52 protein-coding genes (2 of these 52 only partly in view) are annotated in these 57,671 nt (G+C 57.5%); 35 read left to right on the top strand and 17 right to left on the bottom strand.

What is annotated here, in order from left to right:
* The 6 genes from ACR0I1_RS01135 to ACR0I1_RS01110 all read left to right on the top strand — a co-directional run.
* Nucleotides 1-469: the 3' portion of a MarC family protein gene (locus tag ACR0I1_RS01135; RefSeq protein WP_170393323.1), read on the top strand. 152 nt of this gene lie to the left of the window's left edge; only the last 469 of its 621 coding nucleotides appear in the window; its start codon lies off the left edge, out of view; its stop codon occupies nt 467-469.
* A gap of 41 nt (nt 470-510) precedes the next feature.
* The gene (locus tag ACR0I1_RS01130; protein ID WP_480561666.1) at nt 511-1,092 is read left to right on the top strand and encodes a retropepsin-like aspartic protease family protein; all 582 of its coding nucleotides are present in this window, start codon (nt 511-513) and stop codon (nt 1,090-1,092) included.
* A 49-nt stretch (nt 1,093-1,141) separates the two neighbouring features.
* Nucleotides 1,142-1,768: a hypothetical protein gene (locus ACR0I1_RS01125; RefSeq protein ID WP_170421228.1), complete on the top strand. Its 627-nt coding sequence runs from the start codon at nt 1,142-1,144 to the stop codon at nt 1,766-1,768.
* A gap of 43 nt (nt 1,769-1,811) precedes the next feature.
* A complete protein-coding gene (locus tag ACR0I1_RS01120) occupies nt 1,812-3,026 on the top strand; it encodes an MFS transporter (protein WP_170510795.1) in 1,215 nt (404 codons plus the stop codon).
* A gap of 47 nt (nt 3,027-3,073) precedes the next feature.
* A complete protein-coding gene (locus ACR0I1_RS01115) occupies nt 3,074-3,619 on the top strand; it encodes a YceI family protein (RefSeq protein WP_480704608.1) in 546 nt (181 codons plus the stop codon).
* An 80-nt stretch (nt 3,620-3,699) separates the two neighbouring features.
* Complete coding sequence (locus ACR0I1_RS01110; RefSeq protein WP_170393328.1) at nt 3,700-4,923, top strand: MFS transporter; 1,224 nt, start codon at nt 3,700-3,702, stop codon at nt 4,921-4,923.
* Nucleotides 4,924-4,954: 31 nt separating this feature from the next.
* Here ACR0I1_RS01110 and ACR0I1_RS01105 read toward each other — a convergent pair whose 3' ends face one another.
* The 3 genes from ACR0I1_RS01105 to ACR0I1_RS01095 all read right to left on the bottom strand — a co-directional run bounded on the left by ACR0I1_RS01105 (nt 4,955) and on the right by ACR0I1_RS01095 (nt 8,513).
* Nucleotides 4,955-6,628 carry a flotillin domain-containing protein gene (locus tag ACR0I1_RS01105; RefSeq protein WP_170595861.1) on the bottom strand — a complete coding sequence of 558 codons (1,674 nt, stop codon included), beginning with the start codon at nt 6,626-6,628 and terminating at the stop codon, nt 4,955-4,957.
* Nucleotides 6,629-6,663: 35 nt separating this feature from the next.
* Nucleotides 6,664-7,419, bottom strand: a complete 756-nt coding sequence (locus tag ACR0I1_RS01100) for an OB-fold-containig protein (RefSeq protein ID WP_480704606.1) — start codon at nt 7,417-7,419, stop codon at nt 6,664-6,666.
* A gap of 167 nt (nt 7,420-7,586) precedes the next feature.
* A complete protein-coding gene (locus ACR0I1_RS01095) occupies nt 7,587-8,513 on the bottom strand; it encodes a hypothetical protein (RefSeq protein ID WP_480704605.1) in 927 nt (308 codons plus the stop codon).
* A 210-nt stretch (nt 8,514-8,723) separates the two neighbouring features.
* On the opposite strand from ACR0I1_RS01095, the gene metG reads away from it, so the two are divergent.
* From metG to ACR0I1_RS01080, 3 genes are all read left to right on the top strand, one after another.
* The gene (gene metG / locus ACR0I1_RS01090) at nt 8,724-10,442 is read left to right on the top strand and encodes a methionine--tRNA ligase (protein ID WP_480704603.1); all 1,719 of its coding nucleotides are present in this window, start codon (nt 8,724-8,726) and stop codon (nt 10,440-10,442) included.
* 291 nt (nt 10,443-10,733) lie between these two features.
* Nucleotides 10,734-11,915, top strand: a complete 1,182-nt coding sequence (locus ACR0I1_RS01085) for an efflux RND transporter periplasmic adaptor subunit (protein WP_170393332.1) — start codon at nt 10,734-10,736, stop codon at nt 11,913-11,915.
* Nucleotides 11,915-15,052 (top strand): efflux RND transporter permease subunit, encoded by a 3,138-nt coding sequence (locus ACR0I1_RS01080; RefSeq protein ID WP_480704601.1) that lies wholly within the window; start codon nt 11,915-11,917, stop codon nt 15,050-15,052. Before ACR0I1_RS01085 ends, ACR0I1_RS01080 begins: the two co-directional genes overlap by 1 nt.
* Nucleotides 15,053-15,128: 76 nt before the next feature.
* Here the strand turns inward: ACR0I1_RS01080 and glpD are convergent, their stop codons facing one another.
* Complete coding sequence (glpD, locus tag ACR0I1_RS01075) at nt 15,129-16,706, bottom strand: glycerol-3-phosphate dehydrogenase (protein WP_480704599.1); 1,578 nt, start codon at nt 16,704-16,706, stop codon at nt 15,129-15,131.
* A gap of 190 nt (nt 16,707-16,896) precedes the next feature.
* Between glpD and ACR0I1_RS01070 the strand changes: the two genes are divergently transcribed.
* From ACR0I1_RS01070 to ACR0I1_RS01055, 4 genes are all read left to right on the top strand, one after another.
* Nucleotides 16,897-17,655, top strand: a complete 759-nt coding sequence (locus ACR0I1_RS01070) for a DeoR/GlpR family DNA-binding transcription regulator (protein ID WP_480704597.1) — start codon at nt 16,897-16,899, stop codon at nt 17,653-17,655.
* Nucleotides 17,656-17,744: 89 nt separating this feature from the next.
* Nucleotides 17,745-18,107 (top strand): DUF3302 domain-containing protein, encoded by a 363-nt coding sequence (locus ACR0I1_RS01065; RefSeq protein WP_170393336.1) that lies wholly within the window; start codon nt 17,745-17,747, stop codon nt 18,105-18,107.
* 21 nt (nt 18,108-18,128) lie between these two features.
* Entirely contained in the window at nt 18,129-19,274 is a 1,146-nt protein-coding gene (locus ACR0I1_RS01060) for an HlyD family secretion protein (RefSeq protein ID WP_170393337.1), read from the top strand.
* Between the two features lie 11 nt (nt 19,275-19,285).
* Nucleotides 19,286-20,836: an efflux transporter outer membrane subunit gene (locus tag ACR0I1_RS01055; protein WP_480704595.1), complete on the top strand. Its 1,551-nt coding sequence runs from the start codon at nt 19,286-19,288 to the stop codon at nt 20,834-20,836.
* Between the two features lie 3 nt (nt 20,837-20,839).
* Here the strand turns inward: ACR0I1_RS01055 and mprF are convergent, their stop codons facing one another.
* Complete coding sequence (gene mprF / locus ACR0I1_RS01050; RefSeq protein ID WP_480704594.1) at nt 20,840-23,446, bottom strand: bifunctional lysylphosphatidylglycerol flippase/synthetase MprF; 2,607 nt, start codon at nt 23,444-23,446, stop codon at nt 20,840-20,842.
* 91 nt (nt 23,447-23,537) lie between these two features.
* Nucleotides 23,538-23,966 (bottom strand): Lrp/AsnC family transcriptional regulator, encoded by a 429-nt coding sequence (locus tag ACR0I1_RS01045; protein WP_170393340.1) that lies wholly within the window; start codon nt 23,964-23,966, stop codon nt 23,538-23,540.
* A gap of 86 nt (nt 23,967-24,052) precedes the next feature.
* Here ACR0I1_RS01045 and rocF point away from each other — a divergent pair, with 86 nt between their 5' ends.
* Genes rocF through ACR0I1_RS01030 form a run of 3 tightly spaced genes read left to right on the top strand, consistent with a single transcriptional unit; the run spans nt 24,053 to nt 26,943 of the window.
* Nucleotides 24,053-24,973, top strand: coding sequence for an arginase (gene rocF, locus ACR0I1_RS01040; RefSeq protein WP_170801112.1), 921 nt, complete (start codon nt 24,053-24,055; stop codon nt 24,971-24,973).
* Nucleotides 24,973-25,893: a citrulline utilization hydrolase CtlX gene (ctlX, locus tag ACR0I1_RS01035; protein ID WP_480704591.1), complete on the top strand. Its 921-nt coding sequence runs from the start codon at nt 24,973-24,975 to the stop codon at nt 25,891-25,893. Before rocF ends, ctlX begins: the two co-directional genes overlap by 1 nt.
* Before the next feature lie 6 nt (nt 25,894-25,899).
* Nucleotides 25,900-26,943: an ornithine cyclodeaminase gene (locus ACR0I1_RS01030; protein ID WP_480704589.1), complete on the top strand. Its 1,044-nt coding sequence runs from the start codon at nt 25,900-25,902 to the stop codon at nt 26,941-26,943.
* 50 nt (nt 26,944-26,993) lie between these two features.
* Here ACR0I1_RS01030 and ACR0I1_RS01025 read toward each other — a convergent pair whose 3' ends face one another.
* From ACR0I1_RS01025 to ACR0I1_RS01015, 3 genes are read right to left on the bottom strand one after another with little or no spacing between them, the layout of a single operon-like run.
* A complete protein-coding gene (locus ACR0I1_RS01025; protein WP_170393344.1) occupies nt 26,994-28,397 on the bottom strand; it encodes a TRAP transporter large permease in 1,404 nt (467 codons plus the stop codon).
* Nucleotides 28,398-28,400: 3 nt separating this feature from the next.
* A complete protein-coding gene (locus ACR0I1_RS01020; RefSeq protein ID WP_480704587.1) occupies nt 28,401-29,030 on the bottom strand; it encodes a TRAP transporter small permease subunit in 630 nt (209 codons plus the stop codon).
* Nucleotides 29,031-29,089: 59 nt separating this feature from the next.
* The gene (locus tag ACR0I1_RS01015; RefSeq protein ID WP_170405200.1) at nt 29,090-30,106 is read right to left on the bottom strand and encodes a C4-dicarboxylate TRAP transporter substrate-binding protein; all 1,017 of its coding nucleotides are present in this window, start codon (nt 30,104-30,106) and stop codon (nt 29,090-29,092) included.
* Nucleotides 30,107-30,514: 408 nt separating this feature from the next.
* Between ACR0I1_RS01015 and acs the strand changes: the two genes are divergently transcribed.
* The 8 genes from acs (at nt 30,515) to ACR0I1_RS00975 (ending at nt 39,907) form a co-directional block, all read left to right on the top strand.
* On the top strand, nt 30,515-32,479 hold the full coding sequence (gene acs / locus ACR0I1_RS01010; protein WP_170405196.1) for an acetate--CoA ligase: 1,965 nt from the start codon (nt 30,515-30,517) through the stop codon (nt 32,477-32,479).
* Between the two features lie 7 nt (nt 32,480-32,486).
* Nucleotides 32,487-33,170 (top strand): adenylate kinase, encoded by a 684-nt coding sequence (locus ACR0I1_RS01005; RefSeq protein ID WP_480704584.1) that lies wholly within the window; start codon nt 32,487-32,489, stop codon nt 33,168-33,170.
* 182 nt (nt 33,171-33,352) lie between these two features.
* Nucleotides 33,353-33,637 (top strand): DUF4212 domain-containing protein, encoded by a 285-nt coding sequence (locus tag ACR0I1_RS01000; protein WP_010439512.1) that lies wholly within the window; start codon nt 33,353-33,355, stop codon nt 33,635-33,637.
* 5 nt (nt 33,638-33,642) lie between these two features.
* On the top strand, nt 33,643-35,427 hold the full coding sequence (locus ACR0I1_RS00995) for a sodium:solute symporter family protein (protein ID WP_170393349.1): 1,785 nt from the start codon (nt 33,643-33,645) through the stop codon (nt 35,425-35,427).
* Between the two features lie 108 nt (nt 35,428-35,535).
* A complete protein-coding gene (locus tag ACR0I1_RS00990) occupies nt 35,536-37,359 on the top strand; it encodes a DUF294 nucleotidyltransferase-like domain-containing protein (RefSeq protein WP_480704582.1) in 1,824 nt (607 codons plus the stop codon).
* Between the two features lie 27 nt (nt 37,360-37,386).
* Nucleotides 37,387-37,905, top strand: a complete 519-nt coding sequence (locus ACR0I1_RS00985; protein WP_170393351.1) for a hypothetical protein — start codon at nt 37,387-37,389, stop codon at nt 37,903-37,905.
* A gap of 2 nt (nt 37,906-37,907) precedes the next feature.
* Nucleotides 37,908-39,320 carry a 3'-5' exonuclease gene (locus tag ACR0I1_RS00980; protein ID WP_170393352.1) on the top strand — a complete coding sequence of 471 codons (1,413 nt, stop codon included), beginning with the start codon at nt 37,908-37,910 and terminating at the stop codon, nt 39,318-39,320.
* An 86-nt stretch (nt 39,321-39,406) separates the two neighbouring features.
* Nucleotides 39,407-39,907, top strand: coding sequence for a flavin reductase family protein (locus tag ACR0I1_RS00975; RefSeq protein ID WP_480704580.1), 501 nt, complete (start codon nt 39,407-39,409; stop codon nt 39,905-39,907).
* Here ACR0I1_RS00975 and ACR0I1_RS00970 read toward each other — a convergent pair.
* From ACR0I1_RS00970 to ACR0I1_RS00960, 3 genes are read right to left on the bottom strand one after another with little or no spacing between them, the layout of a single operon-like run.
* Nucleotides 39,904-40,383, bottom strand: coding sequence for a DUF6505 family protein (locus ACR0I1_RS00970; protein ID WP_170393354.1), 480 nt, complete (start codon nt 40,381-40,383; stop codon nt 39,904-39,906). The genes ACR0I1_RS00975 and ACR0I1_RS00970 overlap by 4 nt on opposite strands.
* A complete protein-coding gene (locus ACR0I1_RS00965; RefSeq protein WP_480704578.1) occupies nt 40,380-41,078 on the bottom strand; it encodes a biotin/lipoate--protein ligase family protein in 699 nt (232 codons plus the stop codon). The genes ACR0I1_RS00970 and ACR0I1_RS00965 overlap by 4 nt, the downstream gene beginning before the upstream one ends.
* Nucleotides 41,075-42,136, bottom strand: coding sequence for an Mrp/NBP35 family ATP-binding protein (locus tag ACR0I1_RS00960; RefSeq protein WP_170510852.1), 1,062 nt, complete (start codon nt 42,134-42,136; stop codon nt 41,075-41,077). Before ACR0I1_RS00960 ends, ACR0I1_RS00965 begins: the two co-directional genes overlap by 4 nt.
* Nucleotides 42,137-42,268: 132 nt before the next feature.
* On the opposite strand from ACR0I1_RS00960, the gene ACR0I1_RS00955 reads away from it, so the two are divergent.
* Entirely contained in the window at nt 42,269-42,997 is a 729-nt protein-coding gene (locus ACR0I1_RS00955; RefSeq protein WP_480704576.1) for a hypothetical protein, read from the top strand.
* On the opposite strand, the gene ACR0I1_RS00950 is transcribed toward ACR0I1_RS00955, so the two are convergent.
* Nucleotides 42,991-44,946 (bottom strand): 4Fe-4S binding protein, encoded by a 1,956-nt coding sequence (locus ACR0I1_RS00950; RefSeq protein ID WP_480705722.1) that lies wholly within the window; start codon nt 44,944-44,946, stop codon nt 42,991-42,993. The genes ACR0I1_RS00955 and ACR0I1_RS00950 overlap by 7 nt on opposite strands.
* Before the next feature lie 250 nt (nt 44,947-45,196).
* On the opposite strand from ACR0I1_RS00950, the gene ACR0I1_RS00945 reads away from it, so the two are divergent.
* The 10 genes from ACR0I1_RS00945 (at nt 45,197) to ACR0I1_RS00900 (ending at nt 54,352) form a co-directional block, all read left to right on the top strand.
* On the top strand, nt 45,197-45,751 hold the full coding sequence (locus tag ACR0I1_RS00945) for a DUF3305 domain-containing protein (RefSeq protein ID WP_170510438.1): 555 nt from the start codon (nt 45,197-45,199) through the stop codon (nt 45,749-45,751).
* Nucleotides 45,748-46,329: a DUF3306 domain-containing protein gene (locus ACR0I1_RS00940; RefSeq protein ID WP_170626027.1), complete on the top strand. Its 582-nt coding sequence runs from the start codon at nt 45,748-45,750 to the stop codon at nt 46,327-46,329. Before ACR0I1_RS00945 ends, ACR0I1_RS00940 begins: the two co-directional genes overlap by 4 nt.
* Nucleotides 46,330-46,333: 4 nt before the next feature.
* Nucleotides 46,334-46,945, top strand: coding sequence for a molecular chaperone TorD family protein (locus tag ACR0I1_RS00935; protein WP_170393360.1), 612 nt, complete (start codon nt 46,334-46,336; stop codon nt 46,943-46,945).
* Between the two features lie 56 nt (nt 46,946-47,001).
* On the top strand, nt 47,002-47,190 hold the full coding sequence (locus tag ACR0I1_RS00930; RefSeq protein WP_170393361.1) for a ubiquinol-cytochrome c reductase iron-sulfur subunit N-terminal domain-containing protein: 189 nt from the start codon (nt 47,002-47,004) through the stop codon (nt 47,188-47,190).
* 105 nt (nt 47,191-47,295) lie between these two features.
* Entirely contained in the window at nt 47,296-50,190 is a 2,895-nt protein-coding gene (locus ACR0I1_RS00925) for a formate dehydrogenase subunit alpha (protein WP_480704574.1), read from the top strand.
* Nucleotides 50,191-50,201: 11 nt separating this feature from the next.
* Complete coding sequence (fdh3B, locus tag ACR0I1_RS00920) at nt 50,202-50,795, top strand: formate dehydrogenase FDH3 subunit beta (RefSeq protein WP_037307340.1); 594 nt, start codon at nt 50,202-50,204, stop codon at nt 50,793-50,795.
* 73 nt (nt 50,796-50,868) lie between these two features.
* On the top strand, nt 50,869-52,077 hold the full coding sequence (locus ACR0I1_RS00915; protein WP_170510449.1) for a formate dehydrogenase subunit gamma: 1,209 nt from the start codon (nt 50,869-50,871) through the stop codon (nt 52,075-52,077).
* Entirely contained in the window at nt 52,078-53,340 is a 1,263-nt protein-coding gene (locus ACR0I1_RS00910) for a c-type cytochrome (RefSeq protein ID WP_170626029.1), read from the top strand.
* Between the two features lie 13 nt (nt 53,341-53,353).
* Nucleotides 53,354-53,479 carry a hypothetical protein gene (locus ACR0I1_RS00905; protein ID WP_255612119.1) on the top strand — a complete coding sequence of 42 codons (126 nt, stop codon included), beginning with the start codon at nt 53,354-53,356 and terminating at the stop codon, nt 53,477-53,479.
* Nucleotides 53,480-54,352, top strand: coding sequence for a substrate-binding domain-containing protein (locus ACR0I1_RS00900; protein WP_480704571.1), 873 nt, complete (start codon nt 53,480-53,482; stop codon nt 54,350-54,352).
* A gap of 39 nt (nt 54,353-54,391) precedes the next feature.
* Here the strand turns inward: ACR0I1_RS00900 and ACR0I1_RS00895 are convergent, their stop codons facing one another.
* The 4 genes from ACR0I1_RS00895 to ACR0I1_RS00880 all read right to left on the bottom strand — a co-directional run.
* Nucleotides 54,392-55,207, bottom strand: coding sequence for an ABC transporter substrate-binding protein (locus ACR0I1_RS00895; RefSeq protein ID WP_480584792.1), 816 nt, complete (start codon nt 55,205-55,207; stop codon nt 54,392-54,394).
* Nucleotides 55,208-55,229: 22 nt separating this feature from the next.
* On the bottom strand, nt 55,230-55,964 hold the full coding sequence (locus tag ACR0I1_RS00890; protein WP_480704569.1) for an ATP-binding cassette domain-containing protein: 735 nt from the start codon (nt 55,962-55,964) through the stop codon (nt 55,230-55,232).
* Nucleotides 55,957-56,670, bottom strand: coding sequence for an ABC transporter permease (locus ACR0I1_RS00885; protein WP_170626032.1), 714 nt, complete (start codon nt 56,668-56,670; stop codon nt 55,957-55,959). The genes ACR0I1_RS00890 and ACR0I1_RS00885 overlap by 8 nt, the downstream gene beginning before the upstream one ends.
* 161 nt (nt 56,671-56,831) lie before the next feature.
* Nucleotides 56,832-57,671: the 3' portion of an ABC transporter substrate-binding protein gene (locus tag ACR0I1_RS00880; RefSeq protein WP_170393369.1), read on the bottom strand. It continues 150 nt past the right edge of the window; the window shows 840 of its 990 coding nt (coding positions 151-990); its start codon lies off the right edge, out of view; the stop codon is at nt 56,832-56,834.

Below are 57,671 nucleotides of genomic sequence, written 5' to 3'. Positions count from 1 at the left end.
TTTCATCCTGATCGCCTTTGCCGCTTTTGGTGAAGCAGTTCTTGGATTCGTCGGCATCTCGATGGAAGCCTTCCGCGTTGCAGGTGGCGCGCTTTTGTTTCTGACTGCGCTGGACATGCTGTTCGACCGCCGTACCAAACGCCGCGAGGACCGCGCCGAGGAAGAAGATCATTCTGACCCTTCGGTTTTCCCCCTGGCCATACCCCTGATCGCGGGCCCTGGATCGATCGCAACAATCATTCTTTTGGCCGGACAAAACCCGGGCGTCCCTGGGATCGCAGCGGCCTGCGCTGTTATGCTTGCCGTCATGTTGGTTGTATTTGTGTTCTTTCTGGCCGGCGGCATGATCGCCCGTATTCTCGGTAAAACCGGGCTGAACGTGCTGACACGGCTGCTGGGTATGCTGCTGGCTGCACTGTCGGTTCAGTTCATTCTTGATGGCCTCAAAGCCTTTGGTTTCGCCTCTTGAAACACCATATTGGTATGAGAAAACTGATTTCGGGTGATTGAATGGACGGCTACGATATTGGGCGATTGACCTATCTGGTTTTGCTGGGTGCGGCCCTGTTGATGTGGTTTATCACTCAGAACCGTCAGTCTTTGGGCAAAACCATGCAGCAGGTCGCGGCTTGGGTGTTTATCTTTATCGGTGTCATTGCCGTTGTCGGATTGTGGGATGACATCCGTTCAACCGTCAGCCCGACCCCGCAACTGACCGTAACTGATCAGCGGATTGAAGTGCCCCGCTCTTATGATGGACACTACTATTTACCAATGCTGGTGAATGGCACAGCGGTGACCTTTCTGGTCGATACCGGGGCCAGCAATATCGTCATCAGCCCGAAAGATGCCGAACGAATTGGAATCGATACGGATCAATTGAACTATCTCGGCCGCGCCTCGACGGCCAATGGCATTGTGCGTACGGCGCCGGTTCGGCTGGACAGCCTGTCTTTGGGTCCCATCACCGATCGCGGTATCCTGGCCTCGGTCAATGAAGGCGATCTGGGTCAATCCTTGCTAGGGATGGCGTATCTGCACCGCTTTTCGAACATCCAGTTCGCAGATGGGCGTCTAATCCTGTCGCGTTGACCGCATTCCCCAATTGAGAACAAAATGAGAACATGCTAATTTGATCAGCATGTCCACCAATCTTCTTGGCCGCAAGCCCGCGCGCACCCCACCCGGGGTGGCCCTGCACCCACAGATCAGTCTGCAACTGGCCCGTGTACACGAAGCCTGCGGCCCTGCCCGGCGTAGCTTTGCTCTGTGGGTGGCGGGGCAGACTCAAGGGCCAGTGATGTGGATTGCCCCGGCTTGGGAGGTGGCGCAGCTGCATCCCGAGGGCATGCTGCCTTTTGCCGATCCGTCCCGGTTTCTGCTGATCCGCCCTGACAAACCCGAAGACCTGTTGTGGTGCATGGAAGAAGCCTTGCGCAGCGGTGCCGCCCCGTTGGTCATTGGCGATTTGCCCGGCCCGCCGGGTCTGACCCCGGTCCGGCGGATGCATCTGGCTGCCGAACAGGGCGGCATATCGGGACAGGCTCCGCTGGGGCTATTGCTGACGCCTGACGATGGTGGCGCACAGGGGATTGAGACGCGCTGGCATATGGCGCCCACCTATCGGGACGAGGCCTGCAGTTGGTGTCTGACCCGCCGCCGCGCCCGCGCCCTGCCCCCGGCCAGTTGGCACGTGACGCGGGCCGCTCCTCATTCCGGACTGCAGCTAAAGCAGATCAAATCCGAAGACGCCCCGATGATCACATAACTTGTGACTGGCCAAAACCGGACTTGCCCCCTAGCGTGCCGGCATGACACACCCGATCCATGACAGCCGATATTCCTGGCTTCGCCTGCTGATCACCCTGGCCATCGCAACCGTGGTCAATGTGGGCATGTGGGCTGTGATCGTCGTCATGCCCGCCATCGAGGCCGAGTTTGGCGCAGACCGAGCCGCGGCGTCGATGCCCTATACGCTCGCCATGATCGGCTTTGCCTTCGGCAACATGTGGCTAGGCAAGCTGGTGGACCGACTGGGCGTGACAATGGCGTTGATCGGCGCCGCTGTGCTGAGCGCGGTAAGCTATCTGCTGGCAACCCTTGCGCCGAATATCGCGCTGCTGTCGGTTGCGCATCTTCTGCTGGGGCTCGGTACGTCAATCGGATTTGGACCACTGATCGCCGATATCTCGCATTGGTTCATGCGCAGGCGAGGGATTGCCGTGGCACTGGTGGCCAGTGGCAACTACCTGTCTGGCGCGATATGGCCCACGCTGCTGTCGGGCATTCTGCAGCGCGACGGGTGGCAGCAGGTTTATCTGAGTCTCGCCGTCATCACCCTGGTCGCCGTCATTCCTCTGTCCCTGCTTTTGCGCAGACAGGTCCCCGTCGAGGCGCACGGCACGGCAGCAGCGGCAGCACAGGTCAAAGCACAAAGCGTCGGCTTTTCACCCCGCGCCCTGCAGTACATCCTTGGGTTGGCTGGTATCGGCTGCTGCGTGGCCATGTCGATGCCCCAGGTCCATATTGTCTCCTATTGTGTGGGCTTGGGCTATGGCCCGGCCGTTGGGGCCGAGATGCTGTCTCTGATGCTGTTGGGCGGCGTGGTTAGCCGCATCATCTCGGGGCTTGTCGCGGACCGGTTGGGAGGGCTTTCAACACTGCTGATTGGCTCGGTCCTGCAATGTATCGCTCTGTTCCTGTTTCTCCCTTATGATGGGATGGTTTCGCTTTATGTCGTCAGCATGCTATTCGGGCTGGCCCAGGGTGGTATCGTCCCCAGCTACGCGCTGATTGTACGTGAATATATGCCCCCGCAAGAGGCCGGTGCGCGCGTGGGTTTTGTCATGATGATGACTATCCTCGGCATGGCTCTGGGTGGTTGGATGTCGGGCTGGATCTATGACGTGACTGGCAGTTATCAGCTTGCTTTCATCAATGGCATCCTTTGGAACGGGCTGAACATCGCAATCGTGCTGATGCTCATGAAACGCTCGCGCCCGCGCGGTCGCACGGCGATGGCATGAGGAACCTTACCCGACGCAGCCTGATTGCAAGCCTTTGCGCGTTACCAATGGCACGGGCAGCGATGGCCGCCCTCACCCCATATGCGCTGGCAGCATCGCGCAGTTCCGTTGGCTTCACCTATGATTTGTCCGGCGCGCTTCAGACGGGCACGATGCCAGTACAGTCGGCCCAAATTCTGATTGATACCAATCGCTTGCAAAACAGCCGGGTCGATGTCGTGCTGGACGTGGCCCGGGCGCGGACGAACCTACCATTTGCCCGAGGTCCGATGTTGGGAAAAAGTGTGTTGAACGCTGCCCAATACCCCACCATCCGTTTCATCACGACTAAGATTCAGCTGGGACCCACTGGCCGTATCTCGGAAGGTGCAACCGTGACCGGCGATCTCACAGTGCGCGGTATCACGCGTCCGGTGACTTTGAGCGCCAACCTGTATCGGAGACCGGGAAGCGCGGTGGATGATTTGGACACCCTGTCCATCCGGCTAGAGGGGGCGATCAATCGAAATGAGTTTGGCGCGTCTGGATATCCTGGTCTTGTACAACCCACGATCGGCCTGGACATCCACGCCGAAATCATCCGGCAGGATTAACCACAAAAAGGCAAAAAACGACGTCAGGGCGTCGATTAGGCGCGCGCATTTCGTAGCGACAAGGTCAAGTTGCACCTATCATGCGTACGATCATTTCATTTGCCGCCCTCTTTCTTTCGGTCATTCTGCTGCAGCTCTCAACGGGCGGTGTCGGTCCGCTGGATGCAATCTCGGGGCTGACGCTTGATTTTTCGACCGAACAGATCGGTCTGCTGGGGTCATCGCACTTTATCGGGTTCTTTGTTGGTTGCTGGTGGGCTCCGCGGCTTATGGGCAGTGTCGGGCACTCGCGCGCATTTGCGGTCTGCACCGCTTTGGGCGCGATGGGGTTGCTGGGGCATACGCTGACTGAAAACCCTTATGTCTGGGCCGCTCTGCGTATCGCATCGGGAACCTGTGTGGCCGGGTGTTACACCGTGATCGAGGCTTGGCTTAACGCCAAGGTCACCAACGAAACTCGTGGGCGCGCGATGGGTACGTATCGTATCGCCGATATGGGGGCCTCGCTTTGTGCACAGCTTATCATTGCTGTTCTGCCACCCGCCTCTTACGTTTCATACAACCTGCTTGCGATCCTATGCTGTGCATCGATCTTGCCGCTGGCCCTAACTCGCGCCAGCCAACCCAAGACACCGGACACCCCGCGCCTGCGCCCCAAGCTGGCCTGGCACAGCTCACCACTGGCTGTGGCGGGCGTTATCGTGGCTGCGCTCAGTTCGGCATCATTGCGCATGGTCGGCCCGGTATACGGTCAGGAGGTCGGACTGGGCGTAGATCAGATTGCATTCTTTCTGGCCTCTTTCGTTCTGGGCGGCGCACTGGCCCAGTACCCCTTGGGTTGGCTCGCAGACAAGTATGATCGACGCTGGGTGCTGATCTGGCTATCCGTGGCAGCGGTGCTAAGCTGCGGTGTCACGATGTTGGCTAGCGGAACTGGAACGGTCGGCGTTATGCTGGCCGCCGGGTTCTTTGGCCTGACCACGTTTCCGATTTTCTCGGTTTCCTCGGCGCATGCGAATGATTTTGCCACGACCGAACAACGCGTTGAATTGGCAGCGGCCTTGATGTTCTGGTACGCGCTGGGGGCGATTGCATCGCCCTACATCTCATCCACGTTGATCCAGCAATTCGGCCCTGGAGCCCTGTTTGCTTTTGTTGCATTGGGTCATGTGTTTCTTATTGTTTTTGGCCTCGCCCGTATGCGCTCGCGCCCGACGCCCGAGAAACGGACGAATTATGTCTATGCTCCGCGCACATCCTTTACCATCGGCAGGCTGCTCAAGGGTTCTCGCGAAAAGCAATGAAAAAGGGCCGGGAAATCCCGGCCCTTCTGTTTTACTGCTGGACCGCTGGCCCATGGCCCTCGACCACGTCGACCACCTCATCTGGGTCCACGGTGCTCTCAAGCGCACCGTTCACCACGCCCCCGACGCCGTTCTCCATGGACAAGCCAAGCTCTTCGCCCAGTTTCTTGAGCGCTGGCATCTGCACGGCCATTCCCATGATCGAATCCAACGCCTGATTGACAACCGGCTTTTCACCGCTTGAAACACCACCACCATTGGCAGCTCCGATCCCACCAACCTGATGGATTTTGATCGAGTCGATTTTTTCGGCCGGTTTGACCATTTCCGAGATGATCGAGGGCATGGTTTCAATGCGGGTCAAGTCGACCTTCATCCGGATCTGCTCAGGTGACAGGGCATTGTCGGCCTCTACGATCGCACGCTTACCTTCCGCCTCGGCCAGCATGTCGTTCTTCTTGGCCTCGGCGCGAATGTTCAACGCGTCTGCTTCGGCCTGCGCTTCCTCGCGGCGGGCTTCGGCGCGATCTGCGGCGGCCTCTTTCTCGGCCTGCGCTGACAAACGGATCGCGGTGGCCTGACGTTCGGCCTCACGGGTGGCTTCAATCAGAACAATCTGCTTCTGGCGCTCGGCCTCGGCCACTTCGCGCGCCGTAGCCACGGCTTCGGTTGCTTTGGTCGCCTCGGCTCGAGCCAGATCGGCGGATGCGCGCGCGCGGCTTTCCTCTTCGGATTTCTGCGCGATGATGATCTGGCGTTCCTGTTCCGCGACTTCGATCTCACGCTCTTTGGCGATCTCGGCATCGCGGATTTTGCGCTCGCGCTCAATCTCGGCGGAACGAATGGCCTCTTCACGGGCAATCCGGGCGCGTTCGGTTTCGCGTACCGAGTCTTCAGTTCGCGCTGCGATCTCCGCCTCTTGCGCCACACGAAGAGTTTCCACCTTCTGCGCCTGCTCGATGCGCGCCTGCTGTTCGTCCTGTTCGATCAGCAACTTCTGACGCTCCGCTTCCATCGCCGCACGACGCACCTCAACCTCGGCCTCGGCGTCGATCTGCGCGCGTTCTTTTTTGGATATGGCGATCACCTCGGCCAGCTTACGCATACCCACGGCGTTAAAGGCGTTATTCTCGTCCAGAGCCTCGAACGGGGTCTGGTCCAGCGCAGTCAGCGAGACGGACTCCAGCGAAAGACCGTTCTTAAGCAGGTCCTCGGACACCGCATTCTGCACCTCTTGCACAAAGTCGGCGCGGTTTTCATGCAGACCGTCCATGGTCATCTGAGCGGCCACAGCGCGCAGACCGTCGATCAGCTTGCCTTCGATCATCTCACGTAGTTGCTCGACGTCAAAGGTGCGATCACCCAGCGTTTGCGCGGCGCGTGCGATGCCCTCTTCAGTCGCCATCACCGAGACGTAGAATTCGACACCCACGTCGACACGCATCCGGTCTTTGGTGATGAGCGCGGCCTCACCGCTGCGCTGCACCTCAAGGCGCAGAGTCTTCATGTTGACCGGGCTGACTTCGTGCAGCAACGGTACGATGATGACGCCGCCATCCATGATGACCTTTTTGCCACCCGCGCCGGTTTTCACCAGGCTGATCTCGCGCGTGGCGCGTCGATAAAGGCGGCCAAGTACAAGGCCTATGAACAAGAGTACGGCTAAAATAGTCACAACTGTAACGGCCAGGAATGATAGTTCCATGCAATATCCTCCGGATTGGGGTTAAGATTTTTTGGTTAAACTGACATGCGAACCAGAACGAACCGGTCGCGCCGTCGATCACGCAGAACAAGGACTTCTGTTCCCTGCTCCAGCGCATCTTTGTCCTGCAACGGCTCTGCGCGCAGGTAGTGCGTGTTGCCAAAGCGATCCATGACGCGGACTTCGGCTGGACGGCCTCGCGATGCGATACCCTGAGTGATCACGCCACGGCGGCGGGCCAGCATCCGTTCCGACATCGCTTCGGTTTCGGTTTTGGGCAGGAGGCGAGCGAAGACACCACCAAAGCCACGTGCGAACCATAGGCCGAACACTCCGGCCGGAATCGCGGCCAACCATGCAGGTAAGTCAAAGCCCAGCAGATCACGCAGCGCCAGTTGCAGGCCTATGCCACTCAGGCCGAAACCAGCCAGCAGCACAACGAGCCAGATCATGAATGGCATCTTGCCAATGCCCAACCAGCCAAACGGGCCGACGGGCGTAGCCGCAGGCACATCGGTTTCAATTTCGGCCAGTTCCAAGTCACCCAGATCGATGTCGGCGTCGATATCCAGATCAAAGTCGGCGATGTCCAGATCGGGCGCGCCGACCATGTCCAGATCAACCTCGCCCTCGCCTGCCAGAAGACTTCCCCCGAAAACCAATGCGATCAGTTCAAGGCCCAGAAGACCGAACAGAAGCGCAAGCGCCAAGGTAAAGGGCACAAATGCGCCCTCTAGTAAAAAGTCAAACATCAGCAGATTGCCCTCGTTATTGTATACTTTTGTATACATTTTAAATGGGAAGTCATTGCTACAATTTCAAGAGGTTGTGATTCTGTGTTTCAACCTGAGGTTATTTAAATTCAAATATCTGGTACAATCTGCAACCATGACATTAAGCTCAATTTCTTTCGCCCGAGCGAAACGTATCACCTGTTCACACCTGCTGGAGTAATTCTCTAATCGGTGGGCTTTGGCGGTGGTGCCGGGATCATTTCATCCAGGATTGATCCCGCCTCATATCCCAGCAGGTCAACCCGCATCCGTTCCGGGTCTCCGAACACCCATGCACCAACATGCCTCTGCATTCGAACGTATCCGGCGTATCCAGCCAACGCGTCAATCCCATGAGCGTTCTCAGCGAACAGAACCTGCCCGGCAGCAACCTTTTCCGGCATCACGCGCTGTAGGTACAGTAGCACGACATTGACGTCTTTGACGCTGGAGCCGCCGTGATGCACGACATACATCTTGGTCCACTCCTCTTCGCTTATGGCTGCGCGTGCGTCGGACACGGCGGAATGAAGTGCGTTCAACTCCGCACGTGAAGATTTCTCCATATTCTCTGCCCAGATGGGCCGCATGTCGTTGATCACCTGCGAAACCGCTTCACGTGTGATCTGATCCTTGTCGAGTGCACCTTGAGCAAATGCCCGGGCTGTTTCGAGCATTTTGCGCTGGCTCGCCAAGTCGCCCTCGGTCATGCCCAGTTCGCCCAATGTCGCAAGAAATACATCTATCTCATTGATGATAATTGCAAACTCCGCCTTCCAGCGCTCATCATCGGTATTATCATCAGGCCATGGAGTCACCGCCCCGATCAATCCCAACACAACATGCGACGTGGACTTCAGATGTTGATAGGTTGGCGCATCCCTTGGATAGCCCGCCTCTCCGTCTTCGGTCATGACTGTGACATCACGTGCGATAATCATGACGGGCCGGGTTTCAGCCGTCAGCGCATCCTGGCCACGGTGAAAGATCGAGAGCATAGCGTGGTCAAAAGCATGCACCGGATCATCTGTGGCGCTCTGGTCGGCGATGGCGCTGGCGGTAAATACAATAGCTGCAACGGCGGCACAGCAGCCCATCCATAAACTCTGCATAATGAAATTCCCCCTAAGCTGGGTTCTCCTGATCATCATACACCATTGGTACGCACGGGGCGAAATCGCTGACGAACGCGACACAAACTCGCGGGAATGCACGAAGTCGCGTAGTAATACCCGTTAAATTCAAGCGGGTATGAATGCGGGCTTTTGCTTACTGGCCACATAAGGTAGACGGGCGCGCAGACAGATACGTGGAAGCGCATTATGGCCCGAATTCTCATCACCTCGGCGATCCCTTACATCAACGGGATCAAACATCTCGGCAACCTGATCGGCTCGCAATTGCCTGCCGATCTGTACGCTCGCTATCAGCGCGGCCGGGGCAATGAGGTCATGTTCCTGTGTGCAACCGACGAGCACGGCACCCCGGCCGAGCTGGCCGCCGCCAAAGCGGGCAAACCTGTGGCTGAATATTGCGCTGACATGTACGCAGTACAGGCCGATATCGCCAAGCGCTTTGGCCTGAGCTTTGATCACTTTGGCCGCTCGTCCAGCGATCAGAACCGTAAACTGACCCAGCATTTCGCTGGCAAACTGGATGAAGCCGGGCTGATCCGGGAAGTCAGCGAAAAGCAGGTTTATTCCAACGCCGATGGCCGTTTTCTGCCCGACCGCTATATCGAAGGCACTTGCCCCAATTGCGGTTACGAGCGCGCGCGCGGCGACCAGTGCGAAAATTGTACCAAGCAGCTAGACCCGACCGACCTGATCGAGCCCCGCAGCGCGATCAGCGGCTCGACCGATCTTGAGGTGCGTGAGACCAAGCACCTGTATTTGCGTCAATCCGCAATGAAAGATCAGTTGGACGCGTGGATCGACAGCAAGACAGACTGGCCGATCCTGACAACCTCGATCGCCAAGAAATGGTTGCATGATGGCGACGGCCTGCAGGATCGCGGCATTACCCGCGATCTGGATTGGGGTGTACCAGTCAAGAAAGGTGATCAAGATTGGCCCGGCATGGAAGGCAAAGTCTTCTATGTCTGGTTCGATGCCCCCATTGAATACATCGCCTGCGCCAAGGAATGGGCCGACGCCAATGGTAAGTCTGATGCCGATTGGGAACGTTGGTGGCGCACCGACAAAGGCGCAGAAGATGTGCGTTACGTTCAGTTCATGGGCAAGGACAATGTGCCCTTCCACACCCTGTCTTTCCCGGCCACCATTCTGGGATCGGGCGAGCCCTGGAAGATGGTCGACCACCTGAAATCATTCAACTACCTGAACTATGACGGTGGCCAATTCTCGACCTCACAGGGCCGTGGCGTGTTCATGGATCAGGCGCTGGACATTCTGCCCGCCGACTACTGGCGCTGGTGGCTGTTGAGCCATGCGCCAGAAAGCAGCGACAGCGAGTTCACATGGGAGAACTTCCAGCAGTCGGTGAACAAAGATCTTGCGGATGTTCTGGGTAACTTTGTCAGCCGGATCACTAAGTTCTGCCGCTCGAAATTCGGTGAAGCAGTGCCCGAAGGTGGTGCGTATGGCGAACGTGAACAGACCCTGATTGCTGAGCTTAATAGCCGAGTACGTGCCTACGAAGGCCACATGGAAGCGATGGAAGTGCGCAAATCCGCGCAAGAGCTGCGAGCGATCTGGGTCGCGGGCAACGAGTATCTGCAGGCTGCCGCACCATGGTCTACCTTTAAGGAAGATCCTGTGCAGGCTGCGGCGCAGGTGCGGCTGGGGCTGAACCTGATCCGCCTCTATGCAGTTCTGAGCGCGCCGTTCATTCCCGATGCGTCTGCAAAAATGCTTAGTGCGATGAACACACTCAATACCAGCTGGCCCGACGATATCGATGCCGCGCTGTGCGCCCTGCCCGCTGGCCATGAATTTTCGGTTCCCGACGTGCTGTTTGCCAAAATCACGGACGAACAGCGCGAAGACTGGCAGAATCGGTTTGCGGGAACGCGTGAATAACAACAAAATTCGATTTATGAATGCCGCAGCGGAGCCCTGAAGCCTCTCCGCTGCTGGTTTTTGGCAGAGAAAATTCGCCCGCCCCTATTGTCATCGGGCAGGTAAACGCCTGCGGATGCAGGCTAAGTCTGCAGACTGGAAAGAAATTTCGGGTCGATTCTTGCCAACGCATTACCTCAACACGCTTGAGAAACTGCGTCAAACCCGCCATCCTGCCTATAAAATCAATCGACTCATCCGGGGGTTTCTGTTGCCCGGTTGTGCAATCTTTACTTTGAACGAGGCGCCAACATGTCCCTTGCATTTAAGAAGCCAGCACTCCGCCCACGCGGCTATTTCAGGGCACTAGGCGTTTCTGCCGCTTTGTTTGCATGTTCCAGCCTGCCTCAGATAGCGGTCGCGCAGGATCAGGGTGATGCCCCTGCGCCCAAGGTGTCGATCGCCGCAGCTTATACCGAAGAGATCACCGATCAGGCCACCTTCATTGGACGGGCCGAGGCAATCGACAAGGTCGATATTATCGCGCGCGTCAGTGGTTTCCTGGACAGCCAGAACGTCGACGATGGCTCTCCGGTGAATGAGGATGACCTGCTATTCACGATCGAACCTGATCTTTACGAAGCCACGCTTGAGGCGCGTAAAGCCGATCTGGATCGGGCGCAGGCAAACCTTGAACTGGCCAAAGTCGATCTCGCCCGCAAGGAAGAGCTGTATAAGCGCGACGCTACACCGGAATCAGAACGTGACATTGCCCGAGCCAATGAACTGGTCGCCGAGGCCGAGGTCAAAGCCGCCAATGCAGCGATCCAACAGGCCGAGCTTGATCTGAGCTACACACAGATCCACGCCCCGTTTTCGGGCCGCATCGGCCGCGTGGAAACCAGTGTCGGTGATGTTGTGGGCCCCAACAATCCGCCGCTTGTCACCCTGGTCAGCGAAGCCCCCATCTATGTGAATTTTTCGTTGAATGAGAAGCAGTTCACGTCGGTTCTTGAACAATTTGGCGAAGACCCGGCCACGCTAGCTGAAAGCAGCCAAAGCCCGAATGTTCATGTGACTCTGCCGAACGGTACTGAGCTGGATGAAACCGGTGAAATCATTTTTGTCGACAACCGCATAGATCCGCTGACCGGCGCCATTACGATCACGGCTCAATTCGACAATGCCAAGCGTCTGCTCGTTGATGGTGCCTTCGTGAACGTTCAGATCGAAGCGCTTGAGCCGACGCTGCAGGTATTGATCCCTCAAGCAGCGCTGCAGCGTGATCAGCGCGGCGAATTCGTTCTGGTCGTCAATGACAAGCAGATGGTTGAACAACGCTATATCACAACCGGAGATACCGTGGATTCGGCGATTATCGTCACAGATGGCCTGCGCGAAGGCGAAAGCGTCATCGTCGAAGGCCTGCAACGCGTGCGCCCCGGCGTCGCCGTTGATGCAGTCGTTGCGTCCGAGCAGCCGGAGAATAACTGATGTTCTCAGCCCTGTTTATCAGCCGGCCCAAGCTGGCGCTTGTCATTTCGCTGGTCCTGACCATTTTGGGCGGGATCGGTTATCTGGTTCTGCCGGTTGCGCAGTTTCCCGATATCACGCCGCCGGTGGTCAGCGTAACGGCCACCTATACAGGTGCAAATGCCGAAACCGTGGAAAACACCGTGGCCGCCCCGATCGAGGCGCAGGTCAACGGTGTGGACGACATGATCTACATGACGTCGACCTCATCGGATAACGGTTCGTATTCGTTGAACGTTACGTTCGAGGTGGGCACCGACCCCGATATCGCCTCGGTCAACGTACAGAACCGTGTGGCACAGGCGATGGCATCGCTGCCGTCCGAAGTGACTTCATCCGGTGTTGTCACGCAAAAAGCGTCAACCAACATGTTGTTGCTGGTCACGCTGACCTCGCCCAATGGCACATATGACAGTGTGTTCCTGTCGAACTATGCCTCAATCAACTTGAAAGACGCTCTGGCGCGGGTTCAGGGCGTGGGTAAAGCGGATGTTCTGACCAATCTGGAATACGCCATGCGGATCTGGATGGATCCGGACAAGATGGCCGCGCTGTCAATCACTCCGGGTGATGTGATCAATGCCATCCGCGAACAGAATATCGAAGTCTCTGCGGGCTCAATCGGGTCGCCTCCTGTGCCTGAAGGACAAACCTTTCAGTACACGATCAAGACCAAAGGCCGCCTGACCTCGGCCGATGAATTCGGAGATATTGTAATCCGTACAGGCGAAGCCGGTGCGATTGTGCGCGTCAAAGACATTGCGCGGGTTGAATTGGGGGCGCAGTTCTATTCCGCCTCGGGCTATTTCGAAAGCGTTCCTGCGACCGTTATCGGCATCTATCAGGCCCCCGGCGCAAACGCCCTTGCGGTGTCCGAACGTGTTGAGGCCGAACTTGAGCGCCTGTCACGATCCTTTCCCACTGATGTCGAATACGATGTTCCATTCAATACGACGGATTTCGTGGAACAGTCGCTCAATGACGTGGTCTCGACCCTCATCCTGACATTCATATTGGTGATCACAGTTGTGTTCATCTTCCTTGGCAGTTGGCGGGCGACGATCATTCCAGCGGTGGCCATTCCGGTTTCATTGATCGGGACATTTGCCTTCCTGCTGGCTTTTGGCATGTCGCTGAACACGATCTCTCTGTTCGCGCTTGTGCTGGCCATCGGGATCGTTGTGGATGACGCGATCGTTGTGGTGGAAAACGTCGAGCGTATCATCGCCGACGAAGGCCTTTCCCCTGCCGAGGCAACCCGCAAGGCCATGGGCCAGATCACCGGCCCTGTCATCGCAACCACGCTGGTGCTTCTGGCCGTGTTCGTGCCGGTGACGTTCATGCCCGGCATATCCGGGCGATTGTATTCGCAGTTTGCCGTCACGATCTCGACCGCTGTTGTGATCTCGTCGATCAACGCGTTGACCTTGTCTCCGGCATTGTGCGGGTTGGTCTTGCAGCCACGCTCAGGGCCACCCAAAGGGCTGCTGGCTGTGTTCGAGAAATTTATCGGCGGCATGCGCAGCGGCTATGTCGCCATTGTGCGAAAGCTGTTGATCCTGCCCGTCATTTCGCTTGGGATCATTGCGGCGTTCGCAGCAGGCACTGGGACCATTATGGGCAACACGTCCAAAGGGTTCATTCCGCTGGAAGATAATGGATATCTGTTCGTCGATATCCAGCTTCCCGACGCGGCGACGCTTGAACGGACCGAGGCGGTTTCTGCGCGGATCGATGAACAGATTCAACAGATCTCCGGCGTATCCAGTACCGTTCTGGTCAATGGGTTCTCGCTGTTGAACGGGACCACTACCAATGGCGCAGCCATCTTTGTCAACCTGACCAACTGGGAAGAGCGGCAGGAACCCGAGCTCAGCGCGGATGCGATCCTGAACCAGGTTCTGGCGATTGCATATGGTGAGTCTGCCGCATCGATTGTTGCGTTCAACCCGCCACCCATTCAGGGCCTTGGTATGTCTGCAGGGGTTGAAATGGAAGTGCAGCAGACCGGTGGCGGCTCGCCGCAGGATCTGGCCTCGGCCGTTGGGTCTTATGTCTATGCCGCAAACCAGCGGCCTGAGATTGCGCAAGCCTATACCACTTTCCGCGCGAACGTGCCGCAATTGTTTGTCGATCTGGATCGGGAAAAGGCCAAAACCCTGCAAGTCTCGGTGGCCGAGATTTTCCAGACCATGCAAGCGCAGCTTGGCTCGTATTACGTAAATGACTTCAACCTGTTTGGTCGTGTCTACCGCGTGATGATCCAGGCCGAAGGCTCGTACCGGAATAAAGTCGACGATATCTCAGAGCTATATGTGCGTTCCAACAAGGGTGAGATGGTACCGCTGGGCACGCTGATCGATATCGAGAACGTGCTGGGTCCGGTCCTGCTAAAGCGGCATAACCTGTTCCGCTCGGCCACTGTAACAGCGGTTCCGGCACCGGGGCTCTCCACCGGGGACGCCATCAATGTCATGACCGAGGAGTCGGCGACCGCCCTGCCCCCCGGCTATGCCTATGAATGGACCGGAACGGCGCAGCAGCAGCTGGCCTCGGGCGGTCTGGTCGTGGTGATCCTTGGGTTGGCGATCCTGTTTGGGTACCTGTTCCTTGTCGGCCAATATGAAAGTTGGACGATGCCCGTTTCGATCCTAATGTCGGTGACCGTGGCCTTGTTCGGTGCCGTCGCAGCGGTGGCGATCGTTGGCAGCGACATCAACCTCTACACGCAGATCGGGATGATCATGCTTGTCGGGCTTGCGTCAAAGAACGGGATTCTGATCGTCGAATTCGCGATGGAGCAAAGGGCCAAGGGGCTGTCAATTAAGGAGGCCGCGGCAGAAGCCGCATATCAGCGTTTCCGCGCTGTGATGATGACCGCCCTGTCCTTCCTTTTGGGTGTGGTTCCCTTGCTGGCCGCGAACGGCGCCGGAGCTGCCAGCCAGAAGGCCATCGGCGTCGCCGTGTTCGGCGGCATGCTGGCTGCGACGCTGTTCGGGGTCATTCTGGTTCCCGTCCTGTACGCTGTGATGCAGAGCCTGCGCGAGTGGGTCAAAGGCAGCAAGAACGATCCGGAACCGTCAGAGGAAGCTGCGTAGGGCCGGCATTGAAATCGCAAAACGCCCCGCACATCTGCGGGGCGTTTCTTTTTTTGTACGGGTCGTCTGATCCGCGCTAGTCAGTTAACCGTTTGGCCATCCAGTCGTCTATCCGGCTGATCTGCTCGAGGCTGAGCCTTAGACCCAGCTTATTGCGCCGCCACACAACATCCTGAGCGGTGCGCGCGTATTCCTTGTCCATCAGCCAAACCAGTTCGGCCTCGGTCAACGTCGCGCCGAAATCGTCACCCAGATCGCTCTGATCTTTTGCCGGACCCAGAAGGTCCCAGGTCTCGGTGCCATAGGCCCGGATCAATCGACGAGCCCAAAAATCGGTCAGGAACGGGTACTCCGCTATCAGTTTCCCGATCAAATCCTGCACGCCGTCGACCGGAAAATCCCCGCCGGGCAAAGGGACGCCTGCGGTCCATGGTCCGCCAAGATCTGGGAAATGTTCTCCAATCTTCTCCAGCGCGCTTTCCGCGAGGCGTCTGTAGGTGGTGATTTTACCACCAAAGACATTCAACACCGGAGCCCCGCTCTCGGCATCAACTTTAAGCGTGTAATCGCGGGTAGCCGCCGTGGCACTGCTTGCGCCGTCATCATATAGCGGACGGACGCCTGAATAGGTCCAGACAATATCTTCACGGGTAACGGGCTTCGCGAAGTATTTCGATGCGAAAGCGCACAGATACTCCTGCTCGGCCTCGGTACATACCGGAGGCTCGGAGGGGTCAGAATGATCCTGATCCGTGGTTCCGATCAAGGTAAAATCCTGCTCGTACGGGATCGCAAAGATGATGCGCCCGTCTTCGCCCTGAAAGAAATAGCACTTGTCATGGTCAAACAGCTTGGGTGTCACGATATGGCTGCCACGCACCAGACGGACGCCTTCTCGGGAATTGACCCGGATCTTGGTCTGGATGATGTCACCTACCCAAGGTCCGCCCGCATTGATCAACATCTTCGCAAGGACGGTTTCGGTCTTGCCGCTATCCCGATCCCGGATCGTAACCTGCCACAGTTCATCGATCCGCTCAGCCGAAAGAACCTCGGTCCTGACCATGATCTTGGCACCGCGTGCCTCGGCATCGCGGGCGTTCAAAACCACCAGCCGCGAATCCTCGACCCAGCAGTCCGAGTATTCATAGGCGGTTTCAAATTTGTCTTGCAGCGGAGCCCCCTCGGGTGCCGCGCGCAGGTTCAGCGAACGTGTACCCGGCAGGATTTTGCGACCGCCCAGATTGTCATACAAAAACAGGCCAAGCCGTATTAGCCAGGCAGGACGACGCCCGCGCATCCATGGCATCACCGTACTGAGCAACCGTGAGGTCGGCGTTTCAGAGTCAAAACGCATATCGGCGTGATAGGGCAGCACGAAACGCATGGGCCAACTGATATGGGGCATAGCGCGCAGTAAGGTCTCGCGTTCGACCAGCGCTTCACGCACCAAACGAAATTCAAAAAATTCCAGGTACCGTAGCCCGCCATGAAACAGTTTGGTCGAGGCTGACGACGTCGCCGAGGCCAGATCGTTCATTTCAGCCAAGGTGACCGATAGGCCCCGACCTGCCGCATCACGTGCGATACCGCACCCATTTATACCCCCGCCGATCACAAAAAGATCGGTAACTTGGCTGCTGTCCGATGACATATCCAATTGATTCCCCAACGTGGCAGTTTCAAGCGCATTAGCAGTATGATGGTTCGTATCGTCAACTTTATTTTTCGATATTGTTCGTTTTTAGCTGAAACAACGAATATTAATAAGTGCAACTAACGAATTCCCTTGCTTAACCGCAAAATTAGAACAAAAACGAAAACACCGGAACTCAGGACCGCCCATGTCACTATCATTTCGCCAATCGGACATTCTTTTAATCGCCGAGCAAGAGGGCCGCGTTACTGTCGAAGGACTGGCCGAGCGCTTTCAGGTGACGGTTCAAACCATTCGCCGTGACCTGACTGAACTGTCAGAAGCTGGTAAGTTGGATCGGGTTCACGGGGGTGCCGTTCTGCGTTCTGGCGTTTCTAATATTGGATACGAAGACCGGCGCGCCCTGAACCATGAAGCCAAGACACGCATCGCTGAACGCTGCGCGGCCGACATCCCCGAGGGCAGCTCGATCTTTATGAACATAGGCACCTCGACCGAGGCCGTTGCCCGCCAATTGCTGAAACACAAAAACCTAATGGTCGTGACCAACAATATGAACGTCGCCAATATCCTGGCCGATAACCCCGATTGCCAGATCGTCGTTGCAGGCGGTGTGCTGCGCAGATCAGATAGTGGGTTGGTCGGGAATCTTGCGGTCTCGACCATCCGCCAGTTCAAATTCGATCACGCGATTATCGGCTGTTCCGCATTGGATGCGGATGGGGATCTAATGGATTTCGATCTCCAAGAAGTACTGGTCAGTCAAACTATCATTGAACAAGCCCGGCAGATCAGCCTAGTAGCGGATGCTTCAAAGTTTCAGCGCACCGCGCCCGCACGCATCGCCTCATTATCCGATGTTGATATGGTTTATACCGATCTACCGCTACCCGGCGACCTCCATCAGAAGTGCATAGATTGGAACACCAAAATTATTGAATGCTGATACATCCTTCCGATCAGCCAGAAAGTGATTGATTAGCTGGACAACAGCGCCCGAGGATGGAACAGTTTCCAACAACAGGAGGCGCGAGCATGGGACTTTTGGGGCAGCCGCTGGGCTACTATGACTATCTGACATTTGTGGCACTTATCTTGCTGCTGGCAGCGGTGATGGCGTTGTTTCTATTCATAATGGGCCTGCCCGGACGTATCGCGATCAAACGCAATCACCCCCATGCCGAAGCGGTCAAGATCATGGGATGGATGGGATTTTTAGCGATTGTCCCTTGGGTGCATGCCTTTATCTGGGCGTTTCACGACGGCGTCACCGTCGACATGCGCCGCGGCCCTGATGAAGAACGCAAGGCCATAAGGGATGAAATCAAGCGTCTGGGAGGCACCGTCAAACCGGAATACCAGGACCCACTTGATACCGACGAAACAAAGCAAGCCTAAGGCCAAAGGAATTCAGCACTCATGTTCGTCGCCCTAGGCATCACGCTTTTCTACATTATTTTTGTCTGGTTCATCTTCTTCAAGGTGCAATGGCTGAAATTCAACATCATGTGGGGGATCGTCTCATTCTGGGTCGGCGCTCATCTGCTGCTGATCTTTTTGGTCGCGCTGCGCTTCTTTCAACCCTTTTCCGTCGACAGCCACGTCGTGCGCTCCACCATCCAGATCGTCCCGCGCCTGACACAGCCCACAATCCTGTCCGAGGTTTTGGTCGAGCCCAACACCTGGGTCACTAAGGGCGATCCGCTGTATAAGTTCGACGACACGGTGTTTTCGCTGGCCGTGGACAAGGCGAATGCACAGCTGGTGGCGGCGCAGCAAAACGCGAAGATCCTTGAACAGGATGTCATCGCCGCTGGTGAAGCGGTCGAACGCGCAAACGCGCAGTTGGCCTATGCGCTGACCGAGCAAGCGCGATACGAGAATCTCGTTCCCGCCGGAGGTGCCCGTCAGGATGAACTAGACCGCTGGAACGAACAGGTCGCGGAAGATCAGGCGAAGATTAAGGAAGCTCAGGCCAATCTTGAGAAGGCCAACCTTGCGTTGGATTCGCAGATCGACGGCGTGAATACCGGCATTATTGAGGCTGAGGCGCAGCTGGCCGAGGCCGAGTATTTTCTCGACAACACAACGATCTATGCCCCCGAAAATGGCATGATCGTTTCGCAACAGGCCCGCCCGGGGATGGTTGTGGGGGAAATTCGTCTGGGTGCCATTGCCAGCTTTGTCACCGAAGAAGACCCCTATATTCTAGCCACTTTCCGCCAGCAGAACCTGAAATTTGTCGAGGTCGGCCAACCAGTCGAAGTTGCTCTGGACCTCTATCCCGGAGAAATTCTGACCGGCAAGGTTGAGGCGGTCTGGTGGGCTACACGTCAGGGCCAATACTTGCCCTCAGGCCGCCTGCCCGGCTTTGAGCTGCCAAAACTGCCCGGTCGGATCGCTGTTCAGATCTCGGTCGATGTGCCTGAGGGGCATACTTTTCCTGCAGGTGGCCACGCTGCGGTGGCGATTTACACCGGCATGGGAAAAAGCTTTGAATTTCTGAGGCGCATCAACATTCGCCTCTATTCCTTCGCCAACTTCATCCGGCCACTGGATATCTGAGGATGCGTACGATGACACTCCGCCGGTTGTTAGGCACTGCCCTTTGCGCCGTTACCCTCACCGCCTGTACGCCAGTGGGGCCTGATTTTGTGCGCCCCAACTCTCCGGTCGTGAAGCAATGGATGGAGGTCAACAACCCCAGCGCGGGCCAGAGCGGCCTGACCTCACGCAGCGCTCCGGTTGTGCGCTGGTGGGAAACGTTTAATGATCCGACGCTGAACAAGCTGATCGCCGAAGCCTATGCGCAGAACCTGACCTTACAGGTCGCAGGTGCCCGCGTACTTCAGGCCCGCGCGCAGCTTGGTATCGCATTCGGAGAGCTCTACCCGCAATCGCAGGCCGTGGGCGGTTCGCTCCAACGCCGACAGATCAGCGACAATCTTGGGCCGATTTCGGACATCCGGCGGATTATTCCCTTGGACACCGAATTCTCGACTTCGCAAGTTGGGTTTGATGCGCAATGGGAACTGGACGTATGGGGCCAGCAACGTCGCGGCGTACAGGCCGCGCGATCGAACCTGGCACTGCAGGTTGCTAATTATGACGACGCACTGGTCACGCTGACCGGGGACGTAGCGGCGCTTTATATCAACATCCGTTCGTTGCAAGAGGCTCTGCGCATCGCGCGGGAAAACATCACGATTCAGCAGGCATCGGCAGACCTCACTCAGCTGCGCTTCAACAACGGCGTTACAACCGAGTTGGATGTGCAGGAATCGACTGCCCTGCTCAACAACACCAAGGCACTCGTGCCTGAGTTGGAAAGCGATATCCAACAAGCCAAGAACGCACTGGCGGTTCTGTTGGGCAAAACCCCTTCCCAGATGACTGGCTTGATCGGCAATTCAGGCCGAATTCCAACAGGGCGCAGCAACGTGGCCGTTGGTGTGCCCGCCGAATTGCTGCGGCGACGGCCTGACGTCCGCGCCGCCGAGTTGGCGGCAGCCACCCAATCGGCGCAGGTCGGGATCGCGTTAGCTGATCTCTATCCGCAGTTCATTCTGTCGGGCGCGATCGGTTTGCAGGCCTCGGGTGGGCGCGATCTGTTCAGCACCAACAGCGCCACAGGATTGGCTAGCGCAGGCGTTGTCTGGAACGTCCTGAATTATGGCCGCATCAAGAACAATGTCCGCGCGCAGGATGCCGCCTATCAAGCGTTGATCGCCAACTATCAGAATACTGTTCTAACCGCGTATTCCGAGGTCGAAAGCGCGATGGTTGCTTACGCACAGGCGCGCAAACAGGTCACCTTTTATCAGCGCAGCGTCGAAGCTTCGCGCAAGGCGGCTGAAATCGCGGTCGATCAGTACCGAGACGGCATCGCCAGCTATTCGCGTATCCTGAACACGCAGACCGCGCTATTACGATCGCAGGCGAACCTGATCGAGGCCCGGCAGGAGGTCTCTTCGAATCTGGTCGCGATCTACAAAGGTCTGGGTGGTGGTTGGCAGATTCGGCAGAATCAGGAATTCCTACCCGAGACGGTGCTGGCCGAGATGGCCTATCGCACCGATTGGGGTGATCTGTTGGAGAAAACGCCAACACGCGCCAGCTTGAACTGAGGCCTATTTCGTCAACCCGCGCAGGCCACCCGAGATCAGGATGTTAACTTCGTAGAGGATACGTGGCGCGGCCAACCCGCCGGGGCTGGCCAGATAGTTGGGGCTCCATTCCGGATCGAATTTCTGCTTGAAGGCGCGCAGGCCTTCGAAGTGGTAGAATTGTTCGCCATGTTCATAAACGAACCCACCGATCCGATTCCAAAGCGAGGCCAGCTGCCGGTTTTCGATCCCTGAAAATGGCGCTGCGCCCAGTGAGAACCAGTGGAATCCCTGCTCGGACCCCCAGACCATCATCTCAGCAAACAGCGCATCCATGACAAAGCTGGGGCTGTCCGGTTCATAACGCATCAAATCCAGAGACAGTTCGGATTTGTTTCCGCCTTGAAACAGGTTCGCAAAGGCCATGATCTTGCCCGTCTCATCCCGCAGAACCGCATGGTCGAAATAAGAAAGGTAGGCATCATCAAAGCCGCCCAAGGCAAAACCCTTTTCCTCACCTGCCTTTTGCGCCAACCAATCGTCCGAGATCTGACGAAGTTCGGGCAACACCGGTGCAAGCTGTTCCTTGGGAATAATTTCGAACTTGTACCCCTCACGCTCGGCCCTGTTCTTCGCCTGCCGGAACCGTTTGCGCGATTTTCCGTCCAGCGAGAAATTCTGCAGCGGTACGCGGGCCACTTCTCCGATCTTCAGGATCGATAGGCCGAGGTCCAGGAATGTCGGCAGATATTTGGTCGATACACTGTAAAACGCACAAAGCTTGCCTTCGCGATCGGCCATTTCTCGCAATTGCCAGATCAGTTGCTGCCCCGCTTGCTCATCACCCACAGGCTCTCCTTTGGTGATCAGCGCATTGCCAGTATCGGCATAGGCAAGGAATGCGGTTTCGTCAGGCGAGATCAGGAATTGCTTATCACCCGTCAGTGAAATCTGAGATTCGGTGTCTTCGCACTCCATCACCAGCCGTTCAACAACTTCGGGGATTTCAGTCCTAACCGGCGCGGGGATTTCACGGCCGAACAGCGAGTTCACCGCCACGATGCCAACGATCACGGCCACCACGAGGCTGGACCGCAGGAATCGCGAGGCGTCTCCACTCCAGGCAAAGTCCCACCACAGCGCGTTTTGATATTCGACATGAGAATAAGCGAACAATCCGATCCAGAAAATCACCGCCAGCAACGCGACGACGCTGACCAGCCAAGGGATATTTAGCCGAAAGATAGATGCACCGCTTACCCGGTAAAACGCACCCCGAAACATCGCCAAAAGGCCAATCGTGAACAGCAATGAAAGGGCTTCATGCGTATCAAGCCCTTTGGCGAGCGAGGCGAAGAAACCTGCCACCATCAAAAGCATGGCAACAACCCATGCCCGATAGAGCTTGCGGAATAGGCCACGTGAGACAAGTAGCAGTAGGACACCCACGGCGCTGCCTGCAAGATGAGATGCCTCGACAAATGACAAAGGCAAAACCTCTCGCAGTACGCCAAGGTTCTGCGTACTGGAAGGCAAAGCCCCTGAAACCAACAGGATAACTCCTGCCACAGCCGCGACGCCGGCAGCCACCATCGGGACAATGGGGCGAATTGCGCGATAGACCCAAGTGACCGCGCCCCCGATGCGATGGCGCTGTGTCAGCACCGACGCGACCGCGATCGACAGGCTGGCGATGGCAAACGGAAGGAACGTATAGACCAGTCGGTAGAGCAGAAGCGCAGCGATCACATCAGACCGGCCCGACGCCCCTAGACCAGCGATCAGAGTGGCTTCGAACACACCGATTCCACCCGGTGCATGGCTAAGGATACCCACCGCTATTGCGCCTATATAGACCGCGAAGAAATACGGGTAGCCAACCCCCAGATCGTCCGGCATGAGCACATACAGCGCCATTGAAGCGCCGAACAGATCGCCTACCGCCGCGATTGTCAGCAGACTTGCCAGCTTGCCGCCCGGCAGGTTGAACCCAAACCCGCCATAGGCCAATCGCCGCCCTCCGCTTGAAAGCCAGACAAACAAGACCGCAAGCCCCGCCAACATGCTCAGACCGATCACAGTTTCCGTCGTTTCACTGATCGGCAGGACCTTGGAAATGCCATCCGGGTGTATTGTAAGCAACAGGCCCAAAAGCAGGATCAGTCCCATCCAGAACGCCACCCAAGAGGTCGCGATCACCCCGGCCACGCGGCCAAGATCAAGCCCCAGCGACGCATAGATACGGTATCGGATCGCGGTGCCGGTGATATAGGAGAATCCCAGGCAGTTCGATACCGCATAGCCGCTTGCTCCGGCCATCCCTGCGACGGGCAAAGGCACTTTTCCATCGGCGACGCTCTGCACGGCAAGCACATCGTAGAACGAAAGCGACAGAAAACTGAAAGCCGTCCAGCACATCGCAAAAAACATGAATTTCCATGGTTTCGCTGCGATATCGCTTTGGATATCTGACCATTTCACATGCGCAGAGAGGTCATGCAGAACCGCAAGCGCGATTCCTGTAATCAGCAACGGAACCGCAATCTTGACCAGCGGCTTTTCCAACAGCCCTGTCACATACTCGGCCAGACGTACGGCGCGTGTCTCTTCCGTTGTCGGCTGTGTCGTCATTCCGTTCGCCCCTGCCCCGCGATCCTCAGATCAGTGTCAATTCAAAGCTTTGCACGAATTTTCCATCCGGCAAAGGGCCTAGGCCAACGCGTCACGAGCGTCCCTTGCGTGTCGAGAGCAACAGATTGGTCTCAGATCGTGTAACGCCCTCCATCCGACGGATCTGGAACAGGACTTCATCAAGCTCATCCAGTGTATCGGTTCCGATCTCTGCGATCAGATCCCAACTTCCATTGGTTGAGTGCACCGCCCGAACCTGACGCATCGCAGCGATCCGCGATCTGATCCGCTCGGTCCCGCGGCCTGCGATCTCAAGCATCATCAATCCACGAACAGGGCTTTCCGATACGCCCTGCCGTGTCACAACGGTAAAGCCGACGATTTCGCCAGACTGCTGAAGCCGCTTTAGTCGGCTGCGCACGGTTGTTCGGGTCACTCCGAGCAGTTCAGCCAGCTCCGACAACGATGCCCGAGCGTCCCTGTGCAGTGCGTTCAATAAGCGATTGTCCAGTTCGTCCATGCGTGATTACCAAATCGGAATTAGCTAATTCACTTTGACCAATTTGATCTCTTTTCTCAACTCATATCGTATCGATAGATAGACTTATGAGCAAAATGAACATCATTCTCGCCGGAGCGCCGATGGATGCCGGCAAACACCGCCAAGGCTGTCGGATGGGTCCAGATGCCTATCGGGTCGCGGGTCTCGCCCAAGCGCTGTCAGATCTCGGGCATTCTGTGTCGGACATCGGTGACACGCGACCAGATGCCGTCGACATGTCGGAAGACACCCATCTGTTCTCTTTACCGGAATGCGTTGGCTGGACACAGGCGCTAAGCCGCACGGCTCAGGAAGCCGCGCTTGAAGGCCTTCCCATTTTCATGGGCGGTGATCACGCCCTGTCGATGGGCACAGTGGCAGGAATGGCGGCACATGCGGACCGTATCGGGCGCCCTCTGTTCGTGCTCTGGTTAGATGCACATAGTGATTTCCATACGCCCAGCAGTACGGCCAGCGGCAATTTGCATGGAACGCCGGTCGCTTATTTCACTGGCCAGTCAGGCTTTGACGCCTTTCCACCGCTGATATCGCCGATCCCAACGGATCGCGTCGGTATGATTGGTTTGCGCTCGGTCGATCCCGCCGAACGCGCGGCATTGGAAAAAGATCACGCGATGCTCGCCGATATGCGCAGCATCGACGAGCACGGGATCAAGACACCCCTACTGGCCTTCCTTGACAAAGTGCGCGAAGCAAACGGCATCCTGCATGTCTCGCTGGATGTAGATTTCCTTGACCCGTCGATCGCACCAGCCGTCGGCACCACTGTCCCCGGCGGTGCCACCGAACGTGAGGCCCATCTGGTCATGGAATTGCTGCATGAAAGCGGTCTCGTTTGTTCGCTGGATCTAGTTGAACTGAACCCATTCCTGGATGAGCGCGGCCGAACCGCAAAACTGATGGTCGATCTTGCAGCCTCGCTTATGGGTCGTCGCATCTTCGATCGCCCAACCCGGAGCTTCTGATGATTTCTCTTCAATCTCCTTCAGCTGTCGTGATGGTGCGCCCCCATGCATTTGCGTCAAATCCAGAGACCCGCGACGACAATGCGTTTCAAACATTGGCAAATCGATCTGCTGCAGCGACGTCTGCTGCCGCGCGGGATGAGCATGACAAAGCAGTAGAACAGCTTCGCGCTGCTGGTGTGACCGTTCATGTGTTTGACGACGAAGGCGAACGTGACACACCCGACAGCGTGTTCCCAAACAACTGGTTTTCGACCCATCCAGGCGGTCATGTCGCTGTTTATCCGATGTTCGTTCCATCGCGCAGACGCGAAAGACGCTCAGATGTAATTGAGTTACTGAAGCGGGAATATCGAGTGCAAGACGTCATCGACTATTCCGGCCTCGAACAGGACGACCTCGCGCTTGAGGGCACGGGCGCAATGGTTCTGGATCACGTGGGCCGTATTGCCTACACTGTTCGATCCAACCGCGCCGATCCGGTGTTGTTGGAGCGTTTCTGTACGCATTTCAACTATGAGCCGATTGCCTTTGATGCAAAGGACGCTGAAGGCCGTGATGTCTATCACACCAATGTTCTGATGGGGATCGGGACGCACTACGCGCTGATTTGTTTGGACATGATTTCCGACCCGGAACGCCGCGCAACAGTTCGGGCACGGCTGGAAGAATCTGGGCGGACTGTCATCGATCTGTCCCATGAGCAGATTGCAGATTTTGCAGGAAACGCGATTGAGCTTAGTGGCAATGATGGTCTTGTCCTGGCGTTGTCCAGCCGAGCGCTTCAGGCTCTTACACCTGCTCAAGTCGCGAACATCGAAGCCAGTGCAACTCCGCTGCCGCTCTCGGTTCCCACAATTGAAACAGCCGGTGGATCCGTACGTTGTATGATCGCTGGTATCCATCTTTCCCGCCGATAGGAGTCTTTGATGCAACCTTCTGATAAGGCCCTCGTGCCGTTTGTATCCGTCGACAACATGATGCGTCTGGTCCACCACATCGGGGTCGAACAGATGATCACGCAGATTGCCGCGCAGATCGAATCCGATTTTAAACGCTGGGAGAGCTTTGACAAAACGCCCCGCATCCCGGCCCACTCACCACATGGGGTGATCGAATTGATGCCAACCTCGGATGGTGAGGCATACGGGTTCAAATACGTCAACGGGCATCCCAAAAATACGTCTGAGGGCCTGCAGACCGTTACCGCGTTTGGCCTGCTGGCTGATGTCTATACCGGTTACCCGACATTGTTGACCGAAATGACGATGTTGACTGCTTTGCGGACAGCGGCAACCTCTGGGCTGGTCGGCAGATACCTCGCGCCCGAATCCGCAACGACGATGGCGATGATTGGAAACGGCGCGCAATCCGAGTTCCAGTGCCTGGCCTTCAAAGCCATGTGCGGGATCGATACGGTCCGACTCTACGACACAGACCCGAACGCGACGGCGAAATGTGCAGCCAATCTGCAGGGCAAAGGGCTGACCGTCGTGCCATGTAAAACACCTGAGGACGCGATCGAAGGCGCTCAGATCATAACGACCTGCACTGCCGATAAGAAATACGCGACCATCCTGACCGACAACATGGTTGGCCCCGGCGTCCACATCAACGCGATCGGAGGGGATTGCCCCGGCAAGACCGAACTGCACCGCGACATTCTTTTGCGGTCGGAGATCTTTGTAGAGTACCCCGAACAAACGCGGATCGAAGGTGAGATTCAGGCTCTGGAGGATGATCACCCTGTCACCGAGATGTGGGAAGTTTTGACCGGCCAAGCCACAGGGCGCACCGATGATCGACAGATCACGTTGTTCGACAGTGTCGGCTTCGCGATCGAGGACTTCTCGGCACTACGTTACATCAAAAGCGCGATTGAAGGCACTGATTTCTATGAGGCATTGGATATGCTGGCAGACCCTGACGACCCAAGGGACCTGTTTGGGATGTTGATGCGGGCAGGATAAAGAACCCGCACTTCTAAAACTGTGCCCCGGCCTTTGGCCGGGGCTTTTTCTTATCCCGCAAGCGATGGCAGGTAGAGAACAATCCCTGGAAAGGCCACCAGCAGTGCGATGGTAAGTGCATCGGCAATGAAGAACGGCGTTACACCCTTGAAGACATCCTGAACACTAAGATCGGGCCTCACGCCTGCGACAACAAAACAGTTTAGACCAATAGGAGGTGTGATCAGGCAAAACTCGGCCATTTTGACCACCAAGATACCAAACCAGATCGCACACATCGGCCCGGACATACCAAAGGCGCTGTCTGCTGCGCTGACGGCCTCGCCTCCGTTCAGGGCCATAACGGCGGGATACACAACCGGAAGTGTCAAAAGCAACATACCGATCGCATCCATGAACATGCCCAGCACTGCGTAGGCCAGCAGGATGCAAATGAGGATCAACATAGGCGACATTTCGAGCGAAGTGATCCAGTCGGAAAACGCCCCCGGCAAATCTGCGAAACCAAGAAAGCGCACGTAGATCAAAACACCCCAAATAATCGCGAAAATCATGGCGGTCAGTTTGGCGGTTTCAAGCAAGGCCGATTTGAATTCAGGCCAGCGCATGCCGTGGATCAGGGCAAAGCAGAACACGATGAAGGCCCCGATGGCCCCGCCCTCGGTCGGGGTGCCCCAAGCCTTGTCGCCGAAGGGGTTATAGACAAAGCAGATTATGATGAGGATCACCGCCACAATGGGCAGTGCGCCCGGAAGAGCAGCAAATCGTTGTTTCCAGGTAAACCCGGTGACCGGCGGTCCGACGGACTTGAAGATCACGGCGATACCGACGATCAGCAAGCCATAGATCACCGCCGAAAACGCGCCAGGGATGAAGCCTGCGAGCAGCAGTTTTCCCACATCCTGCTCGACAATGATGGCGTAAATCACAAGGATCGCGGATGGGGGGATTAGCGAGGCCAAGGTCCCGCCAGCGGCAACCACACCGGCGGCGAAACGTTTATTATACCCGACGGCCAGCATTTCAGGGATGGCGATGCGCGCAAAGACGGCTGATGTGGCGACCGATGCACCTGATACGGCGGCGAAACCGGCGGTCGCAAAAATCGTTGAAACGGCCAACCCGCCAGGCACCCATGCCACCCAGCGTTTTGCTGCCTCAAACAAGGCGCGGGTCAGGCCAGCGTAGTAGGCTAGATAGCCGATCAGGATGAATGTTGGGATCAGGCTCAGCGTATGAGACGCCACCTTGGAATGTGGCACCTGGCCAGCCGTTTTGACGGCCACCGTCAGTGCCTTACCAAACCGCTCGGGATCATACCCAAACTTTGCCCAGAATATCCAAACAAGGCCAACCAACCCTGCCAGACCTGCAGCAAATGCCACCCGCATGCCAGTGACGACAAGAACCAACAGTCCGGCAGTGACCCAAAGGCCGATATCAATCGTGTCCATGGGTCAGTTACGTCCTTCGAATTGTTCGGCCTCGGCTGCAGCCTGTGCGGCGGCATCCTGTATCAGCGGTACGGCCACCGGTGCCTCGAGCCCCAGCATGAAGGCGCGTCCATAGCCCCAGACCTGCAAGATTAGCCGGGCGCACAGCACCGAAAAAGCAACGGGTGCCAGCAGCTTGGCTGGCCAAATAGGAATCCCGATATCAATCGAGCTGTCGCGGCTCCACATCGGAGCGCCGAAGTCAAAGGACCGGTCAAAGTGGGACCAACTACCCCAAACCAGCGCCAGCATCAGCAGCAGTATCAACAGAACCGAGATCAGCTCGAACAACCACAGCGCCCGCCCTTTCAGACGCGAGATAACGATATCCATTCGGATATGCCCGCCATCACGTTGCACAAACGAGATACCCAGAAACGCGATCAGGGGCATCGCCTGTTCAATCCAGTCAACATATCCGGGCAAAGGCGCGTTTAACGCGTTTCGGCCGCTGACTGACACAACAGCCAGCACCATCAGCCCGAAAACCGCGAAACCGCTCATCAGCGCCATAAAACGCTCTAGACGTAACAAACGGTGATCCAACCGGCTTAGAAGACTGCCATCCTCAAGCACCGTGGCATGTCCTGCCATCTCAGCATTCCTTTGATTGAAGGAAATGCCGGGTGCCTAATGACACCCGGCTGTGGCGATCAGTTACCGCCGCGCTGCTGTTGCAGTGTCGATTGCACAAGATCATAAAGATCCTGCGCAGGTAGACCCTGAGCGGTCATGTCTTCGATCCACTTCGCGCGAATCGGATCAGCGGCTTTGGCGCGAAACTCCTCAAGCACGGCATCGTCAATCTCGACCTTTTCAACGCCTTTCTCTGCCAGCACGCCATCCCACTTTTCAAGCAGTCCACCGTAGTTGGCCAGATAGTGATCGATAGCCTCATCAATCGAGCTGTCCAGCGCTTCGCGATGTTCGGCTGGCAGCGCTTCATAAGCGTCGATATTCACCACCACCGGACAGTTTACCGTTCCAGGATTCAGATTGGCCGTCCACCAGTCAGCTTCGTTGATCGTCCCGAATGACAAATGCGCATGCTGAGCGAAGGCCACGGTATCGACCACGCCAGATTCCATCGCATTATAGGCTTCGGTCGCGGGCACGGACGTAGGTACGCCACCAACCGCTTCAAATGCTTGCCCCAAACCGCCAGTTGCGCGTACGCGCATACCGTCGAACTCGGCAAGCTCATCACGGGGGTCACCGGTACCGACAAGGTTATATTGAGGCATCGGTGAAGTCATGATGATGCGCGCGTTCCACTGCGCCATCTCGTCCTTGACTGCTGGATGATCATAGACTGCGTGGCTGACGGCCACCTCTTCATCCAATGTGTTTACGCCAAGGAAGGGCAGTTCCAAAACGGTGATCGCGCGGTTCTTATCGCGGTGATAGCCGGCACAGAACTGCGCCATCTCGAACGCGCCGATCTCGATTCCATCCAGGTTTTCCTTGGGCTTCGATAATCCGCCATAGCTAACATTGATGGTGAAATCGCCGCCGGTTTTTTCGTTCACCAGTTCAGCCAGTTTCTCAACATGCTCGGTAAATGCGCGGCGCTTACCCCAGACCGAGGCATTCCATTCGGTCGCGGCTGCTTCGGTGACAAACGCCACACTCAGGGCGGCAAAAGCCGCACCGCTCAACATCTTTTTCATAGTGGTATCTCCCTTAGTTGCGCCCCCTATCGGGATGCTTGATTGTGAAGCTAGCGCCAAGTCTAGAAGCTGCCAACCCCTGCGAGGAGAAGTGGTGTTATCGCCACCAGACTTCGAGATTAAAGTGAAGCTATCGGCCAAAGCCCCAGACACATGCCAATGAGCGCTGATGTCATTACAGCTATCTTATTGTTTTAAAATATATTTCATGCACAATTTCAGAGTTGTTTACAATATTAGTGCCGGAAATGAAATTTCTTTACAAAGAAATCCAAGGATTATGGCAATTTATTTATTTCTTTTCTGATCCCCGTATTATTCAACTTGGGGAGGAACCGGATCGACATTGCCTGATCGGCTGGCAAAATCGATCCCATGTAATCCAGTCCAGAGGGAGGAGCCTCAAAGATGACTACCGCTGCCCAGGCAGATGCCAAGACATATCCGCCATCCGCAGAAACTGTCGCCCGTGCGCATGTCGACGCCGACAAATACGCAGATATGTACGCTGCGTCGATCAACAACCCCGAAGCATTCTGGGATGAGCAAGGCAAGCGCGTTGACTGGATCAAGCCTTATACTCAGGTCAAAGACGTCAGCTATGATTTTGGTTCGGTTGGTATCAACTGGTATGCGGACGGCACGCTAAACGTCTCGGCCAACTGCCTTGATCGTCATTTGAATACGCGCGGCGATCAGACAGCGATCATCTGGGAACCGGATGATCCAAACGACGAAGCTCAGCACATTACCTACGCCGAACTGCACCGTCGCACCTGCCGCATGGCCAATATTCTCGAGTCGATGGGCGTGCGCAAAGGTGACCGCGTTGTAATCTATCTGCCGATGATCCCTGAAGCCGCCTATGCGATGCTGGCTTGTGCACGGATCGGAGCAATCCATTCGATTGTATTTGCTGGGTTTTCACCCGATGCGTTGGCAGCCCGAGTCAACGGATGTGATGCCAAGGTCGTCATCACTGCCGATGAGGCACCACGTGGTGGCCGCAAGACTCCGCTGAAGTCCAACGCAGACGCGGCCCTGCTGCACTGCAAAGACAGCGTGAAATGTCTGGTGGTCAAACGCACCGGTGGGCAGACCACTTGGATTGATGGCCGCGACTATGATTACAACGAAATGGCGCTTGAAGCGGATGACTATTGCGCACCCGCCGAGATGAATGCCGAAGATCCGCTGTTCATTCTCTATACTTCCGGTTCGACCGGTCAGCCCAAAGGTGTCGTCCATACGACCGGCGGTTATCTGGTCTATGCCGCGATGACGCATGAGATCACATTCGACTACCATGAAGGCGACGTCTACTGGTGCACCGCCGATGTCGGCTGGGTCACCGGTCACAGCTATATCGTCTACGGACCACTGGCCAACGGCGCGACCACACTAATGTTCGAAGGCGTGCCGACCTACCCGGATGCATCACGCTTCTGGCAGGTGTGCGAAAAGCACAAGGTGAACCAGTTCTACACTGCTCCGACGGCAATTCGCGCTCTGATGGGTCAGGGTACCGAGTTCGTCGAGAAATGCGACCTGAGCGATCTCCGGACGCTGGGCACGGTCGGCGAGCCGATCAACCCGGAAGCCTGGAACTGGTACAATGAAGTTGTTGGCAAAGGCAAATGCCCGATTGTTGACACCTGGTGGCAGACCGAAACCGGCGGCCATCTGATGACCCCCCTGCCTGGTGCGCATGCGATGAAGCCCGGCTCGGCGATGAAACCGTTCTTCGGCATCCAGCCGGTGGTTCTGGACCCGCAATCCGGTGTTGAGATCGAGGGAAATGGCGTTGAGGGTGTTCTGTGCATCAAAGACAGCTGGCCCGGTCAGATGCGCACCGTCTGGGGCGATCATGAGCGGTTCGAGAAGACCTATTTCTCGGACTACAAAGGCTACTACTTCACCGGCGATGGCTGCCGTCGCGATGAGGATGGCGATTACTGGATCACTGGCCGCGTCGATGATGTAATCAACGTCTCCGGCCACCGGATGGGCACGGCCGAGGTGGAAAGCGCGCTGGTCGCCCATGCCGCCGTCGCCGAGGCCGCTGTGGTTGGTTACCCCCATGAAATCAAAGGGCAAGGCATCTATTGCTATGTCACTTTGATGAATGACCGCGAGCCGTCGGATGAGTTGCTGAAAGAGCTGCGCACCTGGGTCCGGACCGAGATCGGCCCGATTGCCTCGCCTGATGTGATCCAGTGGGCCCCCGGCCTGCCCAAGACTCGCTCGGGCAAGATCATGCGCCGAATTCTGCGCAAGATTGCCGAGAACGACTTTGGTTCGCTTGGCGATACGTCGACCCTGGCCGATCCGTCAGTGGTCGAAGACCTGATCGAAAACCGGGCAAACAAGTGAGGATGTGATGGACGCTGCCACGACCATATCCCCCGCTGTTCTGATCCTTCTCGGCCCTCCGGGCGCCGGGAAGGGTACGCAGGCTCGTATGCTTGAAGAGAAGTTCGGGCTTGTACAACTCAGCACCGGTGATCTGCTGCGTGACGCGGTCGCCGCAGGTACCGAGGCTGGTAATGCTGCCAAAGCGGTTATGGAGGCAGGCGATCTTGTCAGCGACGGCATCGTCATCGCGATCCTGCGCGACCGCATGGCAGAACCGGACTGCGACAAGGGCGTCATACTGGATGGTTTCCCCCGGACCACAGTCCAGGCCGAGGCTCTTGATGGTCTGCTCGCGTCTTCAGATCAGAAGATCAACGCGGCCATCAGCCTTGAAGTTGAAGACGCCGAGATGGTGACGCGGATTTCGGGTCGTTACACCTGCGCCGGATGCGGTGAGGGCTATCACGACTCGTACAAGCAGCCCGTCGAAGACGGCAAATGCGACAAGTGCGGACACACAGAATTCAAGCGCCGCGCCGATGACAATGCCGAGACGGTTGCCTCACGGCTTGCTGCCTACCACGCGCAAACCGCACCATTGATTGACTACTATCAAGCCCAGGGCGTGCTGAAAGGCATCGATGCCATGGGCCAGATCGACGACATCGCGCAAGACCTTCAAGGGATTGTCGGCGAGGTCATGAAATAAGGGGAGGAGATAAGCCCTAGGGCTTTGATCCTAAATCAGAATACTTCAATGGACCCGCCTTGGCGGACCAGAGAAGTTATGCCTGACGTCACGGGGCGTTTGGCACAACCGAGAAGCGGCCCACCGCACTGGAGGAGTTGGGCAATGGGCCGCCAATGAGGGAAGCGAAGGAGGAACCCGCGATGGCGGATCATTCAACAAACTCCGCGCAGACTGCCGAAGCCGACAAGGGCTATTGGCAGGCCAACCTGCGCCTCATCTACATCAGCCTCGCGATTTGGGCGCTGGTATCGTTTGGATTCGGCATCCTGCTGCGTCCGCTGCTGTCCGGCATCGCCGTTGGCGGTACAGATCTGGGCTTTTGGTTCGCTCAGCAAGGATCGATCCTGGTCTTTCTGGTGCTGATCTTCAACTACGCCTGGCGCATGAACAAGCTCGACGCTGAGCACGGCGTGGACGAGGAGTAATCGGCATGGATCAGTTTACCATCAACCTGCTGTTTGTGGGCGCGTCTTTTGCGCTTTACATCGGCATCGCGATCTGGGCCCGTGCGGGTTCCACATCAGAATTCTATGCCGCCGGTCGCGGCGTTCACCCGGTCACCAACGGTATGGCGACAGCGGCGGACTGGATGTCTGCGGCCTCGTTCATCTCGATGGCGGGCCTGATTGCCTTTACCGGCTACGACAACTCGACCTTCCTGATGGGTTGGACCGGTGGCTACGTGCTGCTGGCCCTGCTGCTTGCGCCCTACCTGCGTAAGTTCGGCAAGTTCACCGTGTCGGAATTCATCGGCGATCGTTTCTACAGCCAGACCGCACGTATCGTTGCGGTGATCTGTCTGATCGTTGCGTCGGTGACCTACGTGATCGGTCAGATGACCGGTGTTGGCGTGGCCTTTGGCCGCTTCCTCGAAGTGTCCAACACCACTGGTCTGCTGATCGGTGCGGGCGTTGTGTTTGCCTACGCAGTGTTTGGTGGGATGAAGGGCGTGACCTACACTCAGGTCGCTCAGTACTGCGTGCTGATCACCGCTTATACCATCCCGGCCATCTTTATCTCGCTGCAGCTGACCGGCACACCTGTTCCGGCGCTGGGTCTGTTTGGTGACACCGCCAGCGGTGAACCCCTGCTGACCAAGCTGGACGCCATCGTGACCGAGTTGGGTTTCAACGACTACACGGCCCACCACTCGAATACGCTTAACATGGTGCTGTTCACCCTGTCGCTGATGATCGGTACTGCGGGTCTGCCGCACGTCATCATGCGCTTCTTCACCGTTCCCAAAGTGTCTGACGCACGTTGGTCGGCGGGCTGGGCGCTGGTCTTCATCGCTCTGCTGTACCTGACGGCTCCTGCTGTTGGTGCAATGGCGCGCCTGAACATCACCGACATGATGTGGCCCAATGGTGGCATCGAAGGTGGTGCTGTTTCGGTCGAGGAAATCGACAATGATCCGCGTTACGACTGGATGGCCACTTGGCAGAAAACCGGTCTGCTGGATTGGGAAGACAAGAACGGCGACGGCAAGATTCAGTACTACAACGACAAATCCGAGGCGATGACTGCAATCGCCGAAGAAAAAGGCTGGGTCGGTAACGAGCTGACCAAGTTCAACCGCGACATCCTGGTTCTGGCCAATCCTGAGATTGCCAACTTGCCAGGTTGGGTGATTGGTCTGGTCGCTGCTGGCGGTCTTGCGGCTGCTCTGTCAACCGCTGCGGGCCTTTTGCTGGCGATCTCGTCGGCTGTGTCCCATGACCTTGTCAAAGGTGCAATCAACCCGTCGATCTCTGAAAAGGGTGAACTTCTGGCGGCACGGATTGCCATGGCTGTAGCCATCGTGGTTGCAACCTACCTGGGTCTCAACCCTCCGGGCTTTGCGGCACAAACCGTGGCCTTGGCCTTTGGTCTGGCAGCAGCCTCGATCTTCCCGGCGCTGATGATGGGGATCTTCTCGACCCGCATCAACAACACCGGCGCGGTTGCAGGTATGCTGGCTGGTCTGACCGTAACCCTGGTCTACATCTTCCTGCATAAGGGCTGGCTGTTCATTCCGGGCACCAACTCGTTCACCGATGCTGATCCGCTTCTGGGTCCGATCAAGTCGACTTCGTTCGGCGCCATCGGTGCGATGATCAACTTCGGCGTCGCCTACGTCGTTGCCGGTATGACCAAAGAGACTCCGCAGGAGATCAAAGATATGGTCGAAAGCATTCGCATTCCCCGTGGTGCGGGCGCAGCTCAGGATCACTGAGTGGGATGCGGTCGGCGGCTCTTGTCTTCGATCGCATCTTTCGACTTACTGTTCCCGCCCGGCACACCACCGGGCGGGATTTTTTATTCGGAACTCCGGAGAGCGTAAATGCCCCTGTCCCATGACGAAATCACCCGGTTTCTGAAGTCTGTACACCCCTATGACTCGTTGCCCCATGATGCTTTGGACGATCTGGCCAAGCAGATCGAAGTGCGCGAAGTCGATGCCGATGGCAGCATTTACCAGTTGGGCAACGCTCTGCCCGGCGTCTTTGTGATCTATGAAGGACAGGTAGAAATTACCGATGAGAACGGCGCTGTCGTTTCGCATCTGGGATTGCGCAATTCTTTTGGTGAGCGCGGATTGCTGAAGGACGGCAAAGCCGCCACACATGCGCGCGCGCACACGCCGTCAGTGTTGATCGTGTTGCCGCCAGACCTTGTGAAAAACCTGATCGAAGGTCACGATGTGGTGTCCAAGTTCTTTAACCGTTCACGCGGTGGGCGGAGCGGACCGCAAAGCCTGGCTACCAGTGCAATTGATGTGCTGATGGCTCGTGACCCTGCCACCTGCCCGCCCGATACTCCGGTTCAAAACGCCGCGCAGATCATGCGCGACCGCCATATCTCATCGCTTTGCGTGACCGAAGGGGACAGATTGTTGGGTATCGCAACCCTCCGCGATATTTCCGGCAAATACGTCGCCGAGGCGATGCCCGCTGACACCGCGGTTTCGGCGATCATGACCGCCGATCCAATCATTCTTGCCCCGACAGATATCGGCTCGGACGTATTACACGTGATGATGGAACGTGGCATCGGTCATATTCCAATTTCCGAGGCCGGTAAGCTGGTCGGAATCGTAACCCAAACCGACCTCACCCGCTATCAGGCGGTCAATTCTGCCGAGTTGGTAGGACGAATTGCCCGCGCCGACAGCCCGCAAGAGATGGCTCAAGTCACCGCTGAGATACCACAACTGCTGGTCCAACTCGTCGCGGGTGGCAACCGGCACGAGATCGTTACACGGCTGATCACCGACATCGCAGACACTGCGACGCGGCGGTTGCTGGCACTGGCTGAGGCTGAACTGGGTGCGCCGCCAGTGCCCTACTTGTGGCTTGCTTGCGGCTCGCAAGGACGGCAGGAACAGACCGGAGTTTCTGATCAGGACAATTGCCTGATGCTTGATGACAGTGTGGCGGACGGTGATATGGCCTACTTCGCTGCGCTGGCCAAATTCGTCTCAGACGGGCTGGATACCTGCGGTTATTTCTATTGCCCCGGTGACATGATGGCGACCAACCCTCGTTGGTGCCAGCCCGTGCGTGTCTGGCGCGAGTATTTCAATGGCTGGATTGCCAAACCCAACCCCGAGGCGCAAATGCTGGCCTCGGTGATGTTTGACCTGCGGCCCATCGGAGGGTCCTTCGATCTGTTCACAGACCTGCAGGCCGATACGCTGGCGGCAGCCAATGCGAATTCGATCTTTGTAGCGCATATGATCTCGAACTCGCTCAAGCACACCCCTCCTCTGGGCCTGCTGCGTGGATTCGCCACCATACGTTCGGGTGAGCATCGCAATACGCTCGACCTCAAGCATAATGGCGTGGTGCCTGTCGTGGATCTGGCACGCATCTACAGCCTGCAGGGACAATTAACCGAAGCGAACACCCGCGCCCGTCTTAGCGCCGCCGAGGCTGCGGGTGTGCTCAGCGCGTCTGGCGCACGCGATTTACTGGACGCATATGACCTGATCGCTGAGACCCGATTGGAACATCAAGTGCGTCTGGTCAAATCCGGGGATGCACCGGACAATTACCTGCCACCCACTGAATTGTCGGACTTTGAGCGAAGTCATCTCCGCGATGCCTTTGTCGTGGTAAAAACCATGCAATCAGCGGTTGGCCATGGCAAAGGAATGCTAGGTTAAGAAACTGGAAATGAACGGAGAAATCACATGTTTCTGGAACTGATCGGCACGATTTTTGCAGGCTTTGCCTTTGCGGGTGTCGTGATGGTGGTGAACAAGCTGACCGGGGGCCGCTTGCCCAAATGGGCCGCGCCGGTTGCAGCAGGTGCGGGGATGATCGGTATGACGATAACCAGCGAGTATTCTTGGTATGACCGTACGCGCGACCAACTGCCCGACAGCCTCACCATCGTGCAGGAGGTGGAAAGCCGCGCCTTTTATCGCCCTTGGACGTATGCCGTGCCCTTTGTCGACCGCTTTGCTGCGATCGACGCCACATCGGTACGCACCAATGCCAATTTGCCGGACGAGCGTCTGGTCGATCTTTACTTTTTTGGTCGCTGGGCACCGGTCTCGAAGATGCCGGTCGCTGTAAACTGCGCCGAAAACAGCCGCGCCAACCTGGCAGACGGGGCCGAATTCGCCGATGACGGACGTTTGCTGAACGCCAGCTGGATCAAGATCGACGCTGAAGATCCGGTGATCGAGGCAACCTGCGGGGTCTGACTATGTTGAACCATCTGAGCCTGCGCCTGAGGGTGTTCCTGTTCTTCCTATTACTTGCGGCAGGAGGGCTGATCATCAGCACCCTGGCTTTGTGGGTCGGTTATCAGAGGGCAAGTGATCCCGCTCTTATGGATGCGTTCATCTTCGCAGAGATACTGATCGCGTTTGGAATGTTGGCGCTAGTTGCCGGAGTCTGGCTTCTTTTTGATGATAACGTTGCAAAACCAATCGAGCGGCTCTCGGCCCAACTCCGGGCGCGCGCACACGCCGGGGTCAGCACGGATTTGGACCTTCAGGCGGCGCGTTATTTGGGCGATCTGGCCCCAGCCGCCGCTGGACTGGCCGAACAACTGGCTGCCAACGCCATGACCACGGCTGAGGCCGTGGCCGCGGAAACGGCCCATCTGGCATCGGAAAAACAGCGTCTCACCGCGCTGCTGACCGAGATCCCGGTTGCAATGCTTTTGGCCGGACCGAAGCATCAGATCGTTCTATATGACGCGCAGGCGGCTGAGGTGTTGGCACAGATCGCACATCCTCGGCTAAACGCCTCGCTTTTTGACTACCTCGAAGCGACCGGTCTGACGGATTCCTACGCGAAGCTAATCAAAACCGGGAAAGACGTCCATTGCACACTAACCAGTGTCGATGGGCGGCAATCGTATTCTGCCCGTATGAAACCATTGGGCGATGCCCCCGGTTACATGCTGGTCTTCGATGACAGTGCCGCGCAAATCGAACCCGACGCGGCCCGCCCGCTGGTTTACGATTTCGAACTTCTCGACACACCCGGTGACGACGCGTTTGAAGATAGACCCCTGTTGGACCTCTGCTTCGTAGTCTTTGACACCGAAACCACGGGCCTGCTCCCGCATAAGGATGAGATCGTACAGATCGGTGCGGTGCGCGTCGTAAAGGGTAAGATCGTCGAAGGCGAACGGCTTGATACCCTGGTCGACCCCGGCATCCCGATCCCCCCAGCTTCAACCAAAGTGCATAAGGTCAGCGACCGGATGGTTCAGGGTGCGCCTGATATTGCCGAGGCCGGTCGCAGCTTTCACCAATTTGCCCGGGATGCCGTCATTGTTGCCCATAACGCACCATTCGACATGGCTTTCCTGCGCCGCCATGCCGAGCGTATGGGGGTGGAATGGAGCCACCCCATTCTGGATACGGTCCTGCTGTCGGCGGTGCTGTTCGGGGCAAGCGAAACGCATACGCTGGACGCTGTCTGCGAACGGCTTGGCATAACAATTCCCGAAGCCCTGCGTCACACGGCCTTGGGTGATGCCGTCGCGACCGCCGAAGTGCTGGTTCGGATGCTACCGATGCTTACGGCCCGTAATTTGGTGACCTTTGGCGACGTCATCACCGAGACTCGCAAACACGGACGGTTGCTTGAAGACCTGAACTGACCAGAAATTGCTACCACCACCGCAGCTTTCCGTAGACAATTCTGGCGTCGCGTGGCACCTGAGACAGGCCCATGTACGAGCGCGCGATGACTGAAAAGACCTTCATTCCCAGCCCCGAGCAATGCCTTGCCTTTCGCGAGGCCCTGAGCTGTTTCGGCACCGGCGTCACCGTTGTGACCACAAATACCTCCGAGGGCCCTGCAGCAATCACGGTGAACTCATTTGCGTCTGTATCGCTGGACCCGCCGCTGGTCCTGTGGTGTCTTGATCGGGATTCGAACCGGTACGACGCGTTCCACAACTGCGAATATTACGCGATCCACGTTATGGCGCAGGACCAGCACGACCAAGCATTGCAATTCGCGCGAAACGGGTTCGATTTTTCCCATGCGGATTGGCAGGAGGATGACGCCGGGCGCCCCCGACTTGCGGAATGCCTCGCCCGCTTCGATTGCCGTCTTTCGGACCGTCATGAGGCAGGTGACCACCTGATCCTTGTTGGTCATGTTGAACAGGTCATGCATCGCCCAGGTCAGGGGCTGATCTTCAAGCGCGGACAATTCGGCGGCTTCGCCGATCTGATCTAATCGTCCAGCGAGCCGTGGACGGCCAACGCTTCAAGTTGCGTCTCTTGCGGGGTGATCACTCGGAATGCCTCGTGCACCCCTGCCCCCGTCAGCTCTCGGGCGACGGTCAGCAATGTGTTCGGGGCATGATCTTCGCACAGCTCGGACATATGTGAGACTTCGGCCTGCGCCACTTCTAACGCGGCTTCAACCGAAGGCGCGCCGTAGAATTGCACGAAATGCTCGGCCAGATATTGCGTGATCTGGTCAATCTCGGCCTGCTCGACTTGTGTGACGGCAACAAATGTAACGCGCCCGAAGGTTTCAAGCCCCAGCCATCCATTGGCAAAGGCCTGACGCGCCTTGCCTTCCAGATCAGCCTCACTCCAGTTCGAAAACTCGAATCCGCCCGAGATGCACCATTCACCAGTTCTTGCGGGTGAATGAAACACGTTCATATCGCTTTCATCAAAATGGATAGCACGGGCGAGTTTCATCTGGCGGTCTCCAATAATTCTGTCAGCGGGCGTATATGTGTGTCCGCGCCGTCGCGGATCAGCATACCGAAGCGCTCATCGGTGCCCAGAAAAACACCCCCTTCTCCAATAGGTTCTCCGACACCGCGCAGCAGCCCCATCCACTCAGCGTGAAGCGGCGCGTTACCGTCCTCGTTCCAGCGGTTCAACCAGGTCAACATGTGACGCGACCAGCTCTCGACCAACTGCGTCGCAGAAACCTCGGCGCATCCTTCATCATAGAGCGAGGTAACATCCGGTGTTTCCCCTGGTGCATCGCTGGTTTGAAGCAAGGCCAGTTCCCAACCAACGATCAGCCAATCGGGAACCTCATCCACCTCGGCAGACGACGCTGCAACTTTTATTGTCCCACATTTTGCACCGTTTACACAGATCAGCCCATCCCAACCCAAGTGCACCGCGACCTCGGGTGGGGCCAGCGCGCCCAGCGCATTCTGGAACCCGACAGCACAAAGCGGCAGCATCGCCATAGCATCCCGCAACGGAACCTCGGGCGCGAATACTATCGCAACGCGCAGACGATCCGCCTGAATATTGTGGACCACAGTTCCCGCGTCACAGCCCAGCGCTGCCATCGCCTGGGCCCGCTCGAACGGGTCTTCGCCGGCCTTGGCAGGTTGCCCTTTGAGCAATGGGGGAAAGACCGGCTGGGTCACGCGTTGCCCTTGGCAATCATGTCGCGGGCGATCTTGCGGAAGGCTTCGGCTTGCGGGCTGTCAGGTTTGCTGACCACGATGGGGGCACCCCCGTCGGCGGCAACTCGGATATCCAGATGCAGCGGAATTTCCCCTAGCAATGGCACGCCCAGCGCCTCGGCTTCTGAGGCAACACCGCCATGGCCAAAGACATGTTCTTCGTGTCCGCAATTCGAGCAAATATGCGTCGACATGTTTTCGATCATCCCAACAATGGGCGTCTTGAGTTGGTTGAACATATCGATCCCCTTGCGGGCGTCGATCAAAGCAACATCCTGTGGGGTTGAGACGACAATGGCTCCATCCACTTGAAACTTTTGGCTCAGCGTCAGTTGCACATCGCCGGTTCCGGGGGGCAGATCAACGATCAACACATCCAATGCGCCCCATTGCACCTGACTCATCATCTGCTGCAAGGCGCCCATCAGCATGGGGCCGCGCCAGACAACCGCCTGCCCTTCGTTGGTCATTAACCCCATCGACATCATGGTGACACCGTGATTGCGCAGCGGCAGGATCGTCTTACCATCTGGGCTGGCCGGTCGCCCCGACACACCCAGCATCCGGGGTTGTGAAGGGCCATATACGTCTGCGTCCAACAGGCCTACGCGACGGCCTTCAGCAGCCAGCGCGCAGGCAAGGTTGGCCGACACGGTGGACTTGCCCACGCCACCCTTGCCCGACGCAATCGCGATGATCCGGTCCACACCGGGAACGGCCTGTGGTCCGGTTTGCGAGGGCTTTGGCTTGGGCTTCAAATCAGGCGGCGCCTTGTCCGAATGCGCGGTCAACATTGCCGAGACCTTGGAAACACCATCAACCATCTGCGCCGCCTGTTCGGCTGTGGCGCGTACGGGCTCCATCTTCTCGGCCTGTTTGGGATCGATCTCCAGCACAAACCGAACGGTATCGCCTTCAACATTCAATGCACGCACGATACCCGCGCTCACAATATCCTGACCAGAAACCGGATCGGTAATCTTCTTTAAGTTCGCTAGAACTGCATCACGGATGCTCATGCCGTCTTCCCCTTGATCCGCCCCGCGCTGGGCGCCTTGCGTATCGACAGAATATAGTCGCCGCTCATTGCATGTGTCTCCGTCTCATTTTGTACATTTGACGCATCGGGTCAGCCGCCGTTAGGCTTAACCATGCGCTTTGTCCTGTTGTGCCTGAGCCTGACGCTCACCGCCACCCCCTCTTGGTCGCAAGAGGCATTGGGCCTTGCCGCCCCGGATGAGGTGACAAACTCAGGTCTTTTGCAACATATTCTTCCGCGCTTTTCTCTCAAGACCGGAATACGTGTTGTTGCGGATGAAAGCGGCGTCATGTCACTGGCCCCGAGTTCGCCCGGCGATCCGGTCTTTGCCCGTGACGGGGTGGTCTATCATCTACGAATCGACGACAGCGCCAAGCAGGTAAGGTTTCGTGAATGGCTACTTTCCGACATTGGCAGACGGACGGTTGAAAACTTCATCCCCGACGAGGGCACGCCCTTTAGCGCAAGTTTCGAAACTGCCACTGTTACCGAAGAGGTCGTGGTCGACGGAAACGCGCTGCTTGGCGAAGATCTGTCGATGACCCATTGTGGCCGGTGCCATGTGATTGGCCCACAGAATCGGATGAACGGGCTGGGTTCGACCCCGTCTTTCGCAGTGCTGCGCGCAATGCCCGACTGGTCGGAACGGTTTCAGGCGTTCTTTGCCCTGAACCCACACCCAGCTTTCACACAGATCGAGGGCGTCACCGAACCTTTCCCGCCCGAGCGCCCCTCGCCGATCCATCCGGTCGAGATGAGCCTGGATGACCTCGAAGCAATTCTGGCTTTCGTGACCGCCATGCGCGCCGCCGATCTGGGCGCGCCACTGCAACTTCAGTGATCCTTGCGCTTTGAAAGGTAATCATCCGTTGTGACGACCCGTGGTCTGGGGGCGGATTGAAACGGATTGTCAGCGCTATGGAACTGGGCGTTTACCCGGCAATTGTCGCACATCTGGATCATCCGCGCCTGATCCGAGGTCGCGAACATCGGATGTGTGCCCGACAACTTTTCCATGATCCGCTCAACCGTTGATTTAACGCCAAACGCTGCGCCGCATTCGACGCATTCAAAGGGTTCCTCTTCATTCAGCACCTGTTGTGACAGCGCTTGGTCGCTCAGATCAAGCTGGGGCACTAGTGTGATCGCCTGTTCTGGGCAGATCGTTCGGCAAATCCCGCATTGCAGGCAGGCGTCCTGCTGGAAATTCAACTGCGGCTTGTCCGGGTTATCGATCAGCGCCCCCGATGGGCAAAGGGACACGCAACTCAGGCACAATGTACAGGTGTCGGTATTCACTGCAATCGCGCCATAAGGCGCGCCCTCGGGCAAGGCCAGCGGCACCTCGACCTCCGGGTTCAAAGCTTGCGCCGCCAGACGCGCTATTTGACGACGATTACCCAGTGGAAGCACCGGATCAGCCAATGGCTGCGGAACATTCTGCGCATAAAGCAGATCTGCCAGCGCATCCGGGTCGGTTTCATCAATCAGACTCAGCGCGTCGTGCACTTCGATAGCCCGAGCCAGCTCTAATTCACGATCAAGCGCGTCCCGTTCGGTCTTAGGGCTAATCAGGATATCGGCGCGCGCAAAGCCATGCGCCAGCGCTGCGAGCATCTCGGCATGTCCAAAGCCCGAAACCACATTCAGCTCCAGCGGAATGACATCCGCTGGCAGTCCCCGTCCAAACCGGGCCGCCATCCGGATCATCTGCGCCCCATGGGCGTCGTGCACCAGTAATCGCGGTGCAACGCCGCCCGCGCGCCGGAAGGTCCGGGCCAGTATGTGCATCCGCGACAATACCGCCGAGACCGGAGGGTCTTCATATGTAATGGCAGTCGACGGGCACAACGCCGAACACTCACCGCACCCAGCGCAAATCATCGGATCAATGGCTACATGATCGCCAGCCGGTGTGATCGCACCGGTCGGGCAGACGTCCAGACAGTTTGAACACCCCGTTTGTTCCGCTCGCGAATGGGCGCAAAGCGTCTCATCCAATCGGACATAGAGCGGTTTTTCAAAAGTCCCGACCAGTTGCACCGCTTCAAAAGCAAGACGCGCGACGGCCACCGCATCGCGAGGATCAGCGCGCAAGTACCCCTCGCGCTTTTCGGGGGCATTAACCAAAGGTGTTGCTCCGGTCAGATCAACAACAATGTCGCAACGCGACGTTGCACCGTCACGGGGTGCGCTCCAACCAAATTCTCCGCGTCCGCCGGGATCTAGTTGCTGCACCTGATCCAGATGCCAAACAAATCCGCCCAGCGCGCCGGTCAGTCTGCGTATTCGTGCGCGCGCAACGTCATAGTTGCGGCTTAGCGGTTCTGCATCGTCAACCAAAAGCACAGTCACGGCCAACACAGCGGACAGCTGTTCGGCCAACGGAAAGACAACCTCTCCGGGCCCCAAAATACAGCAGGTTCCTTCACTGATGACATCGAAACTTGGGGTCACTGGCTGCGGCAGTAATGCCTCAGCCGCGAGCGCAGCCATTTTGGGGGTTGCATCGGTACCCTGTTCGGACCAGCCAGCCCGGTCGCGCAGATCGACAAATCCGGGCGCTTCAACACCCAGTTCCTCGGCAAGCTCGCTAAAAACTGCACTTTCCTGAGCGCAGGCAAACACCACCTGCTCATCGCCCGTCATCAACTCGGCGGCAGTTTGAATCTGGCGCGTACAAAGGGCGGTATGCACCTTCGAGCACTCCGTATCGCAGGCTGCAGAAATACCATCTGCGTTCAGGGACTGCGTCCCCTCGCAATCACACAATATGAGCTTGCTGGCCATTTCCCCTCCCGACGCTGCGTTCTGCCCCATCAGCAGCTTAGACCCAATCCGCGCCGAGGCAATGCGAAGCATCAGAGAAAATCCCGATATGTGCATTATTTTTCATCACAAATCGCCATCAAAACCTGAAGTTAGAAATAAACTCTAAGTGAATGTCTCATATTAGGCGAAACTAGACTTGGCAGGTCGCCAATTTATGTAACATAGTACATCAATGGAAGGCAGGGGAGAGCCTTCCGGGGAGGAGCCAGTGGCCAAGGCCGCAAGCCGGACTGAAATGACAATTGGCGTCGTCGTGCGCAGAACACCCGGGGTGACACGCTGGGCGCGTTGGAACTGGCGCGCGGTCGCTGTTTTGCCAGGTGCAGGGCCTGCCGACTGGCAAGAGTTGCGACGTGAAGGTGAGGCCATCGAATACCATGCAGCCACCCTGCCCCTCACCCTCTGGGCCGATGAAACCGAAGCCTACATGGTCAACCTGTCGGACGGTCAACCTTCGCTGTACCTGGTTTTGCGGGATGAGCTGAAAGGCGAAACACCCCTAAATGCCGTATTGATCACCGCCTCACCGTTCGAGGGGCAGGATTATGCGGATACCGGCGAAGAGATCGTTGAGAAGATTCCGATGACCGAAGGGTTGATTGCATGGCTCCGCGATTTCACCCTGCAGCATCATCAGGACGAGGTGTTCATAAAACGTAAACGGGACAAGAAACGCACCGATCTGGTGGAAGACGGCAAGGGCGATGCACGAATCCGGCAGGATTCAGATGTCTACCGGGCTCCGCGTCGGGTGCTGCAATGACCCAGGCCCGCGATTTCTGGTCCCGCCGCAAGGCCGCCGTTCAGGCCGAGACCGAAGCAGAAGCTTTGGCCGCAGAGGAACAGATCATCACAACGCGGCAAGCTGAGCTGGAGGAAAAAAGCGACGCCGAAATTCTGGCCGAGTTTGATCTGCCCGATCCCGATACGCTGGAAGCCGGCGATGATGTCTCGGGCTTCATGGCCAAAGCTGTACCTGACCGTTTGCGCCGCCGCGCCTTGCGGCGCCTATGGCGGTTGAATCCTGTTCTGGCCAATGTCGACGGGCTGGTCGATTACGGCGAGGATTATACCGATGCGGCCTGCGTGATTGAGAACATCCAGACCGCGTATCAGGTTGGCAAGGGTATGTTGGCGCATGTCGAAGCGCTCGCCGCCGAGGCAGAAATGTCCGAAGCAGAAACAGAAGCTGACATGCCCGAGGCGATCGAGTCAGGTGAAGAACCGATCAACGCCGTCGAACCAGAACCGGAAGCCCCACAGATGGTTGAAATGGAAGAGCCAGAGGAAATCGAACTCACCCCTGCTCCACGCCGTATGAAATTCGAATTCGAAGGATAACTCTATGACCGCAGACAACGCGCAAACATTGGATATCTCAACTGAGGATCGTCTGCGTGCGGATTTCTATAATTTTCTTGGCCTGCTATTGGCCGGTCCACCCGATCAGTTGCTTTTGGATCAGATGGCCGGGCTAAGCGGTGATGACTCGGATCTAGGTCAGGCCATTCAGGCAATGGCACGGGTGGCCAAGGTGACCAAGCCTGCCGCCGCAGAGCGCGAATTCAACGCACTGTTCATCGGATTGGGCCGAGGCGAACTGCTGCCTTATGCCTCTTTCTACCTGACGGGCTTTCTGAACGAAAAACCCCTAGCGCAGCTGCGCAATGACATGGCCGCGCGGGGCATCACCCGGGCGCAGAATGTTTATGAACCCGAAGACAACATCGCCTCGCTAATGGAAATGATGGCGGGCATGATCGTCGGTCGGTTCGGCGCGCCCGCCACGCTGGAAGATCAAAAGGCGTTCTGGAGCAAACATATCGGGCCCTGGGCCGCGCATTTCTATTCGGATTTGGAAGGTGCCGAGAACTCGGTTCTCTACGCCTCGGTCGGCACGGCTGGTCGGGTGTTCATGGAGATCGAACGTGAAGCCTTTCGAATGACGGCGGCCTAGCCCGCCACTCGCCGGTGCCTTTAGGCACCAAACCGCAATTGGGACAGGAGGAGCCCATGAGCAAGACCAAGGAAGAAGGCGCAACCCGCCGCGACTTCCTGAAACTGGCCGGAACCGCAGCGCCCGCTGCTGTAGCCGCCGCCAGCCTGTCTGGGAAAGCCGAAGCAGCCGAACTGCCGACGGACGAAACCCGGATGCAGGACACCGCGCATACGCGCGCATACCTCGACAGCGCCCGGTTCTGACCCGGACGTAGTCATACCCGACAGACGGTTGCGATTGGCCCTGACGTCGGTTTCGCGAAGTACCAAGCCAGCCATGGGTTACATGGCCAGCAAGGGAGGAAAGAAATGCTTAGGAAAAAGACCAACGGGGTTGCGAGACGCCCCCAGCGGACAAGTATCCTGTCCCAGGTCGGCGAGAAAACCGTCGATCGCCGCGCATTCTTGCGTGGCTCGGGCCTGACGATCGGCGGCCTTGCCGCGATCAGCGCCACGGGTGGAACCGTGACGCCCGCCAGTGCCCAGACAGCGGCAAACACCGCCGTTGAGAATATCAAATCCGTATGCACTCACTGCTCGGTCGGCTGCACGGTCGTTGCCGAGGTACAGAACGGAGTCTGGATCGGGCAGGAACCCGGCTGGGATAGCCCATTCAATCTGGGTGCACACTGCGCCAAGGGGGCCTCGGTGCGCGAGCACGCCCATGGCGAGCGCCGCCTGAAATATCCGATGAAAAAGGAAGGTGGCGAGTGGAAGCGCATCAGCTGGGAAGAGGCGATCAACGAGATCGGCGATGGCATGATAAGCATCCGCGAAGAATCCGGGCCGGACAGCGTGTACTGGCTGGGGTCTGCGAAGCACAATAACGAACAGGCCTATCTGTTCCGCAAGTTCGCCGCCTATTGGGGCACGAACAACGTGGACCATCAGGCCCGTATCTGCCACTCGACCACTGTCGCGGGTGTTGCGAATACATGGGGCTACGGCGCCATGACCAATTCGTACAACGACATGCACAACAGCCGGGCCATCTTCATCATCGGTGGTAACCCGGCCGAGGCGCACCCCGTCTCGCTGCTGCATATCCTGCGTGCGAAAGAGCAGAACAATGCGCCTTTAATCGTCTGTGACCCGCGCTTTACGCGCACCGCGGCCCATGCGGATGAATATGTCCGCTTCCGCCCCGGTACCGACGTCGCTCTGATCTGGGGTATCCTGTGGCATATCTTCGACAACGGCTGGGAGGACAAAGAGTTCATCCGCACCCGTGTCTGGGGGATGGACCAAATCCGGGAAGAGGTTGCCAAGTGGAACCCGGATGAGGTTGAGCGCGTCACCGGTACGCCCGGCTCGCAGCTGCGCCGCGTCGCACGGACCATGGTGAACAACCGCCCCGGTACCGTTGTATGGTGCATGGGTGGTACGCAGCACACCAACGGCAACAACAACACTCGCGCCTACTGCGTGCTTCAGCTTGCGCTTGGCAACATGGGCACCTCAGGTGGTGGCACCAACATCTTCCGCGGCCATGACAACGTGCAAGGCGCGACAGACCTTGGTGTTCTGTCCCATACCCTGCCCGGCTACTATGGCTTGTCAAAAGGCGCATGGGGTCACTGGGCCCGTGTCTGGGGTGAAGAGCCCGAGTGGCTTGCAGGCCAGTTCGCCACGATCAAGGATAAGGAAGGCAAGGATAAACCGCTGCAGAATGAGCGCGGCATCCCGGTTTCCCGCTGGATCGACGGTGTTCTCGAAGACCCAGCTAACATGGATCAGGACAACAACGTCCGCGCCATGGTTCTGTGGGGCCACGCGCCCAACTCGCAGACCCGGATGACGGAAATGAAGACGGCGATGGAGAAGCTGGACATGCTGGTCGTGATCGACCCGTATCCCACCGTCTCGGCCGTGCTGCATGACCGCACCGATGGCGTCTATCTGCTGCCCGCCTGTACGCAGTTCGAAACCCGTGGCTCGGTCACGGCCTCGAACCGATCGCTGCAGTGGCGGGACCGCGTGGTCGAACCTCTGTTCGAAAGCCTGCCGGACGAGGTCATCATGGCCAAGTTCGCCAACAAGTTCGGCTGGGCGGATCGGTTCTTCCGCAATATCGAGATGGAAGATCCCGAAACCCCGAATGTTGAAAGCATCACGCGTGAGTTCAACAGCGGCCTTTGGACAATTGGCTATACCGGTCAGTCGCCGGAACGTCTGAAAAGCCATATGGCCAACCAGCACACGTTCGACAGAACCACGCTGCAAGCCATTGGTGGCCCCAACGACGGCGAGTATTACGGTCTGCCCTGGCCCTGCTGGGGAACGGCTGAGATGGGTCATACGGGGACACCAAACCTGTATGATATGTCCAAACCGGTGGCCGAAGGTGGCCTGACCTTCCGCGCCCGTTTCGGAGTGGAACGTGACGGCGACAACCTGCTGGCCGAAGGGGTCTATAGCGTTGGTTCGGAAATTCAGGATGGTTATCCGGAATTCACGATGCAGATGCTGATGGACCTTGGCTGGGACGGTGATCTGACGGCTGAGGAACGTGCGGCCATCGACGCCGTTGCGGGACCGGAGACCAACTGGAAAACCGACCTTAGCGGCGGTATCCAACGGGTCGCGATTGCCCATGGCTGTGCGCCCTTCGGGAACGCAAAGGCACGCGCGGTCGTATGGACCTTCCCGGATCCGATCCCACTGCACCGCGAGCCGCTCTATACAAACCGGCGCGATCTGGTGGAGGACTATCCAACCTACGATGACCGTCAGGCCTATCGTCTACCTACCCTTTATGCGTCGATCCAAAAGAACGACTTTTCAAAGGATTACCCGATAATCCTCACGTCTGGTCGTCTGGTCGAGTATGAGGGTGGCGGCGATGAGACGCGGTCGAACCCGTGGCTGGCTGAGCTCCAGCAGGACATGTTCGTCGAGATCAATCCGCGCGATGCCAACAACCTTGGTATTCGGGACGGATCACAGGTCTGGGTCGAAGGTCCTGAGGGCGGCAAGGTCAAGGTGATGGCGATGCTGACCAACAGAGTCGGCGCCGGTGTCGCCTTCATGCCCTTCCACTTTGGCGGCCATTTCCAGGGCGAAGACCAGCGGCACAAGTATCCTGCCGGTGCAGACCCCTATGTGCTGGGTGAAAGTACCAACACCGCCCAGACCTATGGCTATGATTCAGTGACCCAGATGCAAGAGACCAAAGCGACTCTCTGCAAAATCTGGTCAGCGTAAGGAGGACGATAATGGCTAGAGCAAAGTTTCTCTGCGACGCTGAACGCTGCATCGAGTGTAATGCCTGCGTAACCGCGTGTAAGAACGAGCACGAGGTGCCGTGGGGCATCAACCGCCGCAGGGTGGTGACGATCAATGACGGCAATCCGGGTGAACGCTCGATCTCGGTGGCCTGTATGCATTGTTCGGATGCGCCCTGCATGGCGGTGTGCCCGGTCGACTGCTTCTATCAGAACGAAGAAGGGGTCGTCCTGCACTCCAAGGACCTGTGCATTGGCTGCGGCTATTGCTTCTATGCGTGTCCCTTCGGCGCGCCGCAATACCCGCAGGCGGGCAACTTCGGATCGCGAGGCAAGATGGACAAATGTACCTTCTGTGCTGGCGGCCCCGAGGAAACGCACTCGACCGCAGAGTTCGCCAAATACGGACGCAACCGGATCGCAGAGGGCAAATTGCCCATCTGCGCCGAGATGTGTTCTACCAAGGCCCTGCTCGCCGGCGATGGCGACGTGGTCTCGGCTATTTACCGCGAGCGTGTCGTCGCGCGCGGATTTGGTTCGGGCGCTTGGGGTTGGGGCACGGCCTACGATCAGAAAGACGGCTGACCCCGTCTACCAAAGCAAAACGGATGACCCGCAGATGTGGGTCATCCTGCATTGGATTTTTGTTGAGGTTCCGATGTTGCGCTTATTCATCGCTTTCCTGCTTTCGCTAACGCTGACCCAAGTTGCCGGCGCTCAAACCAGTGAGGGGGCCGCCCCTGCGGATTCGACCGACCGGTCTACAACCGGCGGCGCGACCACCCTTGAGGACATTCTGGCCCGCCAGCGTGGCGAGAAGGTCGACAACAGCTACAGGTCTGAAAACACCGGTCAGGGCAATGTTGAAGGCCTGCTGGGACAGTTCGGCACCCGCGGTGTTGCCTCTGACAGTGACGTCTACCGCGCGCTGCGTTACGGATCTGCGGACGTCACCGTTTCATCCCAGGGACCTGCGGACAGCGTGCTGATTCAAGACGGCGGCATGTGGTGGTTGAACTTCCGAACTGGCCCGTTGCGTGAATATGGAACCTACATTCTGGGCGGAATGCTTGCGATCATTGTGCTTTTCTTTCTGATCCGAGGAAAAATCCGCATCGACGGAGAAAAAACCGGCCGCACGGTCCTTCGTTTCAATAGTTTCGAACGTTTCGGTCACTGGCTCTTTGCCGGGTCGTTCCTTGTGCTCGGCATCACAGGCCTGCTGACCCTTTATGGCCGCGATTTCTTGATCCCGGTCTTTGGCAAAGAAGGGTTCGCCACTATCGCGCAAGGGTGCAAGTGGCTTCACAACAACCTCGCATGGGCCTTCATGTTGGGTCTGATAATCATCACCATAAACTGGATTGCCCATAACATCCCCAACAAGACCGACCTGAAATGGTTGGCCGCCGGAGGGGGCTTGTTCACCAAAGACAGCCATCCACCAGCCAAGAAATTCAATGCGGGTCAAAAGATAATCTTCTGGGCTTGCATTCTACTGGGTGTCTCTATCAGCCTGTCAGGCCTGTCGCTGCTATTCCCGTTCGAGCTGCCGATGTTCGCCAAAACCTTCTCAATCGCCAACTCGACAGGTATTCCGCAGGCGTTGGGTCTGAACCTGCCAGTGCAGATGTCACCGCAGGAAGAGATGCAATATGCCCAAGTCTGGCATGTCATGGTCGCCTACGTGTTCATCGCCATCATCATCGCCCATATCTACCTTGGCTCGGTTGGCATGGAGGGTGCGTTTGACGCCATGGGCACCGGTGAAGTCGAAGAACAATGGGCACGCGAGCACCACTCGCTGTGGCTGGAAGAGGTGCAAGAAAAAGAGGCCGGCAAGGCAGCGGCCTCACCTGCAGAATAGATGCGCTGGCTCGCTCTTGCGCTTGTTTTGACCCCCCTGCCCGCCTGGTCCGAGTTTTTCACGCTCAAAGGCCATGGCGGGCCGATCATGGGGATCGCTTCGGCGCCGGATGGGCGTATCGCAACGGCCAGTTTCGACAATTCGGTCGGTCTCTGGACCGGACAGACACCGGAATGGCTGGAGGGGCACGAAGCGGCAGTGAACTCGGTCGTTTTCAATGGCACTGCAATCTATTCTGCCGGGGATGACTTCACCCTCCGCCGCTGGCCCGGCGGCGATGTAGTCGGGCAGCACAAAGGCAAGATTATCGGCATTGCAGCGTCGAAAACTCATATCGCGACGGCCAGCTGGGATGGCACCATCGGCCTGTGGCCGGTGGACGGGTCCGAGCCGACCCTGCTTGGGCCAATCGGCAGCGGGGTGAATGCAGTTGTTTTTACGCCGGACGGAAAGCAGCTTTATTCGGCAGGTGTCGACGGAGCGTTGCGTATCTGGGATGTCGCCAGCGGTCAGGAAACAAATCGCCTGATCGAGCATGGTTTTGGCATCAATGAATTGGTCCTGAACGCACAAGACAACTGGATCGCCTACGGTACCGTCGATGGAGTGACACGCATCCTGAGCCTCACCACCGAAGAAGAACATGACTTTACGTTGGATCGGCGCCCGATCCTCGCCATGGCATTGAGCCCCGATCGCAAGCTGTTGGCTGTCGGTGATGGTGAGGGCTTTATAATGGTCATCGACACGGCTGAATGGCGCATTGCACAAGATTTCCGCGCCACCCTGCGCGGTCCGGTTTGGGCGCTCGCTTTTTCTGCAGATGGTCAAAATCTTCACGCAGGCGGCATTGATGAGGCAATGTACAGCTGGCCCGTTTCAGCATTGGGCGATCGCGAACAGATGGCCGCTGCCGAACCCAGCTTTCTGAAAGACCCAAGCGAGATGGGCAACGGAGAACGGCAATTTGCGCGCAAATGTTCGATCTGTCACAGCCTGACGCCGGATGGGGGTCGACGTGCAGGCCCTACCTTGCACGACATCTTTGGGCGGAAAGCGGGCACATTGCCCGGTTATTTGTACTCGGATACGCTGCAAGACTCTGATATTATTTGGAATGAAGAGACAATAAATGCTCTTTTCGACGAAGGCCCGGACCATTACATTCCGGGGTCAAAGATGCCAATGCAGCGGATCACGCAAGCACAGGACCGGTTAGATCTGGTCGCGTTTCTGCGCAGCGCCACCGCACCGCAGGATTGAGCCGGAGGAGAACATGAAAGCCTTTCTGACCGCCGTCGCCGCGATGGTCGTGATCACTGTCGCCGCTCCTTACACGCTGGATCAATTCGGTTTCAGCGCCGCCGACAAGACGTCCGGTTCGGCTGTACGCCTCGACTGAATGCCGCAATACCTGACCACCCGCGAATTGGCGGATCTGCTGCGCATTGGTGAGCGGAAGGCCTATGATCTGGCATCCTCGGGCGAAATCCCGTGTGTACGCGCCATGGGCAAGCTGTTGTTCCCAAAAGCCGAGATCATAGCGTGGCTCAACGCCTCACGCTCTGGCCCCGATGTCGTCGAACCACCCCTGCCGCCGATCGTGGCAGGTAGCCACGATCCCCTGTTGGACTGGGCTTTGCGGGAAAGCGGCTCTGGGCTTGCGACTTACTATGATGGGTCTTTCGACGGGCTGAATCGTCTTGCGGAGCGCAGCGCACAGGCGGCGGCCTTGCATATCCACGAACCAGAAGGCTTCAACACTCAGACCCTGCGCGACACGATGGGCGAAGCACCTGTGATCCTCTACCAGATTGCCAACCGGCAGCGCGGCCTGTTGCTGGCACCCGGCACTTCGGACATCTCGGGGTTTCAGGATCTGAAAGGCAGACGGATCATTCTGCGGCAAGACAGCGCCGCCAGCCAGCGTCTATTCGATGCACTGCTCGACGCCCACGGTCTGGGTCGTGATGATCTGAACACCCTGCCCGTTTGCGCCCGCACAGAAGAAGAGCTGGCCATCGCCCTGCGTGACGGCAAGGCAGAGGTTGGTTTTGGCCTTGGTGCACTGGCGCGCCCGTATGGGCTGAATTTCATGCCCACCCATTCCGAGCGTCTGGACCTTGCAATCTGGCGCCGCGCCTTCTTCGAGGCCCCCATGCAGACGCTGACCCAGTTTTTGAAATCCGAGCGTTTTACCGAACGCGCTGATGAACTAGGCGGCTATGATCTCGCAAATCTGGGTCGGATCCACCACAACGGCGCCAGCGGCTGATCCGTCGTCCATTCCTTGTTGCGCTAACCCAAGGCGAACTTACTGTGCGTTCGGAAAAAACAACTGCTCACCATCCAGCGTGTAAGACGCAATCGCCGCCTGTCCATCAGGGCCGATAAGCCAGTCGATAAACCTTTGCCCGGCAGCGGCGCGAACGCCGGAGTGCTTTTCAGGGTTCACGAGGATTACACCATATTGGTTAAACAGGCGCGGATCGCCCTCGACCAAGACCTCCAGATTGCCCCGGTTTCCGAAAGACAACCAAGTCGCCCGGTCGGTCAGAGCATACGCGTCCATGCCGCTGGCCACGTTCAGCGTTGCCCCCATCCCCGATCCGGTCTCGCGATACCAAGTCCCCGAGGCCTCCGTCGGGTCAACGCCGGTCGCCTCCCAATAGCGCATCTCGGCTTTGTGAGTGCCGCTATCATCACCGCGCGAGGCAAACGGCAGTTTCGCTTCGGCCAAAGCGGTCAAAGCGGTTACAATGTCGTTGCCACCGGCAATTTCGGCTGGATCAGATTTTGGGCCAACCAATACAAAATCATTGTACATGACATCGAACCGTTCGACACCCCAACCGTCTGCTACAAACTGCTCTTCAGCGGGCTTGGAGTGAACCAGAAGAACATCGCCATCGCCGTTGATTGCGTTCCGGATCGCCTGACCGGTCCCGACGGCCACAACCCGTACATCGATACCGGTTTCGGCCTCGAACCCCGGCAGGATATAGTCCAGCAGACCCGAATTCTGCGTCGAGGTCGTTGATTGCACAACGATAAAGGGTTCTTCGGCCAAACCTGCGCCTGCGGTCAGCCCAAGCGCGACAATTGATGCCCGAACGAAATCAGGGATCATTCGAAGTCTCCATCTCTGTTCATCAGGTTACCAGACCGCCAGCCAGATACCGGCGCGACTCGTTGCTTCTTGGGGCTTCCAACACCTGCTGCGCCCTTCCGTATTCCACCACACGCCCTGCCTGCATCATCACGATGTCAGATGCCAGGCGCCGCGCTTGTCCGATGTCATGCGTCACCATCACGATTCGCACACCCCGGGCCGAGGCACGCAGGACCATCCGCTCGATCATCTGCATGGCGCTTGGATCTAAAGCGCTGGTAGGCTCGTCCAGAAACAAGGTCCTGGGGTCCAAGGCCAGCGCGCGCAGGATCGCCAACCTTTGCGCCTCGCCACCAGACAGCGAACGCGCGGATTGACGTGCCTTGCCATCCAGCCCACCTTCGGCCAGCAAAGCTTCGATACGATGCCTGCGCAAGGCACGGGGCATCGATTTCCGCTTTAGCACAAAGTCCAGATTGGCCGCGACCGAGCGGCGCAGCAACACGGGGCTTTGAAACACCATCGCCTGCCGCGATTTGTGGGCTGCATTCAACACAACACCGTCCTGACAGACACGCCCGCTGTCGGGTTGAATCAGACCATGCAGACAACGCAGCAACAGACTTTTGCCAGCGCCGTTTGGACCCAAGATCATGGTCGGACCCGCGCCATCCAGGCACAAATGCGGGACATCGAGCAGCACCTTGCCTTCGCGTGCAATGTGCAACCCTTGGACCTCTAACATGCCTGGCACCTCGGTCACGACGTCACGCATGGCGCAGCCCTTCCCGCTCGGCCCGCAGGGTCAATGCGCTGACCATCGCGTTTACCGCCACGGCCAAACCGATCAGGATCACACCCAAGGCCAGCGCCAGCGCCAAGTTCCCCTTCGAAGTCTCAAGCGCAATCGTGGTCGTCATCACGCGCGTCACGTGATTGATATTGCCGCCGACGATGATCACTGCGCCTACCTCGGCGATTGCCCGGCCAAACCCGGCCAGTAATGCGGTGACCAGAGCCAGACGCGCGTCCCACAACAGCACCGGGATCGAAGCCAACCGCGATACGCCGAGCGAGCGAAGCTGTTCAGAATACTCTTCGGCCAGCATCTCGACTACCTGCCGGGTAAGTGCGGCCATGATCGGCGTCACCAGCACCACCTGCGCTATGACCATTGCGGTGGGAGTGTAGAGAAGTTCCAGCACCCCCAGAGGACCGGATCGGGATAACATCAGGTAGACCAGCAAACCGACGACAACTGGTGGGAACCCCATCAGAGCGTTCACAAGGATAATCAGCGCCCGCCGTCCCGGAAACCGCGCGACGGCCAAAGCTGCCCCAATAGGCATCCCGATGACCGCCGAAATCAGAACAGCAAAGATCGAAACACGCAGCGACAACAACACAATTGCCCACAGCTCTGCATCCCCTTCGAGGATCAGCGAGAGCGCTTGGGTGAATTCTGATGCAAATCCCTGCATATTCTACCATTCATGCCGCATGCTGTGACAAAATGCCATAAATTACAGGGAAATACTAAAGGTTCTGGCCAGCAAGTACAGGCACAAATTCGACATTCAAAACTAAGAACGCGGCCCCGTCAGGGCCGCGTTTGATTGGCGCGTCTTTTGCTGTAGCTGGTTCAGTTCAGCGCAGCGTCGGTGATCTGATGTGTCCATGCCCCTTCAGGCTTTTTGGTGATAACTGGATCAGATCCGCCCGCCAGCAGGGTATCAACCGTGCGGTCGAAATCGGCTGGATCCAGCGCCCCGTTCGACCCTGCGGTCAGCTTGGCAATCTCGCCCATCATGCGCTTTTGATGCTCTTCTGTCTGGGCACCGGTTGCATCGTTTTCGAGAACGATCTCGGCGGCTTCATCCGGGTTCTCTTCGGCGTATTTCCAACCCTTCATCGAGGCACGGACAAACCGTTCCATCTTGTCGGTGAAGGCCGCATCGCTCAAATTTTCTTCAAGCACATATAGGCCATCCTCAAGCGTCGCGACGCCCTGATCTTCGTATTTGAAGGTTACCAGTTCTTCGGGCGTGACACCGGCATCAATAACCTGCCAATACTCATTGTAGGTCATGGTGCTGATGCAATCGGCCTGACGCTGCAGCAGCGGGTCGACGTTAAAGCCTTGTTTCAGCACTTCGACACCGCTGTCGCTTTTGCCATCGGTACCGATTCCCAGCTGACTCATCCAGCTCATGAACGGGAATTCGTTGCCGAAGAACCAGACTCCCAGCGTGCGATTTTTGAGATCTTCGGGCGAGGCAATCCCCGCATCTTTCCAGCAGGTCAGCATCATGCCCGAGCTCTTGAAAGGCTGCGCGATGTTCACCAGAGGCAGACCCTTTTCGCGCGCAGCAAGTGCAGCCGGCATCCATTCCACCGTAACGTCTGCTCCACCACCTGCGATCACCTGTGTGGGCGCAATATCAGGACCACCGGGCAGAATGGTGACGTCCAGCCCCTCTTC

Source organism: Ruegeria sp. B11, from assembly GCF_056539785.1.
Note: the sequence above shows the minus strand (reverse complement) of the source record. Positions and strands in the feature narration are given on the sequence as shown.

What these genes read in the sequence shown, in the direction of transcription:
- ACR0I1_RS01025 (WP_170393344.1), bottom strand. Translation starts at nt 28,397, where the DNA reads ATGGACACGATTGATATCGGCCTTTGGGTCACTGCCGGACTGTTGGTT.
- ACR0I1_RS01085 (WP_170393332.1), top strand. Translation starts at nt 10,734, where the DNA reads ATGTCCCTTGCATTTAAGAAGCCAGCACTCCGCCCACGCGGCTATTTC.
- ACR0I1_RS00990 (WP_480704582.1), top strand. Translation starts at nt 35,536, where the DNA reads ATGCCCCTGTCCCATGACGAAATCACCCGGTTTCTGAAGTCTGTACAC.
- ACR0I1_RS00910 (WP_170626029.1), top strand. Translation starts at nt 52,078, where the DNA reads ATGCGCTGGCTCGCTCTTGCGCTTGTTTTGACCCCCCTGCCCGCCTGG.
- ACR0I1_RS00950 (WP_480705722.1), bottom strand. Translation starts at nt 44,946, where the DNA reads ATGGCCAGCAAGCTCATATTGTGTGATTGCGAGGGGACGCAGTCCCTG.
- ACR0I1_RS00995 (WP_170393349.1), top strand. Translation starts at nt 33,643, where the DNA reads ATGGATCAGTTTACCATCAACCTGCTGTTTGTGGGCGCGTCTTTTGCG.
- acs (WP_170405196.1), top strand. Translation starts at nt 30,515, where the DNA reads ATGACTACCGCTGCCCAGGCAGATGCCAAGACATATCCGCCATCCGCA.
- ACR0I1_RS00895 (WP_480584792.1), bottom strand. Translation starts at nt 55,207, where the DNA reads ATGATCCCTGATTTCGTTCGGGCATCAATTGTCGCGCTTGGGCTGACC.
- ACR0I1_RS00890 (WP_480704569.1), bottom strand. Translation starts at nt 55,964, where the DNA reads ATGCGTGACGTCGTGACCGAGGTGCCAGGCATGTTAGAGGTCCAAGGG.
- ACR0I1_RS00985 (WP_170393351.1), top strand. Translation starts at nt 37,387, where the DNA reads ATGTTTCTGGAACTGATCGGCACGATTTTTGCAGGCTTTGCCTTTGCG.
- ACR0I1_RS01045 (WP_170393340.1), bottom strand. Translation starts at nt 23,966, where the DNA reads ATGGACGAACTGGACAATCGCTTATTGAACGCACTGCACAGGGACGCT.
- ACR0I1_RS01105 (WP_170595861.1), bottom strand. Translation starts at nt 6,628, where the DNA reads ATGGAACTATCATTCCTGGCCGTTACAGTTGTGACTATTTTAGCCGTA.
- ACR0I1_RS01070 (WP_480704597.1), top strand. Translation starts at nt 16,897, where the DNA reads ATGTCACTATCATTTCGCCAATCGGACATTCTTTTAATCGCCGAGCAA.
- mprF (WP_480704594.1), bottom strand. Translation starts at nt 23,446, where the DNA reads ATGACGACACAGCCGACAACGGAAGAGACACGCGCCGTACGTCTGGCC.
- ACR0I1_RS01055 (WP_480704595.1), top strand. Translation starts at nt 19,286, where the DNA reads ATGACACTCCGCCGGTTGTTAGGCACTGCCCTTTGCGCCGTTACCCTC.
- ACR0I1_RS00935 (WP_170393360.1), top strand. Translation starts at nt 46,334, where the DNA reads ATGACCGCAGACAACGCGCAAACATTGGATATCTCAACTGAGGATCGT.
- ACR0I1_RS00970 (WP_170393354.1), bottom strand. Translation starts at nt 40,383, where the DNA reads ATGAAACTCGCCCGTGCTATCCATTTTGATGAAAGCGATATGAACGTG.
- ACR0I1_RS01130 (WP_480561666.1), top strand. Translation starts at nt 511, where the DNA reads ATGGACGGCTACGATATTGGGCGATTGACCTATCTGGTTTTGCTGGGT.
- ACR0I1_RS01110 (WP_170393328.1), top strand. Translation starts at nt 3,700, where the DNA reads ATGCGTACGATCATTTCATTTGCCGCCCTCTTTCTTTCGGTCATTCTG.
- ACR0I1_RS01100 (WP_480704606.1), bottom strand. Translation starts at nt 7,419, where the DNA reads ATGTATACAAAAGTATACAATAACGAGGGCAATCTGCTGATGTTTGAC.
- ACR0I1_RS01125 (WP_170421228.1), top strand. Translation starts at nt 1,142, where the DNA reads ATGTCCACCAATCTTCTTGGCCGCAAGCCCGCGCGCACCCCACCCGGG.
- ACR0I1_RS01015 (WP_170405200.1), bottom strand. Translation starts at nt 30,106, where the DNA reads ATGAAAAAGATGTTGAGCGGTGCGGCTTTTGCCGCCCTGAGTGTGGCG.
- ACR0I1_RS00905 (WP_255612119.1), top strand. Translation starts at nt 53,354, where the DNA reads ATGAAAGCCTTTCTGACCGCCGTCGCCGCGATGGTCGTGATCACTGTC.
- ACR0I1_RS00955 (WP_480704576.1), top strand. Translation starts at nt 42,269, where the DNA reads ATGCGCTTTGTCCTGTTGTGCCTGAGCCTGACGCTCACCGCCACCCCC.
- ACR0I1_RS01065 (WP_170393336.1), top strand. Translation starts at nt 17,745, where the DNA reads ATGGGACTTTTGGGGCAGCCGCTGGGCTACTATGACTATCTGACATTT.
- ACR0I1_RS00885 (WP_170626032.1), bottom strand. Translation starts at nt 56,670, where the DNA reads ATGCAGGGATTTGCATCAGAATTCACCCAAGCGCTCTCGCTGATCCTC.
- ACR0I1_RS00925 (WP_480704574.1), top strand. Translation starts at nt 47,296, where the DNA reads ATGCTTAGGAAAAAGACCAACGGGGTTGCGAGACGCCCCCAGCGGACA.
- fdh3B (WP_037307340.1), top strand. Translation starts at nt 50,202, where the DNA reads ATGGCTAGAGCAAAGTTTCTCTGCGACGCTGAACGCTGCATCGAGTGT.
- ACR0I1_RS01020 (WP_480704587.1), bottom strand. Translation starts at nt 29,030, where the DNA reads ATGGCAGGACATGCCACGGTGCTTGAGGATGGCAGTCTTCTAAGCCGG.
- ACR0I1_RS01000 (WP_010439512.1), top strand. Translation starts at nt 33,353, where the DNA reads ATGGCGGATCATTCAACAAACTCCGCGCAGACTGCCGAAGCCGACAAG.
- ACR0I1_RS01115 (WP_480704608.1), top strand. Translation starts at nt 3,074, where the DNA reads ATGGCACGGGCAGCGATGGCCGCCCTCACCCCATATGCGCTGGCAGCA.
- ACR0I1_RS00915 (WP_170510449.1), top strand. Translation starts at nt 50,869, where the DNA reads ATGTTGCGCTTATTCATCGCTTTCCTGCTTTCGCTAACGCTGACCCAA.
- ACR0I1_RS01005 (WP_480704584.1), top strand. Translation starts at nt 32,487, where the DNA reads ATGGACGCTGCCACGACCATATCCCCCGCTGTTCTGATCCTTCTCGGC.
- ACR0I1_RS00940 (WP_170626027.1), top strand. Translation starts at nt 45,748, where the DNA reads ATGACCCAGGCCCGCGATTTCTGGTCCCGCCGCAAGGCCGCCGTTCAG.
- ACR0I1_RS01060 (WP_170393337.1), top strand. Translation starts at nt 18,129, where the DNA reads ATGTTCGTCGCCCTAGGCATCACGCTTTTCTACATTATTTTTGTCTGG.
- ACR0I1_RS01095 (WP_480704605.1), bottom strand. Translation starts at nt 8,513, where the DNA reads ATGCAGAGTTTATGGATGGGCTGCTGTGCCGCCGTTGCAGCTATTGTA.
- glpD (WP_480704599.1), bottom strand. Translation starts at nt 16,706, where the DNA reads ATGTCATCGGACAGCAGCCAAGTTACCGATCTTTTTGTGATCGGCGGG.
- ACR0I1_RS00975 (WP_480704580.1), top strand. Translation starts at nt 39,407, where the DNA reads ATGACTGAAAAGACCTTCATTCCCAGCCCCGAGCAATGCCTTGCCTTT.
- ACR0I1_RS00980 (WP_170393352.1), top strand. Translation starts at nt 37,908, where the DNA reads ATGTTGAACCATCTGAGCCTGCGCCTGAGGGTGTTCCTGTTCTTCCTA.
- ACR0I1_RS00960 (WP_170510852.1), bottom strand. Translation starts at nt 42,136, where the DNA reads ATGAGCATCCGTGATGCAGTTCTAGCGAACTTAAAGAAGATTACCGAT.
- ctlX (WP_480704591.1), top strand. Translation starts at nt 24,973, where the DNA reads ATGATTTCTCTTCAATCTCCTTCAGCTGTCGTGATGGTGCGCCCCCAT.
- ACR0I1_RS00900 (WP_480704571.1), top strand. Translation starts at nt 53,480, where the DNA reads ATGCCGCAATACCTGACCACCCGCGAATTGGCGGATCTGCTGCGCATT.
- metG (WP_480704603.1), top strand. Translation starts at nt 8,724, where the DNA reads ATGGCCCGAATTCTCATCACCTCGGCGATCCCTTACATCAACGGGATC.
- rocF (WP_170801112.1), top strand. Translation starts at nt 24,053, where the DNA reads ATGAGCAAAATGAACATCATTCTCGCCGGAGCGCCGATGGATGCCGGC.
- ACR0I1_RS01080 (WP_480704601.1), top strand. Translation starts at nt 11,915, where the DNA reads ATGTTCTCAGCCCTGTTTATCAGCCGGCCCAAGCTGGCGCTTGTCATT.
- ACR0I1_RS00930 (WP_170393361.1), top strand. Translation starts at nt 47,002, where the DNA reads ATGAGCAAGACCAAGGAAGAAGGCGCAACCCGCCGCGACTTCCTGAAA.
- ACR0I1_RS01120 (WP_170510795.1), top strand. Translation starts at nt 1,812, where the DNA reads ATGACACACCCGATCCATGACAGCCGATATTCCTGGCTTCGCCTGCTG.